Here is a 57671-nt window from a genome sequence, read left to right on the forward strand (position 1 = left end):
AGGTGGAACTGCCTTCAGGTATCAGGAGCCTTTATGACTATTGGGGAAGTTCCATTTACCGGGAGCTGGCCGCAGATGAGACGCTGATTGTGAATCTGGCTTCCAGGGAATACAGCAGGGCGGTGGAGCCGTATCTGGAATCCCATATTGAGTATGTGACCTGTGTGTTCGGCACCCTTTCTGAGGATGGAAAGGGCGGTGCCGGGGTAAAGGTGAAAGCCACCGAGGCCAAGATGGCCAGAGGGGAAATGGTCCGGTTCATGGCAGAACGGGACATCCGGGACGCGGAAGGCCTTAAGGATTTTGACCGGCTGGGGTATTGCTACAGCCGGGAGAAATCCGGGGACAGGGAATATGTATTTGTCAAACATGGGAAAAATGAAAGAAAAGAAGAGTAAGCGGAACGTTGGGAAACAATAAAATTGAGAGAACAATGGGACAGGGACCTGTATGCCGGCTGCGGCGTACAGGTCCTCTTTTCTCTGCACAGTGAGATTCCTGTCTCACTGCCGGGATGTCAGGCCAACATCGCGGCCAGGTCCTTCCCAGGAGTGGAGATGGGGCGGATATCAAACTGTTCCACCAGATAATCCAGTATGGCCGGCGAGAGGAAGGCCGGAAGGGTGGGGCCCAGGTAAATGTTCTTAATGCCAAGATGCAGCAGGCTTAAAAGGATACAGACAGCCTTCTGCTCATACCAGGACAGCACCAGGGTAAGGGGCAGGTCGTTGACTGAGCAGCCGAACGCCTCTGACAGGGCCACGGCCACCTGGATGGCGCCAAAGGCATCGTTACACTGGCCCATGTCCAGAAGGCGGGGAAGGCCGGCCAGGGTTCCAAGCTCCAGGTCATTAAAACGGTATTTGCCGCAGGCCAGGGTCAGTACCAGCGTATCCTCAGGCGTCTGCTTTACAAAGTCCGTGTAGTAATTCCTGCCTGGACGGGCTCCGTCGCAGCCGCCTACCAGGAAGATATGGCGCAGCGCCTTCTGATTCACAGCTTCCGCCACAGTGCCTGCGGCAGCCAGAACAGCCTCCCTGCCAAAGCCGGTGGTAACGCTGGTACCGCCGTTGATTCCGGGTATGGTGGTATCCTCCTTGTATCCGCCCAGTTCCAGGGCCTTTTCGATGACCGGAGAGAAGTCCTTGCGGTCGTCAATATGGACCATGCCCGGATAGGATACCACGGCAGTGGTGAATACCCGGTCGGAGTAAGACGGCCTGGGCGGCATCAGGCAGTTGGTGGTAAAGAGCACAGGGGCCGGAAGGTCTGCAAATTCCGTTTGCTGGTTCTGCCATGCGGTTCCGAAGTTGCCTTTCAGGTGTCCGTATTTTCTGAGCTCAGGGTAGGCGTGGGCGGGCAGCATTTCACCGTGGGTATATATGCGGATGCCCTTGCCCTGGGTCTGTTCCAGTAAAAGCTTTAAATCGTGAAGGTCATGGCCGGAGATAACGATGAAGGGACCTTTTTCCACGGTAAGGCTTACCTGCGCCGGTGCAGGGATGCCGAAGGCCCGGCGGTTGGCCTTGTCAAGCAGCGCCATGCAGTCCAGATTCACGGCGCCCAGTTCCATGACAAGGGGCAGAAGGTCCTGGATTGTATAGCTGTCATATCCGACGGCAAACAGTCCTTTATAGAAATAGTCCATGACCCTTCTGTCCTCATGGCCCAGCACCATGGCATGATACGCATAGGCTGCCATTCCTCTCATGCCGAAAAGAATGAGGGATTTGAGGGAGCGGATATCCTCGTTACCGGTCCAGAGCCGGTTCAGGTCAAAATCTTCTGTCTTGCCGCATTCTGATGTGCAGGAGCTGCACAGAGGGGACAGGGAATCCTTTAAGCGTCCGGCTTCCTCCAGAAGTTCATTCAGGGCATTGTCATCAAAGCTTACGTTGGTAAGGGTGGCAAACAGTCCTTTTACAATAAGGCGGTCTGCTTCCCGGTTGTGTTCTTTCCCCTCCGCGGCCCTGGCAAGGCCGATGAGGGCTCCTGTGAGCTGGTCCTGAATCCCGGCAGTGGCAGCTGTTTTGCCGCACACGCCTGCCTTTCCCATACATCCGCTGCATCCCGCGGTCTGTTCACATTGAAAACAAAACATATTGTGTTCCATTCTGTATCCTCCTCTTAAATATGCGTGAATGGGCGGCATGTCCTGCCTGCCCTTGACGGTATGGATGAAGTATAATATAATTTTGACAACAAGTAAGTTGTTGAAACAACGTTAAAGGAGAAAAATATGGATATTCATCTGTTGGCAGGAACAAAGCTGTTTCATGGAATTAAGGAGGAGGAGATAGAGGCCATGCTCACATGCCTTTCAGCGGAAGAACGGACCTATGGCAAGGATGCCTATATATACAGGGCAGGCGATGTGACAGGCCGTCTTGGGGTGGTGATGGAAGGGGCTGTAAATATTATTAAGGACGATGTGTGGGGAAACAGGAAAATCATCGAGAATATAGGAAAGGGCCAGATATTCGGGGAGACTTATGCATGCCTTAAGGGAGAACCCCTGATGGTGGATGTGCAGGCGTCGGAACGCTCCGGAATCCTGTTTATGGACGTGAACCGCATTCTGACAACCTGCTCCTCCAGTTGCGATTTCCACAACCGTTTGATAAGGAGCCTGATGTATGTACTGGCCGGGAAGAACCTGATGCTCACGAAAAAAATGGATATCATTACGCCCAAGTCCCTGCGGGAGAGGGTTATGGTGTACCTGTCCCAGGAATCCGTGAAACAGGAAAGCCGCACCATAACAGTGCCCTTTAACCGCCAGCAGATGGCGGACTATCTGTCTGTGGACAGGAGCGCGCTGTCGGCGGAGCTGTCCAGGATGCAGAAGGACGGTGTGATTTCTTATGAGAAGAACCGTTTCACGATTCAATAAGGAATAGCAGCCTGCTTAAGTTTCCAATCAAATCACACCAGCCGCAGCCTGCAGGCAGTAACCAACAATTCCCACTTGAAACAGAACGTATGTTCTGATATATTGGAATCAGGAGGTGAAAGCAGTGGCGGCTTTAAATATACCCATACAGATGTTTGGCGCCTGCAGTACATTGGGGGATATGACGCCCCTCTGGTTCCGGTATGAGAATGGGGAGCACGGAATCATTACAGTGAAGATTGAGAGCATTGTCTCTTCCAGGGAGGAAAAGTACTGCGGCATGGAGCATATCAGCTTTGTGTGCTGGGCCGTGGCAGAGGGACAGAGGCGCCTTATAGAGCTGAGATACCGTATATCCACCCATAAGTGGTCATTTTTCAGGACCCTGTCATGAGCAGTACAGGAGAGCAGGTATGGTACCATGTGGATGTGAACAGCGCCTATCTGAGCTGGACGGCAGCCTACCGGGTCTGCATCCTGGGAGAGGATTTGGACCTGCGGGGCATTCCCTCTGTCATCGGAGGAAGCGAGGCAGACCGGCACGGCATCGTGCTGGCCAAATCCGGCCCCGCCAAACGGTATGGAATCAGGACAGGGGAGACACTGGCGGAGGCCAGGTGCAAATGTCCGGGACTTGTAATCCTGCCTCCGGATTACAGCCTGTATGTGAGCTGCTCCAGAGCACTTGTGGAGCTGCTCAGGAAGTACTCACCCTATGTCCACCAGTACAGCATTGATGAGGCGTTCTGCCAGGTGGAGGGGACAAGGGGGCTGTGGGGAACACACACAGCGTTTGCCCATCAGCTGAAGGAAGAGATTTACCGGGAGCTGGGCTTTACCGTGAACATCGGTGTGTCGGACAATAAAATGCTGGCCAAGATGGCCTCTGAGTTCCAAAAGCCGGACCAGGTCCACACTCTGTTTACCGGGGAGATAGAGAGAAAGATGTGGCCATTGCCTGTAAGCCGGCTGTTCTGGGCAGGGCCTGCCACAGTGAGAAAGCTGGGCGCCCTGGGAATAAGGACCATAGGGGAGCTGGCTGCCGCGGATTTGGAGCTGTTAAAAAGACATCTTAAAAAGCAGGGAGAGTTTATCTGGAATTATGCCAACGGAAGGGATGTGTCCCCTTTCCTGAGGGAGCTTCCCCGGAATAAAGGATACGGCAATTCCATGACCACGCCCTGCGATGTGACGGACCGGGAGACAGCCGGACAGGTCATCCTGTCCCTTACGGAGACTGTATGCGCCAGGCTCAGGGCTGACGGCATGGAGGCTGCCTGCGTGGGCATTTCCATCACGGACCGGGAGTTTTTCCACAGTTCCAGGCAGACTACCCTGATTTCCGCTACAGACACCACCCTGGAAATCTACGAAGCTGCCTGCAGCCTGTTTGACAGCCTGTGGAATCATTCCCCCATCCGCCAGATAGGAGTCCATACAGGAAAGGTCAGCCCCAAAGGCCATTACCAGTATCAGCTCTTTGATAAGGGACTCCATGATAAATACTCCAGGCTGGACACGGCCGTGGACGAGATTAGGAAACGGTATGGGGAGGACTGTGTACAGAGGGCTGTTTTCATGGGAAACCAGATTTCCCACATGTCAGGCGGCATCGACAAGGTGAAACGGACCGGAGTTACGAAAGCGGTGTAGCGGAACGGTTCTTCCGGTAGGTTCTGGGAGAGCAGCCCTTTATTTTATGAAAGACCTTGGAGAAATAGTTGGGGTCGGTGAAGCCGGCCCTGAGCGCTGTCTCGGTCATGGTCAGCCTTCCTTCCAGCACATCGGGGATGCTCTTTTCAATGCGGTATTTTAGGAGGTATTCAAAGAGAGATTCCTTCATGTAACCCTTAAAGACCCGGCAGCACTCGCTCTTGCAGATATGGATGTGCCGGGAAATATCGTCCAGGGTGATGTCAGACTGATAGTTTTCATGGATGAAGGAGAGCATCTGGCGAATCCGTTCCTGGTTTTTCATGCCGGCTGAATGGGCCGGTTCCTGAACAGGGAGACAGTGCAGGTATAAAAGCTTCCAGAAACAGCACAGGTCCATCTGTATATCCATTTCATAGGTGTGGTAGCGGAGGCCGTCGATGCGTATGATATCCTCCAGAAGCCTGATAACTTCCCTGTGCCATTCCTCCGACAGGTCGAAGCAGACAGCAGGAAGAGCAGCGCTTTCCATCAGGGGCTGCGTATACCGGCTGGCAATCCGGCTTCCCTGATAGCCGTACAGCAGCCTGGGATGGAAGGTGATGGAAATGTATTTGCAGTCATGTCCGTCCTCCATGCGGCCGGTGTGCATGGTATTGGAATTGCCAAAGAGAGCCTGGCCGGCCCTGGGGCGGAATATCCGGTCATTGATTTGATATACCATGGTTCCCTCTGTGAACAGGGTGAGCTCAATTTCCGTGTGCCAGTGCCATTGGAAGGAACCGGTATAGAATCTGGACAGGGCCTCATCGCTGACAAGGACAGGAAATTCATAGGTGCCGTGTTCCTTCAGCTCTTCCTGATGCTCGTTGGTGATAATCCGGATTTTAGATGTCATGGCATTGGACTCCTTTAATCTCAATATTGTCTGGTTATATTCCATGAATTATAACATTTTTACATAAAAAACTCAATATATTCCCTTTTCTGCGCATGATTTTCAAGGATAAATCCCTCTGTTTTTTTATAATAGGAATCAGAAGAAATACAAAATGAAGAAAAGAGGAGATTGCTTTGGAGAGAAGATGCAGGACAGCAAAGAATCAATATCTGAATCGCGTGACTGCCTATATGAGGGAGCATCTGCAGGAGAATCTGACACTGACCCGGATTGCAAGGGAAGCGGGATTGTCAGAGAGCTATCTCAATGCAGTCTTTAAGGAATGCGTCCAGTGTGCTCCCATGGACTATTACATTAACATGAAAATGGAGCAGGCCTGCTATCTTCTCAGCAGCACGGACCTGCATATATATCAGGTGGCCCAGCATCTGGGATATGACAATCAGTATTATTTTTCGCGGGCATTTAAGAAGGTGGTGGGGATGCCGCCTAAGAAGTACAAGGAAATGCCCAGGATACCGGCAGCGCCCATGCAGGTTTCCTGCTGATGACAGGAGGAAACCTGCATGGGCTGCCCTGGCTCTGAAAAACGGGATTTACAGCTTCCGCCACTGGGACATGCCTTAAGGAAAATGTAATAAACAAAATGCAATATATACTTTACATTCAGGAAGATATAAATTATAATATGCAATATAGAACGTTAAATAAGGAAGAGGATAGAGGTCCTGAGAGGAGGAATGGAATGGCAGGGAAGAACCTGAAAATGAAAGCAGCCAGGGCAGGCATGGATTTATCCCAGGAGGAACTGGCGGAGCTGGTAGGCGTAACCCGCCAGACCATTGGAATGATAGAGGCGGGGAAGTACAACCCGACGCTGAATCTTTGCCTGGCAATCTGCAGGGTGCTTCACAAGACACTGGATGAACTGTTCTGGGAGGAGTAACAGGAAATATGAAAACCGGAGGGAACGGAAACCGGAGGAAACGAAAGGAGAATCCTGATATGATGGATGAACGAATGACACAGGTAAGAAATAAAATATTAAGTGAGATGGCAATGATTATGTATGTATTTGTGGCGGCGGCCTTTGCAGTGAAGGTCCTGCTGCTGGGGAAAGGAATACGGGACTGCGTGGTGGAATATGTCGTATTGATTCTGGCTCCCCTGTATCAGTATGTAAGGGCAAGGCAGCTGAAATTCAGCCTGTACCAGCCGGAAAACAGCGGCCGGAAACAGCGTGTCAGACGCAATCTTGTTTCCGTTACAGTGGGCGCCCTGGTTTTCATCCTGTTTTTCTGGCGCAGTACAAGACAGGAAAACCTGGATGCCAACGAGATGGTTCCGGGGGTGCTGATCTTTGCTGCGGTATTCCTGCTCACAAAAGTGGCGATAGTAAGGATTGAAAAGAAAAGGGCAGACAGGCTGGAACGGGAATACGAGGATGAAGGGGAGGAGTAAGGAGAGAAACTGGGGAGGGGGTGACGGAAGAACCGTCGGAATCCTCATAAAAATCCAAAGACTGAAATCGAAATAACCCGAAATTTGTATTGTTAAATTTCAGGTATTAGGGTAAAATGAAATGGCATGTCTGACAGGCCGCATACCTGGCGGCCTTAATATTTCTATCATAAGGAGAGAGACAAACCATGCCATTTAACAACAAAAAGAAGGCCGGCGCCCCGAAGCGGGATTATACAAAGATGAAGACGCCCCATACGTACGCCATTATATTTGCTGCCATATTCGTATGCTGGATGCTGACATTTTTGATTCCGGCAGGAAAATTCAGTACCCACAAGGTGGAATATACGGATTCCAACGGTGCGGTCAAGACAAAGACCGTGCTTATGGCGGACACATTCCGCTACAGCTATCGTCTGGACCAGGAAGCGGTGAAGAATGACCTGACAGCCATGAGCGGGGATGAAGCATTGATGGAATCCCTGGGTGTTGACCCGGGTGAGCTGGATGCATTTCTTGACACGGATTCGTCTGAGTGGACCCAGGAGGACCTGGATGAACTGGGGCTGACAGATGACGTGCTGTACGGACAGTACGGCGAATCCATCTATGATACCAGCCAGAAGCTCCATAAGACGGCGAAGATATGGGGCACAGAGGATTTTGGGGGATTCGGCTTCCTGAACTATGTGTTTGAGGGCCTGGTGACAGGGGACCGTTCCGGCTCAGCAGTCGGAATCTGCGCATTGATTCTGGTGGTGGGAGGCTCCTTTGGCATCATTATGAAAACAGGGGCCATTGATGCAGGCATTTACGCCTTTATCAAGAAGACAAAGGGATTGGAACGCCTGGCCCTGCCGCTGTTATTCATCCTGTTTTCACTGGGAGGCGCCACCTTTGGAATGGCGGAGGAGTGCATTCCCTTTTCTATGATTATGGTGCCCTTTGTAATTGCGCTGGGCTATGACTCCATTGTGGCCATTACTGTTACTTATGTGGCGTCCCAGGTGGGCAACGCGGTTTCATGGATGAGCCCCTTTTCCGTTGCAGTGGCCCAGGGAATAGCCGGAATACCGGTTCTGTCCGGCGCAGGCTTCCGTCTGGTCATGTGGGTGATTGTCACTCTGCTTTCTGCAGGATATATGATGATTTACGCTGAAAAGGTACGTAAGAATCCCGCCCACTCCGTGGTATATGAGAGCGACGCCTATTTCAGGGGAAGGATGACCAGCGTATCAGAGGAGGAAAGGGAGTTTAACCTGGGCCATAAGCTGATTCTTCTGGAGATGCTGGCAGTCCTGATTTGGATTATCTGGGGAGTTACCAGTGAAGGCTATTATATCCCGGAAATCGCCTCCCAGTTCTTTGTGATGGGATTTGCGGCCGGTGTGACCGCAGTTATTTTTAAGCTCAATGACATGACGGTTAACGGAATGGCCTCTGCCTTCCAGAGCGGCGTGGCCGACCTGGCGGGAACCGCGGTGGTTGTGGGTATGGCCAAAGGAATCCTTCTGGTGCTGGGCGGTTCCGATGCAAATGTGGCTTCCACGCTGAATACGATTTTGTACACCATTGGAAATGCACTGGCAGGAGTGCCCTCATTTATCGGCGCACTGTTCATGTACCTGTTCCAGAGCTGCTTTAATCTGATTGTAACCTCCAACTCAGGACAGGCAGCCCTGACCATGCCCATCATGGCGCCTCTTGCGGACCTGGTAGGCGTCACACGCCAGGTGGCTGTGCTGGCATTCCAGATGGGCGCCGGATTTGTGGATGCGTTCACACCTGTTTCCGCCAGTCTGATTGGGGTCCTGGGCGTTGCCAGGATTGACTGGGGAAAATGGGCAAAATTCCAGATTAAGATGCAGGCGTTTTTCTTCCTTATGGGAACCGCGGCCATTGCTGTTGCCATAGCCATTAACCTGCAGTAAGGGCTTGGCAGTTGGTTTGAACCACCGGCTGCGGGGCAAAATAGTTGGAGCAGGGCATTTTCTGCCCCTGCTCCAATACTTGGTTGACTTCCCGGCCATTTTAAAGTAAAATTCATACTGTTAATCATGATTGGCTGGACCGTGCAAAAGGCCCGGCCTGCTATGCGTTTCGGGAAAGACGGAAATACTTAAATAGAAGCTAAGGAGCAGATAAATGGAAGAATCCAGAGATACCATGGACAACATAGAAAATGCAGAGACAACCATAAACCAGGGACCGCCTGCCGCGGAGCCAGAGCGGCAGCAGTACTTCATGGAGCGGGCCAGGAGACAGCTGGCTGAATGCTCCGCCAGACTGGGACGCCCCCTTACCTGCTGCATCAACACCTTCGGATGCCAGATGAATGCCAGGGATTCGGAAAAGCTTTTGGGAATTCTGGAAACCATCGGCTACAGGGCCGTGGAATCAGAGGAAGCGGATTTTGTGCTCTACAACACCTGTACGGTGCGGGAAAATGCCAACCTGCGGGTTTACGGCCGGCTGGGACAGCTGGGGGCCTATAAGAAGAAACATCCTGACATGATGATTGCCCTGTGCGGCTGTATGATGCAGGAGGAGGAAGTGGTGGCTAAAATCAGGAAGAGCTACCGCTACGTGGATTTAATCTTCGGAACCCATAACATATTTAAGCTGGCTGAGCTGGTATCCCAGTGCCTGGAGCGGCGGACCGGGGACGGACAAAAGCAGGGGAAACCGAAGATGGTGGTGGATGTCTGGAAGGATACGGACCAGATTGTGGAGGATTTGCCGGTGGAGCGCAAGTTCCCCTTCAAATCCGGAGTCAACATCATGTTTGGCTGCAATAATTTCTGCAGTTACTGCATCGTACCCTATGTAAGGGGGCGGGAGCGCAGCCGCAGGCCGGAAGAAATTATAAAGGAAATACAGAAGCTGGCAGCGGACGGAGTGGTGGAAATCATGCTCCTTGGCCAAAATGTAAATTCCTATGGAAAGAACCTGGACCATCCCATGACCTTTGCCCGGCTTTTGGAGGAAGTGGAAAAAATAGACGGAATTGAGCGAATCCGTTTTATGACATCCCATCCAAAAGATTTATCCGACGAACTTATAGAGGTCATGGCCAGGTCCAAAAAAATCTGCCGCCACCTGCACCTGCCTCTCCAGTCCGGCAGCAGCCGGATACTGAAGGTCATGAACCGCCGCTATACCAAGGAGCAGTATCTGGATTTGGCAGAGCGGATTAAGAAGGCAGTGCCGGGCATCTCACTGACAACAGACATCATTGTAGGGTTTCCGGGCGAGACGGATGAGGATTTTGAGGAGACCATGGATGTGGTGAGAAAGGTGCGGTTTGACAGCGCATTTACATTCATCTATTCCAAGCGCACCGGCACGCCGGCGGCAGCCATGGAGGACCAGGTGCCGGAGGCGGTTGTGAAGGAACGGTTTGACCGCCTTTTAAAGGAAGTACAGGATATTTCGGCAGAGGTCTGCGGGCGGGATGCAGAAACCGTCCAGGAGGTTCTGGTGGAAGAGGTCAACAGCCACACCCCGGGCCTTATGACCGGCCGCCTGTCCAACAACACAGTGGTTCACTTCCCGGGGGATGCATCCATGATTGGAAAGCTGGTGCCGGTGTATTTGCAGGAGAGCAGAGGGTTTTATTACATGGGGCATGTGGCTGATAAGGAGAATTAGCAGGCACAGCCGTCCAAAACCAGTCAGATTAAAACCAAATAAGATAAATCAAGAAAAACCAAGCATACTAGAGAAGAGAGGTCAGCATTTTGATAGATTTGTCACAATTATCTCCCATGATGCAGCATTATATGGAGACAAAGAAGGAGTACCCGGACTGTGTCCTGTTTTACCGTCTGGGGGACTTCTATGAGATGTTTTTCGATGATGCCCTGACAGTGTCAAAAGAACTGGAGATAACCCTTACAGGGAAGGACTGCGGTCTTGCTGAGCGGGCCCCTATGTGCGGGGTTCCGTTCCACGCAGTGGATTCCTACCTGTACCGCCTGGTCCAGAAGGGGTATAAGGTCGCCATCGCAGAGCAGATGGAGGACCCCAGGCAGGCCAAGGGCCTGGTGAAGCGGGAGGTAATCCGTGTGGTGACGCCGGGAACCATTACCAGCTCCCAGGTGCTGGATGAGACAAAGAACAATTACCTGATGGGTATTGTATACATGGATGGCGTTTACGGCATATCCACAGCAGATATCAGCACCGGGGATTTCATGGTGACTGAGGTGGATTCGGACCGGGAACTGTTCGATGAAATCAACAAGTTTTCCCCATCTGAGATTATCTGCAACAATGCCTTTTACATGTCCGGCGTGGATATGGACGAGCTTAAAAACCGTTATCAGGTAGTGATTTCCGCCCTGGACAGCCGCTTTTTCGGCGAGGAGTCCTGCCGGCGGGTGCTGATGGAGCATTTCAGGGTGGGAGCCCTGGTGGGACTGGGGCTGGAGGACTATGCCACGGGCATCATTGCCGCCGGAGCCGTGATGCAGTATATCTATGAGACGCAGAAGAGCACCCTGGAGCACATCACCGCCATTACCCCCTATTCTACCGGCCAGTACATGGTCATAGACACCTCCACCAGAAGAAATCTGGAGCTGGTGGAAACCATGCGTGAAAAGCAGAAGCGCGGCACCCTTTTGTGGGTTCTGGATAAGACAAAAACAGCCATGGGGGCCAGGCTGCTGCGCGCCTGCATCGAACAGCCGCTGATTCACAGGGATGAAATCATCAGGCGCCAGAACGCAGTGGAAGAGCTGAACATGAACTATATTTCCAGGGAAGAAATCTGTGAGTATTTAAATCCCATCTATGACCTGGAGCGTCTGATAGGGCGAATCAGCTATAAAACAGCCAACCCAAGGGACTTGATTGCTTTCAGAAGCTCCCTGGAAATGCTTCCTTATATCAAACGGATACTGGGAGAGTTTAACAGCGAGCTTCTGGCGGAGCTGGCCAGGGAGCTGGACCCGTTGCAGGACATTTTTAAGCTCATAGGGGACTCCATTGTGGAGGACCCGCCCATTACGGTCAGGGAGGGCGGAATTATAAGGGACGGCTACAATGAGGAGGCGGACAAGCTGCGCCAGGCCAAGACGGAAGGCAAGAACTGGCTGGCGGAGTTAGAGACAAAGGAAAAAGAAAAAACAGGCATCAAGACGCTGAAGGTAAAATTCAACAAGGTATTCGGCTATTATTTTGAAGTGACCAACTCCTTTAAGGACCAGGTGCCGGATTACTACATCCGCAAGCAGACACTGACCAATGCAGAACGGTTTACCACAGATGAATTAAAGCAGCTGGAAGATATCATCATGGGCGCGGAGGAAAAGCTGGTTTCCCTGGAGTACGACCTGTTCTGCCAGGTCAGGGACAGAATCGGAGCAGAGGTGGTCCGTATCCAGAAGACTGCCAAATCCATAGCCGGAATTGATGTATTCTGTTCCCTGTCCGTGGTGGCTACCCGCCGCAACTATGTGAAGCCCTCTATCAACGACAAGGGCGTGATTCAAATCAAGAACGGCCGTCATCCCGTTGTGGAGCAGATGATGCGGGACGACATGTTCGTGGCCAACGATACCTTCTTAGACAATGGAAAGAACCGGCTGTCCGTTATCACCGGGCCAAACATGGCAGGCAAATCCACCTATATGCGCCAGGTGGCCCTGATTGTACTCATGGCCCAGCTGGGCAGTTTTGTGCCTGCCCAGGAAGCCGACATCGGCATATGCGACCGCATTTTCACCAGGGTGGGTGCCTCCGACGACCTGGCCAGCGGCCAGAGCACCTTTATGGTGGAAATGACAGAGGTGGCCAACATTCTGCGGAACGCCACCAGGAACAGTCTTCTTGTGCTGGATGAAATCGGAAGGGGAACCAGCACCTTTGACGGCTTATCCATTGCCTGGGCTGTCATAGAACACATCAGCAATTCCAAGCTTTTGGGAGCCAAGACCCTGTTCGCCACCCATTATCATGAGCTGACAGAGCTGGAGGGCACCATAGCAGGGGTAAAGAATTATTGTATAGCGGTAAAGGAGCAGGGGGACGACATCGTGTTCCTGCGCAAGATTGTCCGCGGCGGTGCAGATAAGAGTTACGGCATCCAGGTCGCAAAACTGGCCGGCGTGCCGGATTCCGTCATAGCCAGGGCAAAAGAAATTGCAGAGGAATTAAGCGATGCGGACATCACGGCCAGGGCCAAGGAAATCGCGGAAATCAGCTCCAACATCACCCAGCACAAGGCGGTGCCGAAGCCGGATGAGGTGGACCTGCAGCAGCTGTCCTTCTTTGACACGGTAAAGGACGACGACATCATCCGGGAGCTGGACAGCCTGGAGCTGTCCACCATGACGCCGCTGGATGCCATGAACACCCTGTACCGTCTTCAGACAAAGCTTAAGAACCGCTGGAAGGAGACAGGATGAATTTTCACATACTGACACTGTTCCCTGAGATGGTCATGGGAGGCCTGGGAACCAGCATAACGGGACGGGCCATGGAGAGCAAAACCATATCCGTGGAAGCCATTGACATCAGGGATTATTCAAAGGACAAGCACAGGCATGTGGACGATGCCCCATACGGCGGCGGCGCGGGCATGGTTATGCAGCCCGGACCTGTGTGCGAGGCATACGAGGCCCTGTGCAGCCGCATCGGCAGGAGGCCCAGGCTCATATACATGACGCCCCAGGGCAGGGTATTTAACCAGACCATAGCCCAGGAGCTGGCCAGGGAGGAAGACCTGGTTTTTCTCTGCGGGCATTATGAAGGAATTGACGAGCGGGCCCTGGAGCTGATTGCCACGGACTATCTTTCCGCAGGGGACTACGTCCTCACCGGCGGGGAACTTCCCGCCATGGTCATGATAGACTGCATCTCCCGCCTGGTGCCGGGGGTGCTGAACAATGAAACCTCAGCAGAGGAGGAGTCCTTCCACGACAATCTGCTGGAATACCCCCAATACACCCGGCCTGAAGTGTTCCGCGGCATGGAAGTCCCGGAAGTACTCTTGAGCGGACACCACAAAAACATTGAGGAGTGGCGCAGGCAGCAATCCATAAAGCGCACACTGGAGCGCCGCCCCGACCTTCTGGAACAGGCCAGCCTGACCATGAAGGAAGTAAAATACCTGGATTCCATCCGGCAGGAAAAAGGCGACCTGGAAACCCTGGAGGAACTCCTGGACCAGTACGTAAAAGCCCTGGGCGACGAGTCCGGTGCCGGACGCACCAAGCGCAAAGCAATGGCCGAGGCCAAGAAGCTGCTGGCAGCCAAGGCCTGTACGGTTGGGGAGCTGGAGAGCTATTATAAAGTGAAAGGACTGCTGGCCGGGGGAACGCAGACGCAGTGAGTTTTATCCGGAATGCCATTATATTGACATTCCCTCAATTATATTGTACAATTCTCTGAAACTATCCACACATACACAGCCATTACAGGCCCCGGCAGCAGCTTTCCGGGTTTTCGGGACCGTAAAATTTGAAATAATAGGAGTTGATTTTTTTGGACCCATCGGGTGACAGTATTGCCATACGTGTCGTTATTATTATTATTTTACTGGGACTTTCCGCTTTTTTCTCATCGTCGGAGACCGCCCTCACAACCGTCAATAAAATCCGTATCAGGACATTGGCGGAGGGGGGAAACAAATCCGCACAGTGGGTCATGAAGCTGTCTGAGAATCAGGGGAAGATGCTCAGTGCCATTTTAATCGGCAACAATGTGGTAAATCTTTCGGCCTCATCCATGCTTACCGTGCTGGTGACTGAAACATTTGGAAATAAGGCCGCTGGAGCCGCGACCGGCGTACTGACGCTTTTAATTTTGATTTTTGGTGAAATAACACCTAAGACAATGGCCACTCTGGAGGCGGAACGGTATTCCCTTCGGGTGGGCCATATGATTCATATTCTGATGACCGTGCTGACCCCTCTTATTGTCCTCATTAACTGGATGTCGTTGATTGTGCTTAAGGCCCTTCATGTGGACCCCAATAAGAAAAATGACGATATCACAGAGGACGAGCTCAGGACCATTGTGGATGTGGGCCATGAAAAGGGAGTCATTGAGTCGGAAGAACGGGAGATGATTAACAACGTGTTCGACCTGGGCGACTCCGTTGCAAAGGATGTCATGGTGCCCAGAATTGATATGGTGTTTGTTGACATTGAGGATGGTTACGATGACCTGATTCAGATATTCAGGGAGGAGCATTATACCAGGCTTCCGGTCTATAAGGAGACAACGGACAACGTGGTGGGCATCATCAATATCAAGGACCTGCTGCTGGTGGAGGACAAGGCGTCCTTCTGCGTGTCGGATTACCTGCGCCAGCCCTTTTATACCTTTGAATCCAAGAAGCTTTCCGAGCTGATGATGGAGATTAAGAAGTCCCCCAACAATATAATCATTGTCCTGGATGAGTATGGCGCCACGGCAGGGTTGATTACGCTGGAGGATATCCTGGAAGAAATCGTGGGTGATATCCGCGATGAGTATGACGAGGACGAGGAGGAGGAGCTGGTGGATTTGGGAGAAGGCCAGTATCTGGTGGAAGGCTCCATGAAACTGGATGACCTCAATGACATCCTGGATTTGAAGCTGTCCTCTGAGGACTATGATTCTGTGGGCGGCCTTGTCATTGACCGTCTGGAACATCTTCCTTCCCAGGGCGAAGAGGTGGTGTGCGGCAATGTGCGTCTGGTGGTGGAACAGGTGGAAAAGAACCGGATTGACAAGGTCCATCTGTACATCCTTCCTGAGGCGGAAGAGGATAAAGAGTAGAATCAGGAAAGCAGCGTTGTAAAAAGAGGTAAAAACACGGCGGCATGACTCATAAAGTGCTTGCATTTTGGGACAATATATGATAAAATCAGTCGTTGTGACAAGAAATAGATGGTCCTCTGTTACTGTGAGTGGTGAATCTGATTTACTGCCGGCGTATTAAGAACATCCAATAGATGAAGGAGGTTCACACGATGAACGACATTATTAAGAACATTGAAGCAGCCCAGTTGAAGGAAAGCGTACCCAGCTTTAACGTTGGCGATACCGTTAAGGTATACAACAAGATTAAAGAGGGTAACCGCGAGAGAATCCAGATTTTCGAGGGAACTGTCATTAAGAGACAGAACGGCGGAGCCAGAGAGACCTTTACCGTAAGGAAAAACTCCAATGGTATCGGCGTTGAGAAGACCTGGCCATTACATTCCCCAAGCGTTGACAACGTAGAGGTTGTACGTAAGGGTAAAGTAAGAAGAGCGAAGCTGAACTACTTAAGAGACAGGGTTGGTAAGGCTGCCAAGGTTAAAGAATTAGTTAAATAATCAGGTAGTGGAAGTGAGAATAGAGTTTGCAGATGCAAACTCTATTTTGTTAAGCAGGCGGCATACCCGGAAACAGTCCGGGACATGCCTTAAAAGATAAGGTGTGGGTACATGGATTTTTATGTGAATGAGGATACGGCGTGGCTGAGAAAAGCGGTCCGCTGGGCGGTCAATGTGGTGTTGGTCCTGGCCTGTGCCTGGTTCCTGGTCTACAGTTTCTGTACCCAGGTGCCTGTGTCGGGCGGTTCCATGCAGCCGGTGCTGGATGCGGACGACGTGGTCCTGGTCAACCGCCTGGTTTATGATGTGGGAAAGCCGGAACGGTTTGACATCGTTGTATTTGAACGCGAGGACCACAAGAAGAACGTGAAGAGGGTTATCGGACTTCCCGGAGAGACTGTACAGATAAAGGGCGGCTATATATTCATTGACGGCCAGCTTTTAAATGCAGAGGACGACCTGGAGCAGGTGTCGCTGGCAGGCAGGGCCGACACCCCCATCAAACTGGAGGACGATGAATACTTCCTTCTGGGCGACAACCGGGACAGCAGTGAGGACAGCCGCTTTCCCAATATCGGAAATGTAAAGAGAGAACAGATACAGGGTAAGGTCTGGTTCAGGATGTTTCCTCTCCTGAAGCTGGATTTCATCCGTTCAACAAAATAAAGGGTCCCGCCAAGAGGCGGGAATTGAAGCAAGACAGAACAGGAGTTTACAAATATGAATATTCAGTGGTATCCTGGTCATATGACCAAGGCAAAACGGGCCATGAAGGAAGATATGAAGCTTATTGACCTGGTAATCGAGCTGGTAGATGCCAGGGTTCCCCTTTCCAGCCGGAATCCGGACATTGACGACCTGGGCGCGGGCAAGGCCAGGATGGTGCTCCTCAACAAGTCTGACCTGGCGGACGAACGGCAGAATGCCCGCTGGGCGGCCTGGTTTGAGGCCAAGGGCATCCATGTGGTAAAGATTGATGCCAGAAATAAGGGAACGCTTAAGCAGGTGAAGTCCGTTATCCAGGAGGCGTGTAAGGAAAAGATAGAGAGGGACCGGCGCAGGGGCATCTTAAACCGCCCCATCCGTACCATGGTGGTGGGGATTCCCAATGTGGGCAAGTCCACTTTTATCAATTCTTTTGCCGGAAAGGCCTGCGCCAAGACAGGAAACAAGCCCGGAGTCACCAAGGGTAATCAGTGGATACGCCTTAACAAGACCCTGGAGCTTTTGGACACCCCCGGCATTCTGTGGCCCAGGTTTGAGGACCAGCAGGTGGGTCTTAAGCTGGCCCTTATCGGCTCCATCAATGACCAGATTCTCAATAAGGACGAGCTGGCCTGCCAGCTGATACGTTTGCTGGAAAAGCGGTATCCCCAGGTACTGCCGGAACGGTTTGGCCTGGAGACAGAGGGAAAGGAAGCAGCGTCTGTCCTGGAGGACATTGCCAGGGCGCGTGCCTGCCTGTTAAAAGGCGGGGAGCTGGATGTGTCCAGGGCAGCGGCCCTGCTTCTGGATGATTTCAGGGCAGGCAAGCTGGGGCGGATTACGCTGGAAGAGCCGGAGAATCAAACAGATAAGGTGGAATGACAATGGCTGCAAGAGTACTAAAAGGAGAAAAGCTGGAGCAGGAGATGGCCCGTCTGGAGGCCATGGCGGAATATGAGAAGGAGTATGATGCATACACTTATATCTGCGGCATAGACGAGGCGGGCCGCGGGCCTTTGGCAGGGCCGGTGGCAGCGGGCGCCGTGGTGCTTCCCAGGGGCTGCCGCATCCTGTATCTCAACGATTCCAAGAAGCTGTCGGAAAAGCGCCGTGAGGAGCTGTTTCTGGAGATAAAGGAAAAGGCAGTGGCGTGGAATGTGGGCCTGGCCACCCCTGCCAGGATTGATGAAATCAATATCCTCCAGGCCACCTATGAGGCCATGCGGGAGGCTGTAAAGGGCCTTGCCGTGAAGCCGGAGGTATTTCTCAATGACGCTGTCACTATTCCGGGCCTGGATGGAGTGCAGGTGCCCATCATAAAGGGAGATGCAAAGAGCCTGTCCATAGCAGCAGCCAGTGTCCTGGCAAAGATTACCAGGGACCATATGATGGCTGAATATGAGGAACTGTTTCCCGGATATGGATTCGCCAAACACAAGGGATACGGAACAGCGGCTCACATAGCTGCCATCAGGGAGCTGGGGCCCTGCCCGATTCACCGAAGAAGCTTTATACGCAATATTGTCCAGGCGGATACATATGAATAAGAGACAGACAGGCAGCCGTTATGAGGAAACAGCGGCTGCCTTTTTGACAACCAAGGGATACCGCGTGCTGGAACGGAATTTCCGGTGCCGGCAGGGAGAAATCGATTTGATTTGCCGCCATGGCAGGTATCTTGTTTTTGCAGAGGTGAAATACCGCTCCGGGCTGGCCAAGGGAAGCCCGGCCGAGGCGGTTGACGCAAGGAAGCAGGAGCGGATACGCCGGGCAGCAGCCTTTTATCTGTACAGCCACGGAATCGGGGAGGATGTTCCCTGCCGGTTTGACGTGGTGGGAATACTGGGCGGCAGCATTGAGCTGATACAGAATGCGTTTTGATAAATGACAATGAAAAAGCATCATATTTTATTACTTATAATGACCAGGGCAGATGGCGGGGATGAACGTTCAAACAAGCCCTGGGAGGAAAGGCAGTTATGAATATAAAGTGGAGTTATAAGAATGCAGGCCATGTGTTTGACACAAAAGACAGTACGGGCGTTCCCTACCTCTCGTTCAAAGCACTGGATGATACCGGTCTGGCGGTCAATGGTTTTTCCACCCGCATGGGCGGAGCCAGCAAGGGAAAATTTTCAACCATGAATTTTTCCTACAGCAGAGGAGATGCGGCGGAAGATGTGCTGGAAAACTTTACACGCATGGCAGCTGCCCTGGGAGTGGAGCGCGACCGCATGGTGGTGTCCCACCAGACCCATACAATCAACCTGCGGCGGGTAACGCAGGAGGATGCGGGAAAGGGCGTTATAAGAGACAGGGATTACAGGGACATTGACGGCTTGATTACCAATGTGCCGGGACTTACCCTGGTAACCTTTTACGCGGACTGCGTGCCGCTTTATCTGCTGGACCCGGTGAACAGGGCCATTGGACTCAGCCATTCCGGATGGCGTGGAACGGTAAAACGCATGGGCCGGGTGACAGTGGATGCCATGAAGGAAGCCTTTGGCACGAAACCCGAGGATTTGATTGCCTGCGTGGGCCCCAGCATCTGCCGGGACTGCTTTGAAGTGGGCGGCGAAGTGGCGGAGGAATTTAAGGAGGCCTTTGGTAAGGAACACTGGGAAGAACTGTATTGCAGGGGGAAAAGACCTGGAAAATACCAGCTGGATTTGTGGAAGGCCAATGAAATCATCTTCCGGGAGGCAGGTATCCGGCCGGAGAATATCCATATCACCAACATCTGCACCATGTGCAACAGCGATTACCTCTTTTCACACCGGAAGGCGGGAGAGGAACGGGGAAATCTGGCGGCATTCCTCTGCCTTAAATAGCCTGTGGTATGCAAAGGAGAAAGGGAGATGGGGATGGACCCGGCTGACTGGAGCCTGGTGTGATATCAGCCGGACAACAGGGAACGTTCAGGGAAAACAGAAAATGCACAGTCCGTTTCTGCCATGGACTGTGCATTTTTGTGCGTTGATTTTTGTACACTGCTGCGGGGCTGTTACACAAGCTTCTGGAAATACTCGTATCCGCCGTTCTGGTGCTTCTGGACCAGCTTCTGAATCTTCTCCGTGGGAGAGAGGGAGGCGCCGATGGAACGGTCATGGTTCAGTGAGTTGATGACAGCTGCCAGGTATTTGCTCATATCGGCTTCCAGATACCACTCCCTGTTAAGCAGTTCAGGCGTGCGGTAATTCAGGTTGGTGGTGATGACATAATCCAGATAGCCCTGGTTGTAGTACTCATCAAATTTTTCAAGGCCGTTGGTGAAAAGGCCGAAGGTACAGCAGACAATGACCTTGTCCGCCTTGCGTTCTTTCAGTTCCTTACAGGTATCCAGCATGCTTTCGCCGGAGGATATCATGTCGTCAATGATAAGTACGGTCTTGCCTTCCACGGAAGAACCCAGGAATTCGTGAGCCACGATTGGGTTGCGGCCGTTAATTACCTGTGAATAGTCCCTGCGCTTATAGAACATTCCCATATCCACGCCCAGGTTGTTGGCCAGGTATACGGCGCGGTTCATGGCGCCTTCATCCGGGCTGATGACCATCAGGTGTTCCTGGTCAATGCGGATATTGGAATCATGGGAGAACAGGGCCTTTACAAACTGATATGTGGGCATGAAGTTGTCAAAACCAATCAGCGGAATGGCATTCTGCACCCGGGGGTCATGGGCGTCAAAGGTGATGATGTTTTCCACTCCCAGGGCTGCCAGTTCCTCCAGGGCCATGGCACAGTCCAGGGATTCCCGCTTGCTGCGCTTGTGCTGGCGGCTTTCATATAGGAAGGGCATGACAACGTTAACCCTGTGTGCAGTGGCGGAGCAGGCCCCGATAATACGCTTCAAATCCTGGAAATGGTCGTCCGGCGACATATGGTTGGTATAACCGCTGACCGTATAGGGAATGCTGTAATTCATCACATCCACCATGACGAAAACATCGGTGCCCCTTACGGATTCATTGATGACAGCCTTGCCCTCACCTGTTCCGAATCTGGGACAGCTGCAGCGAAGCAGATAGGAATCCACGTCGTAGCCGCGGTAGTGGAGGTCCTCCTTGCGGCGCATCAGTTCCTCTATGTCATTGCGTCTGAATTGTACAATATGGTCGTTCACCTTGGCTGCAAGATTCTTACAGCTTTCCAGTGCAGCGATTTTTAAAGGCGCTACAGGAAGGGAATCTTTGAATACAAAATTGTTAGCCATGATAGCTTTGCTCCTTTGGTATCATCATTTGTTTGGGAATATCACATATGATTTATACCATTTCCATCTGACCGGGTCAAGGGGTTGATATGATTTCGTCAAAAAAAACAAGACATTTCCAGAAACATTTTCGGAAAATGAACTTTGCATTTACAAAAATAAGTTATATTGCTATGATAGAGGTTAATAAGAAAATGCTTTACAAGTTTGGTCCGGTATAGTAAAATCAAGCGGATGCGAAGAATTTGTGAAAAAGCGTATGTGCTAAAGGATATGTATCAGATGAAACCGGGAAAGAACCATAAGACCAGCTGCGAGTGCTGTGGCAATTACGTATATGATGAGGAAAATGATTACTACATCTGTGAAGTGAATCTGGACGAGGACGAGATGGGACGTTTTTTAAGAGGTACCGTAAGCGCATGCCCTTATTACCAGCCGGATGATGAGTACCGGATTGTGCGCAGGCAGATGTGACATACAGTCGTATCAGATGCTGCATCCATATCAGATGCCGTATCCTTTCAGGTGCTTTATAATGAGGAGGTTATGAAAATATGAGTAAACCAATAGTTGCAATCGTAGGCAGGCCCAATGTGGGCAAGTCTACGTTGTTTAATGTCATAGCGGGAGATACCATTTCCATCGTAAAGGACACGCCGGGCGTGACCAGGGACCGTATTTACGCGGACTGCGACTGGCTGAATATGAATTTTACGCTGATTGACACCGGCGGCATTGAACCGGATTCCAAGGACATCATTCTGTCCCAGATGAGGGAGCAGGCGGAGATTGCCATTTCCACCGCGGACGTGATTATTTTTATCGTGGATGTGCGCCAGGGTCTGGTGGATTCGGATTCCAAGGTGGCCGACATACTGCGCAAGTCCCACAAGCCGGTGGTGCTGGCTGTGAACAAGGTGGACAGCGTTGCCAAGTACGGCAATGACGTCTATGAGTTCTACAACCTGGGAATCGGAGAGCCCATTGCCGTGTCGGCTGCTTCAAGGCTGGGAATCGGGGATTTGCTGGACGAGGTTGTGAAGCATTTTGACTCGGAGCAGGTGGAGGAAGAGGAGGATGAGCGCCCAAGGATTGCCGTGGTGGGCAAGCCCAATGTGGGAAAATCTTCCATTATAAATAAGCTTCTGGGGGAGAACCGCGTCATTGTGTCGGATATAGCAGGCACCACCAGGGACGCAGTGGACACGGAGGTGGTCCATGAGGGTACGCCCTATGTATTCATTGATACAGCAGGCCTGCGCCGCAAGAGCAGGATAAAGGAGGAGCTGGAGCGCTACAGCATTATCCGCACTGTGTCCGCTGTGGAACGGGCCGATGTGGTGGTGGTGGTCATAGATGCAAAAGAAGGCGTCACGGAGCAGGATGCCAAGATTGCCGGAATTGCCCATGAAAGGGGCAAGGGAATTATCGTGGCCGTGAATAAATGGGATGCCATCGAGAAGACGGACAAGACCATATACGAATACAGCAGGAAAATCAAGGAGGTACTGTCCTTCATTCCTTATGCGGAATATATCTTTATATCCGCGGAAACAGGACAGCGTCTTAACAAGCTTTTTGAGATAATTGACGTGGTGCGCCAGAACCAGAACCTGAGGGTGGCTACGGGCGTGCTCAATGAAATCATGACAGAGGCAGTGGCCATGCAGCAGCCGCCTTCCGACAAGGGAAAACGGCTCAAGATTTACTATATGACCCAGGTGGCTGTGAAGCCTCCTACCTTTGTGGTCTTTGTCAATGACAAGGAGCTGATGCATTTTTCTTATACCAGGTATCTGGAGAACCAAATCAGAAATGCCTTCGGCTTTAAGGGGACATCCCTGAAATTCCTTGTCAGGGAACGAAAAGGAAAAGAGCAGTAGGCATAAGGAAAGGGGGATTAAGCGTGGAACAGATTATTTGTTTGGTCATGGGATATGTCTTTGGGCTATTCCAGACCGGTTTCATCTATGGCAGGTCCAAGGGAATTGACATTCGCCAGCACGGCAGCGGCAATTCGGGAAGCACCAATGCGCTGCGCGTTATGGGAGTCAGGGCCGGACTCATTGTATTCATGGGGGATTTCCTGAAGACAGTGATACCCTGCTTCCTGGTAAGGCTTTTTTTCAGGTCCCAGCCAGGGTATATCTACGTGCTGATACTCTATACAGGCTTCGGCGTCATACTGGGCCATAATTTTCCTTTTTACCTTAAGTTTAAGGGCGGCAAGGGAATTGCGGCTACAGCAGGCATCATGTTTTCCCTGGACTGGCGGCTGACAGCTGTCTGTCTGCTGGCGTTTGTGCTTATAGTGGCAGTCACCAGGTATGTGTCCCTGGGTTCCCTGGTGGTGTCCGCCATTTTCCTGTGCTGGAACATTTACTTCGGCCATTTGGGGGCATACGGACTTGCGCCGGAGGCCAGGCCCCAGTTCTATGCTGTTTCAGCGGTGATTGCGGCCATGGCCTTCTGGAGGCACAGGGCTAATATCGTCAGGCTGGCCCAGGGCAGGGAGAACAAGGTGGGCGCTAAGAAAAAGACAGAATGATATACAAAGGACAGTAAAAAAACAATTAATGGACGGTGAGGTTATGGCATCAATCGGTGTAATCGGGTCAGGCACATGGGGCACGGCCCTGTCAGTTTTACTTAACGGCAATGGACATGGGGTACAGATATGGTCCGCCATTCCACAGGAGATTGCGGAGTTAAAGGAAACGCGCATCCACCGCAACCTTCCGGAGGTAAGGATTCCGGAGACAATCGGACTTACGGATGACCTGGAGGAGGCCATGCGCGACAAAGACCTTCTGGTACTTGCGGTTCCCTCGGTTTTCGTGAGGCAGACATCACAAAGGATGAAGCCCTACATAAAGAAGGGACAGGTGATAACCAATGTGGCAAAGGGTATCGAGGATAAGAGCCTTATGACCCTGTCCCAGATTATTGAGGAGGAGCTGCCCGAGGCAGAGGTTACAGTCCTTTCAGGACCCAGCCATGCCGAGGAAGTGAGCAGGGGCCTTCCAACCACCTGTGTGGCAGGCGCCCATAAGCGCCATGCGGCCGAGTTTGTCCAGGGCATCTTCATGAGCGAGGTGTTCCGTGTGTATACCAGCCCGGATGTGCTGGGAATTGAACTGGGCGGCGCCCTTAAAAATGTCATTGCCCTGGCTGCCGGCATGGCCGACGGCCTGGGATACGGTGACAATACCAAGGCAGCCCTTATCACCAGGGGAATTGCAGAGATATCCCGCCTGGGCATTGACATGGGAGGCCGGATGGAGACATTTGCCGGGCTTACAGGCATCGGGGACCTGATTGTGACCTGTGCCAGCATGCACAGCCGCAACCGCAGGGCGGGCATACTGATTGGACAGGGCCGAACCATGGAAGAAGCCATGGCAGAGGTGAAAATGGTGGTGGAAGGCGTGTATTCCGCCAAGGCAGCCCTGGCCCTGTCGCAGCAGTACAAGGTGTCCATGCCCATCGTGGAGCAGGTCAACGCCATCCTGTTTGGAGGCATGCCTGCAAAGGAAGCGGTTCTGGAGCTGATGCTCAGGGATAAGCGCATTGAAAACTCGGATTTAGAGTGGACAGAGGAATAAAAAATAGGGGAAAGGAACCAGAAATGGTGCCTTTCCCCTAAAAAATAGCCTGTTTTTGGCGGATTATACCTGCTTTTGCTCTAATTTTTCGGCAAATCATCGAAAATACACCATAATTTTCATGAAACGATTGACAAAACCATTGGGACTACCTATAATATAGAAAGCTTTATATTTTATAGGCAAGAGGAGGAACTAATTATGAAGAAGAGATTTTTAAGTCTTGGCCTGGCAGCCGTTCTGGCAATGTCTTTGACAGCATGCGGCGGTTCCAATACGGCAGAGACCACAAAGGCGGCAGAGACAACTGCGGCAGAAGCAAAGGCAGAGGGAAGCGAGGCAGCTGATACCACCGCAGCGGCAGACACCGGCGCAGCAGGCGGCGTGTTTAAGATTGGCGGCATCGGTCCTGTAACCGGCGGCGCAGCCGTGTACGGCGTGGCTGTACAGCACGGTGCAGAACTGGCGGTAAAGGAAATCAACGAGGCCGGCGGCATTAACGGCGCCCAGATTGAATTCAATTTCCAGGACGATGAGCATGATGCAGAGAAGTCTGTCAATGCTTATAATACATTAAAGGACTGGGGCATGCAGGTGCTGATGGGCACAGTTACCTCCGCTCCATGTATCGCGGTTGCCGATAAGACAGCAGCCGACAACATGTTCCAGATTACACCATCCGGTTCCGCTGTAGAGTGCGCAGCTAACCCCAACGTGTTCCGTATCTGCTTCTCCGACCCGGACCAGGGCGCTGCATCCGCTAAGTACATAGGCGAGAACAAGCTGGCCAGCAAGGTTGCTGTTATCTATGACAGCTCCGATGTATATTCCAGCGGTATCTATGAGAAGTTCGCAGAAGAGTCCGGCAACCAGGGCATTGAGATTGTTGCAGCAGAGGCATTTACCGCTGACAGCAACAAGGATTTCTCCACCCAGTTACAGAAGGCAAAGGATGCAGGCGCTGAGCTGGTATTCCTGCCAATCTACTACACCGAGGCATCCCTGATACTTCAGCAGGCCAGCACCATGGGCTTTGCTCCCCAGTTCTTCGGATGCGACGGTATGGACGGTATCCTTCAGGTTCAGAACTTTGACACCAAGCTGGCAGAGGGACTTATGCTCCTGACACCATTCGCAGCAGACGCAACCGACGACCTGACCGTTAAGTTTGTGGAGAGCTACAAGGCTGCTTACAACGAGGTTCCGGTTCAGTTCGCAGCAGATGCATACGATGCAATCTACGCAATCAAGGCAGCCATGGAAGATGCCAGCGTAGCAACTGATGCAGATGCCAGCACGATTTGCGATGCATTAAAGGCGTCCATGCTGAACATTAAGTTAGACGGTCTGACCGGCGAGGGCATGACCTGGACCGAGGACGGCGAGCCTCACAAGGCGCCAAAGGCTGTTAAGGTAGTGGATGGAGCTTACTCCGCAATGTAATCAGCGCTTCGGAACAAATCAGAAAACCCAACAGAGGGTTGTCACTATGACAACCCTCTTGTTTATAATAACGATATATGATATAATTTTGATTAATCTGTCGCTTTATAGCGATAAACTAAAAAAGACTTCAGACGAAGAGGTGTAGGTATGGGCTTTATTAACTATTTGATTAACGGCGTCAGCCTGGGCAGTGTATATGCCATCATCGCACTTGGATATACAATGGTTTACGGCATTGCCAAGATGCTGAATTTCGCTCATGGCGATGTTATTATGATAGGCAGCTACGTGGTGTTTGTCACGGTCAGCACAATGGGCTTGCCGCCCATGGCGGGAGTCCTTCTTGCAGTGGCCGTATGTACGCTGTTGGGCATGACCATTGAGCGGATTGCTTATAAGCCCTTACGCGGTGCCTCTCCCCTTGCAGTGCTCATAACGGCAATCGGCGTCAGCTACCTGCTGCAGAACGTTGCCCTTCTTATCTTTGGAGCGGATACCAAGTCCTTTACCTCTGTGGTGACCCTGCCTGCCATCAAACTGGCGGGAGGAAACATGACCATCACAGGGGAAACCATTGTCACCATCCTTTCCTGTATCATCATTATGATTGGACTTACCACATTCATCAACAAGTCCAAGGCAGGACAGGCCATGCTGGCTGTTTCAGAGGACAGGGGCGCTGCCACCCTTATGGGAATCAATGTAAACGGCACCATTGCCCTGACATTTGCCATTGGTTCCGCGCTGGCGGCCATAGCGGGTGTACTGCTCTGTTCCGCTTATCCGTCCCTTACGCCCTATACCGGCTCCATGCCGGGTATCAAGGCCTTCGTTGCAGCTGTATTCGGAGGAATCGGCTCCATTCCCGGTGCATTTATCGGCGGTATCCTGCTGGGCGTCATTGAGATTCTGTCCAAGGCATATATATCCTCACAGATGTCAGATGCCATTGTGTTTTCCGTCCTGATTATCGTGCTTCTTGTGAAGCCTACCGGTATTCTGGGCAAGAAGATTAATGAGAAAGTGTAGGTGCCGGTATGAAGAGCAATGCAAAACGAAAGACATTCATCAATAATATGATTACATACGGCATGGTGGTGGCTGCCTATATCATCATGCAGACCCTTGTGGGAACCGGACATATATCCAGCCTTATGAAGGGACTTCTGGTTCCTTTCTGTATCTATGTTATCATGGCAGTATCCCTGAACCTGACCGTAGGCATTCTGGGTGAGCTGAGTCTGGGCCACGCCGGTTTTATGTGCGTGGGGGCTTTTGCCGGCGCCCTGTTTTCAAAGTGCATGAAGGGGGCCATTAACCCCACACTGGGAATGGTGATTGCCATCCTTATCGGAGCAGTCACGGCAGCCCTGTTCGGTGTTATCATCGGAATTCCCGTACTGAGGCTGAGGGGCGACTACCTGGCCATTGTGACTCTGGCCTTTGGCGAGATTATCAAGAACCTGGTCAATGCCGTATATCTGGGACGGGATGCTTCGGGCTTTCATATCTCCTTTAAGGATTCCATGTCCTTAAAGATGGGAGAGGGCGGGGAAATCCTGATTAAGGGCGCCCAGGGCATAACGGGAACGCCGCAGGCAGCCACCTTTACCATAGGTGTCATCCTGGTGCTCATCACCCTGTTTATTGTCATGAACCTGGTAAACTCCCGCACAGGCCGCGCCATCATGGCCATCCGTGACAACCGGATTGCAGCGGAGTCCATCGGCATCAACATCACCAAGTACAAGCTGCTGGCATTCTCCATTTCCGCCGGACTTGCAGGCATTGCAGGCGTACTGTATGCCCATAACCTGACCACTCTGACCGCCCTTCCCAAGAACTTCGGATACAACATGTCCATCATGATTCTGGTATACGTGGTATTGGGCGGCATCGGAAACATCCGCGGCTCCGTCATTGCAACGGTCATCCTCTATCTCCTTCCGGAGATGCTCCGCGGACTCAGCAATTACCGTATGCTTATGTACGCAATTGTGCTGATTCTGGCCATGCTTTTCAATTCCGCGCCCCAGTTTGTGGTGATGCGGGAGCGCGTGGCGGAGAAATTCAGCAGAAAAGACAAGAAACCGGCAAAGGAGGCAGCATAAGATGGCATTACTTGAAGTTAAGAATTTGAGCATATCTTTTGGCGGCCTTAAGGCGGTTGACAATTTTCAAATCAGCATCGAAAAAGGACAGCTTTACGGCCTTATCGGACCCAACGGAGCCGGCAAGACCACTATTTTCAACCTGCTGACAGGCGTGTATAAGCCGGATGCGGGAAGCATTGAGCTGGCAGGAGTCAATATTACCGGCAGGAAAACTACGGAAATCAACCAGGCCGGCATTGCCAGGACCTTCCAGAACATCCGTCTGTTTAAGGATTTGTCTGTGCTGGATAATGTAAAGGCAGGCCTGCACAATCATTACAGGTATTCCACCGCAGCCGGAATCTTCCGTTTTCCCAGCTATTTCAAGGTGGAGAAGCAGATGGACGAGAGAGCCATGGAGCTGCTGAAGGTATTCGGTCTGGATGAGGAGTGCGACTATAAGGCATCCAACCTTCCCTACGGCAAGCAGAGAAAGCTGGAGATAGCCAGGGCCCTGGCCACGGAGCCGAAACTGCTTCTCCTGGATGAGCCTGCGGCGGGAATGAATCCCAACGAGACAGCGGAGCTCATGGATACCATCCGTTTTGTGAGGGATAATTTTGATATGACCATCCTTCTGATTGAACATGATATGAAGCTTGTAAGCGGCATTTGCGAAGAACTGACGGTTCTCAACTTCGGGCAGGTTCTGTGCCAGGGCGAGACAGGCGCAGTGCTTCACAATCCGGAAGTTGTCAAAGCATATCTTGGTGAATAGGAGGAGCGTATAATATGGCTATGCTTGAAGTCAGGGACCTGGAAGTATACTACGGTGTAATCCAGGCCATAAAAGGAATCTCCTTTGATGTGAACCAGGGAGAAATCGTGGCGCTGATTGGCGCCAACGGGGCAGGGAAGACCACGACCCTGCATACCATTACCGGCCTTATCAGTGCGAAAACAGGGAAAATCGTATACGAGGGTACAGACATAACCAGGGTTCCCGGTTATAAGCTGGTGGGCATGGGAATTGCCCATGTGCCGGAGGGAAGGCGTGTGTTCGCCACCCTTACGGTGCTTCAGAACCTGAAGATGGGCGCTTATACAAGAAAAGACAAGGAAGAGATTGATTCCACGCTGAAGATGATATACCAGCGTTTTCCGCGTCTGGAGGAGCGCAAGAACCAGCTGGCAGGCACATTGTCCGGCGGAGAGCAGCAGATGCTTGCCATGGGAAGGGCACTTATGAGCCATCCCAGGATGATTGTCATGGACGAGCCCTCCATGGGACTTTCCCCTATCTATGTAAATGAGATATTTGATATCATCCAGAAGATAAACGGAGATGGAACCACCGTGCTTCTGGTGGAGCAAAACGCTAAAAAGGCCCTTTCCATTGCCCATAAGGCTTATGTCCTGGAGACAGGCAACATTGCCCTCAGCGGAGATGCAAAGGAACTCATGAACAATGACCAGGTAAAAAAAGCTTATCTCAGTGAATAAGGTGCGCTGTCTGAACAGCTGCGGTAAAACTGCATGCATCAGTACCAGGCATATACACATACCCCCCTGCATATACTATAAAAGCATAGCAAGGGGGTATATCTATGGACAATTTTAATGTATACAAGGATATTCAAGCGAGAACAGGCGGAGAGATTTACATAGGCGTAGTGGGGCCGGTCCGCACAGGCAAATCTACCTTCATAAAGCGGTTCATGGAACTGCTGGTGCTCCCTGCAATGGAGGATGAGAACCTGCGCAACCTGAGCCGGGATGAGCTGCCACAGAGTGCGGCCGGCAAGACCATCATGACCACGGAACCAAAGTTTATTCCCAAGGAAGCGGCCAGCATCAATCTGGCAGACGGAATTGAGGCCAAGGTAAGGGTCATTGACTGCGTGGGCTTTATGGTAGAGGGAGCAGCCGGTCATGTGGAAAACGGCGAGGAGCGTCTGGTAAAGACGCCATGGTTTGACTATGACATTCCATTTACCCAGGCAGCGGAAATCGGAACCAGAAAGGTTATCAACGACCATTCCACCATTGGAATCGTTGTGACCACGGACGGAACCATAGGGGAAATCAAACGCCCCGGATACATAGCAGCTGAGAAGCAGACCATTGATGAGCTTAAGAAGCTGGGAAAACCGTTTGTGGTACTTTTGAATTCCACAAAACCCTATTCAGACGAGACTGCCAGGCTGGCCAGGGAAATGTCTGAGGCCTACGGCGTATCGGTGCTGCCTGTAAACTGCGAGCAGCTTAAGAAAGAGGATATCTTCCATATCCTGGAACGCGTTCTGAAGGAATTTCCTGTGACTGAGATGGATTTTCATATACCGAAATGGCTGGAAATCCTTCCGTCCACCCATTGGCTGAAGGCCCAGGTTATCCAGGCGGCCAGGAATGTAATCCAGAAGGTGACCCATATGAAGGATGTGTCAGAGGAGCTGGAGCAGCAGCATACGGACACCATCCGTTCCATGAATATCAGGAACATGCAGATGGCGGACGGCAGGGTGGGTGTCCAGGTGGATATGGACGACAGCTATTATTACCAGATTCTCAGCGACTATGTGGGACTGCCCATTGAAGGGGAGTACCAGCTTATGCAGACCTTAAGCAGCCTGGCCAACATGCAGAAGGAATATGAAAAGGTGCAGAACGCCCTGTCGCAGGTGCGGTTAAAGGGGTACGGGGTAGTGACTCCGGAACGCTCGGAAATTGTGCTGGATGAGCCGCAGGTCATCAAGCACGGCAACAAGTACGGGGTGAAAATGAAGGCGGAAGCACCGTCCATCAACCTGATTAAGGCCCACATTGAGACGGAGATAGCGCCTATTGTGGGAAGCGAGCAGCAGGCCCAGGATTTGATTGCCTACATAAAGGAAAATGCCAGGGAAAGCGATGACGGAATCTGGAATACCAATATCTTTGGAAAATCCATTGAACAGATTGTGGAGGACGGTATCCAGGCCAAGGTGTCCCAGATGACGGAGGACTGCCAGCTGAAGCTGCAGGATACCCTGCAGAAAATCATCAATGACAGCAACGGCGGTATGATATGCATCATTATATAAAATCAACAAGAATGGGAATCCATGTTGAGAGAAGGACTATTCACAGAAAATTGTGCAAATATTACAATACGATTTGCATTCTTATGGGGAATATGATATACTGTAGCCATAATTGACAGAATATTCTTAGGGCAAGACTATATTATACTCAGAGGGGAGAATGCAGATGAGACTTACATTTATCGGGGCCGACCATGAGGTAACGGGCAGCTGTCATTTTCTGGAGGTGGGAAATACCAAGGTACTGATTGACTGCGGTATGGAACAGGGAAACAATGTATACCAGAATGCGGAGCTGCCCGTTGGGTATCATGAAATTGACTATGTGCTTCTGACCCATGCACATATTGACCATGCCGGTATGCTTCCCTGGATTCACGCCAGGGGATTCAGAGGCCAGGTCATAACCACCTATGCCACCGCCGACCTGTGCAACATTATGCTTAAGGACAGCGCCCATATACAGGAGATGGAGGCTGAGTGGAAGAACCGGAAAGCGCGCCGCGCAGGCCGGGGTGAGGTGGAAGCGCTCTATACCATGCAGGATGCGGAGGATGTGCTGAAGCATTTTGAGGGAGTGGCCTATGGGCAGGTATTTAAGCTCAATGACAACCTGACCCTGCGTTTTACGGATGTGGGGCATTTATTGGGTTCTGCTTCCATAGAGATATGGGCCACCGAGGGCGCCAGCAAGAAGAAAATCGTATTTTCCGGCGACATTGGAAATAAGAACAAGCCTCTGATCCGCGACCCCCAGTATATTGCGGAAGCTGATTATGTGGTGATGGAATCCACCTACGGCAACCGCTACCATAAAAAGGATGTAAACCATGTGGACAGTCTGGCCGGAATTATTCAGGAGACACTGGACCGGCAGGGGAATGTGGTCATCCCGGCCTTTGCAGTGGGACGTACCCAGGAGCTGCTGTATCTGATACGCCATATTAAGGAAGAACGGCTTGTAACGGGCCATGACAGCTTTGAGGTCTATGTAGACAGTCCCCTGGCCGTGGAGGCCACCCATGTGTTTAAGGACAATATGCTGGAGTGCTATGACGATGAGACAAAGGCGCTGGTGGAGCGGGGAATCAACCCCATTGATTTTCCCGGACTGAAGCTTTCCATTACCAGTGAGGAATCCAAAAACATAAACTTTGACATGACGCCCAAGGTCATTATTTCAGCAGCAGGCATGTGCGATGCAGGCCGTATACGCCACCATCTGAAGCACAACCTGTGGAGGCCGGAATGTTCTGTTGTGTTTGCAGGATACCAGGCAGAGGGAACCCTGGGGCGGATTCTGCAGGACGGTGCCCAGACCGTGAAGATATTTGGTGAGGAAATCGATGTGAGGGCCCATATAGAGACCATGGAGGGTATCAGCGGCCATGCGGACAGGGACGGGCTTATTACATGGATATCTGCATTTGAGAAGAAACCGGACTATGTTTTTGTGGTCCATGGAAGCGAGGAATCCTGCGTATCCTTCACGGATGTGCTGAATACCCAGCTGAAGCTGGCGGCCAAGGCGCCTTTTTCCGGCTCCCAGTTTGACCTTATAAAAGGCTTCTGGATTAAAGAGACAGAGGGCGTTCCCATTGAGAAGGAGACAGCAGCCAAACGCAGGGCCAGCGGTGTTTACACCAGGCTGGTGGATGCGGGAAAGATGCTGATGGATGTTATACACCGCAATGAAGGCGGCGCAAATAAGGACCTGACCCGGTTTACGGAACAGATTCTCTCCCTGTGCGATAAATGGGACAGATAACATGTTACTGACAGGAGATATTGACACATGACGAAAGTACAGATTTACACAGACGGTTCCGCCAGGGGAAATCCTGACGGCCCGGGAGGTTACGGGACAGTGCTTCATTTCACGGACAGCAGCGGACAGCTTCATGAGAAGACCATGTCCGGCGGGTATGTGCGCACCACCAACAACCGGATGGAACTGATGGCTGCCATTGTAGGGCTGGAGGCGTTAAACCGGCCCTGCCAGGTGGAATTATATTCGGATTCCAAATACCTGACAGACGCATTTAACCAGCACTGGATTGACAGCTGGGTGGCAAAGAACTGGAACCGCGGAAAAAGCGGGCCGGTAAAGAACATCGACCTCTGGAAGCGCCTGCTGAAGGCCAAGGAGCCCCACCAGGTGAAATTCATCTGGGTAAAAGGACATGCAGGCCATCCTGAAAACGAGAGATGCGATGCCCTGGCTACCTCTGCGGCAGACGGTGGGAATCTGATGACAGACGAGGGTCTGGAGGCATAAACAGACAGGAAGAATCTGTTTCTGATTTTCTTACGTATCTCTTACAATCTATTACTCCTTTTATCTTCGTATTTCTTTTCTGCCTCTTTTGTGATAAGGTTAATACAAGATTATGGCAGGGATGTGTTGCGATGAAAGATAAACGGATATGGATTGTAATTGGCTGTATCCTGGTCATAGGAACTGGTGTTACCCACTACACCAAATACTATGTGAACAGCCAGGGAGCAGCCGTGACGGCTGAGTCCACAGCAGGAGCGGCAGAGACGGCGGCGCCGTCCGCTGCACCGGCTGCCGGACAGCAGGATACAGAGGCAGGGGGAACGGACCCGGCTATGGCGGCAGGCAGCCCGCCATCCGCAACTCCTGCGGAGCGAAGGATGACAGGAGATGGGGGACAGGGAAGGGCGGCTTCCAAAGAGGCAGGACCTGGGGGTACAGTGTCTGGAAATACAGGTTCCGGAGCAGCAGGCCCTGGAGCGGCTCCGGCAGCAGAGGCAGCAGGGGCCTTTGCTTCGGACCAGGCAGCTCCTGCAATGGCGGATGAGGCTGAGGAGACAGCCGCCGCCGGCACCGCAGTGGCCGCTGCCAGCGGCGGGGCGGCTGTTCCGGAAACTGCGGCGGCGGAGGATATGCCCATTTCCCCGCTCACAGGAGCCAGGACCAGGGAGTATAAGACAAACCTTATGGTAGACTACCGCAAGCGGCTGGAGGATTTGGATACCCAGATTCTTAAGATGCGGGAGGAGGAAACAGATTCCAATGTATATTCCATCAAGACCTCAGCGGAGACAGAGCTTAAACTGTGGGAGGGGGAGCTGAATTCCATTTACAACGCCCTGATGGAGATGCTGTCCCAGGAGGATGCGGCAAAGCTGGCTTCTGAACAGCAGGAATGGCTTAAGAACCGGGATGCCAGGGCGGCGGAAAGCACTGGCAGGAACAGCGGTTCCATGGAAGGAATCAGCTATGCGGCCGCGCTGGCCAATCTGACCAGGGACAGGGCTTATGAACTGGCAGGCCGCTACGAGGAAGCCAACGGAGTGTTTTACGAGGACGGGGATGCTTCTTCCGGGGTATCGCCCCAATGAGTCAAAGCGCGGGATGAACGGTCCGGATGATGAGGTCTGTTTCTTGCAGTCAAGAGGGAAAACCAATGGAAAATCATTGGTTTTCCCTCTCATTTTTGTTAAGACAGTCTTGATAATTACATAGCGTTATGGTAAAATGACGGTTATGTAATTAGAGCAATGATATGGAGGAAAATAAAGTGAAAGAACCACAGTACCGCGGCGTGAACGAGCTGCGCCGGATGTTCCTTGAATTTTTCGAGAGCAAGGGCCATCTGGCAATGAAGAGCTTTTCACTGGTGCCGCATAATGATAACAGCCTGCTTTTAATCAATTCCGGAATGGCTCCATTGAAGCCGTATTTCACAGGACAGGAGATTCCGCCCAGGAACCGTGTGACCACCTGCCAGAAGTGTATCCGCACCGGCGACATTGAAAATATAGGAAAGACAGCCCGTCACGGCACCTTTTTTGAGATGCTGGGCAATTTCTCATTTGGGGATTATTTTAAGACCGAAGCCATTCACTGGACCTGGGAATTCCTGACCGAGGTGGTGGGACTGGACCCGGACAGGCTGTATCCCAGCGTATACCTGGATGACGATGAAGCCTTTGATATCTGGAATAAGGAAATCGGCATTCCGGCTGAGCGCATCTTCAAGTTCGGCAAGGAGGACAACTTCTGGGAGCACGGCTCCGGCCCCTGCGGTCCCTGTTCCGAGGTGTATTACGACAGAGGCGAGGCCTTTGGCTGCGGTAAGCCGGGATGCACGGTGGGCTGTGACTGCGACCGCTATATAGAGGTATGGAATAACGTATTTACCCAGTTTGACAATGACGGACATGGCCATTATACCGAGCTGGAGCACAAGAACATTGATACGGGAATGGGACTGGAGCGTCTGGCCGTGGTGGTCCAGGGCGTGGACTCCCTGTTTACGGTTGACACCAATAAGGCGCTTTTGGACAGGGTGTGCCAGCTTGCGCATACAGAGTATCAGAAGGACCATGAGACAGACGTGTCCCTGCGTATTGTTACGGACCATGTTAAGTCCTGTACCTTCATGATTTCAGACGGAATCATGCCCTCCAACGAGGGAAGGGGCTATGTGCTCCGCCGCCTTCTGCGCCGGGCTGCCCGCCATGGAAGGAAGCTGGGGATTGAGGGCAGGTTCCTTGCAGGCCTTTCCGAGACAGTCATCGGGCTGTCCAAGGACGGTTATCCTGAGCTGGAAGAAAAGTCTGCCATGATTTTTAAGGTACTGGCTGAGGAAGAGGAAAAGTTCAATAAGACCATTGACCAGGGGCTGAGCATCCTGGGCGAGATGGAGGAAGAGATGCACAAGACCGGGGACAAGTGTCTCTCAGGAGCCAATGCATTTAAGCTGTATGATACCTACGGATTCCCTCTGGACCTTACCAGGGAAATCCTGGAGGAGAGAGGCTGTTCCGTGGACGAGGACGGCTTTGCCGCTGCCATGAAGGAGCAGAAGGAAAAGGCCAGAAATGCCCGCAAAACCACCAATTACATGGGGGCCGACGTGACGGTATACCAGTCCATCGACCCTGCTGTTACCACTGAATTCATCGGCTATGACAAACTGACGGCCGACTCCAGGGTGACGGTGCTGACCACGGAGGACGAGCTTGTGCAGGCCCTTACAGACGGCCAGAAGGGCACCATTATCGTGGAGCAGACCCCGTTCTACGGAACCATGGGCGGCCAGCAGGGAGATACTGGTGTTATTTCCAATGAAAACGGCACCTTTAAGGTAGAAGATACCATCCACCTTCAGGGCGGCAAGGTAGGCCATGTGGGTATCATGACAAAGGGCATGTTCCAGGTGGGCGAGACAGTGACCCTGTCCGTGTGCGCCCACAACCGCGCTCTTACATGCAAGAACCACAGCGCCACCCATCTGCTTCAGAAGGCCCTGCGCAAGGTTTTGGGGGACCATGTGGAGCAGGCTGGTTCCTACGTGGATGCAGGCAGACTGCGTTTTGACTTCACCCATTTTTCAGCAATGACACCGGATGAAATCAGGAAGGTTGAGGAAATCGTGAACCAGGAAATCCAGGCAGGTCTTCCTGTGGTCACCCAGGTCATGACCCTGGATGAGGCCAAGAAGACAGGAGCCATGGCCCTGTTCGGTGAAAAATACGGAGAAAAGGTCCGCGTGGTCCGCATGGGGGATTTCTCCACAGAGCTCTGCGGCGGTACCCATGTTCCCAATACAGGCACCATTGCATATTTTAAGATTATATCCGAGGCAGGTATTGCCGCCGGCGTAAGGCGTATTGAAGCGCTTACATCCGAGGGGCTTATGAAGCATTACCAGGAGGTGGAGGAGGAGCTGCATGAGGCAGCCAGGACAGCCAAGACAACACCGTCCGCTCTGACTTCCAAGATACAGTCCCTTCTGGAAGAGATTAAGGCCCTTCATTCTGAAAATGAGAAGCTTAAGAGCAAGCTGGCCAATGATTCCTTAGGAGATGTCATGAGCCAGGTCAGGGAAGTAAACGGACTGAAGGTTCTGGCTGCCAGGGTGGCCGGAGTGGACATGAACGGCATGAGGAACTTAGGCGACCAGTTAAAGGACAAGCTGGGAGAAGGCGTGATTGTGCTGGCCTGCGAGCAGGACGGCAAGGTAAACCTGATGGCAACAGCCACAGACTCAGCCCAGAAAAAGGGAGCCCACGCAGGCAACCTGATTAAGGCCATAGCAGGTCTTGTGGGCGGAGGCGGAGGCGGCCGCCCCAACATGGCCCAGGCCGGCGGCAAGAATCCGGCAGGTATTGACGACGCCCTTAAGAAGGCGGTTGAGACAGTGGAAGAACAGACAAAATAATATGTGTGCAGATAAAATTTAAAAATAAATGTAAGAATTATAAAATAATTCTTGACGTACGGTATTTTTATGCTATAATCATAGCAGTGCTAAAAATACCCAAACAGTTGTATTATGCACAATTACACAACTGGAGGGAGGTTAGGTGTGAGCGATGTCAAACGTAATTGTTAAAGATAACGAGAGCTTAGACAGTGCTTTACGCAGATTCAAAAGAAACTGTGCAAAGGCTGGCATTCAGCAGGAAATTCGTAAGAGAGAGCATTACGAGAAGCCAAGCGTAAGACGTAAGAAAAAGTCTGAAGCTGCTCGTAAGCGCAAGTACAACTAATTCACTGGTTGGATTAGTTGTTAATGTAATGGAAAATCAACTGGCTGTCATAAGAAATTGTGGCAGGCAGTTGTTTTTTTGCTTTTTTCTATGGGGGTGGTGGGAGAGGTACGTCCAGAGGGAGGGGCAGGGCGGGGAGGGTTAAGGCTGCGGGGGCTGGTTCCGGAGCAGGTAATACTAAGGCCCTGACAGCACTGAATGAGGGGCACCGATGGCATTCACTGAGAATTTCTGAAGAAATTCTCAGCTCAGGCCCTCTCGAAAGCTTGCTTTGAGGCAAGCTTTCGTCCCCTCATTCAGCGCTGCCAGGACCTAAGTATTACTTCTCCTCCTCCACAACCCCCCGCAGCCTTAACCCTCCCCGCCCTGCCCCTCCCTCCGGACTGTCTTCTCCGACCATAACATGAGAAAAAATGAAAAAATAAAAGACAGTGAAAGCTGTCAGTGGGGTAAAGGACTGAAAAAATTTGTTTATGGGCGGTACTTATTTCCAGCTGATTTGGATTTATATAACTGGCGGCAGGGATACACAGTCTGCGGAGAGGGGGAGCCGGGATTGGGGGCTTGTGCAGGAGGAGTAGTAATACTTAGGTCCTGGCGGTACAAAATGAGGGGACGAAAGCTTGCCTCAAAGCAAGCTTTCGAGAGGGCCTGAACCCAGAATTTCTTCAGAAATTCTGGGTGAATGCCATCGGTGCCCCTCATTTTGTGCTGTCAGGGCCTTAGTATTACCTCCTCCGGAACCAGTCCCCAATCCCGGCTCCCCCTCTCCGCGGACGTACCGTATCCATCCCCCTATAATATAAAACTAAAATCACCCCACCTCATTCAACTTACACTCCGGTGCCGCCACCAAAGAATAGTTGGTATGGTAAATCACGAATCCGGGTGCTGCTCCGGCTACTTTTTTGATGTTCTTTTTCTGGATGTAGTCGATTTCTACTTTGTCATTGTCCCGGCCTTTGGAATAGTAGGCGGCCAGGGAGCCGGCTTCCTCGAAGAGACGGTCGGGCAGGTCGGTGCGGCCTTCTGTCTTTACGATGACATGGGAGCCTGGGATGCCTTTGGCGTGGAACCACCAGTCATTGCCTGTGGCCAGCTTGAAGGTGAGCTCCTCGTTCTGGTAGTTGTTCTTTCCCACATAGATGTGGAAGCCGTCGGAGGAAATGTAGTGGAAGGGCTTGCTGGTGATTTTCGGCTTCTTGTCGCTTGAACGGCGTTTTTTTACGTAGCCGTATTCCATTAATTCTTCCTTAATCTGCACCAGGTCGTTTTCTGCCAGGGCGATGTCCAGGGCGGAGCTGATGGATTCCAGATGGTCGATTTCAGCCTTGGTTTCTTTTGTCAGGTCTGTCAGGGCTTCGTAGGTGCGCTTTAGTTTGTTGTATTTGTCAAAGTGCTTTTTGGCGTTGTCCTTGGCTGACAGCTGTGTGTCCAGGGGAATGGTGATTTCCTCGTTGGTATAGTAGTTTAAGCAGGTAAAGGACTTTTCGCCGCCCGTGAGTTCGTAGCCGTAGGTGTTCAGGAGCTCGCCGTATATGCGGTATTTTTCGCGTTTTTCCGTGTCCTTAAGCTGCTTCAGCTGCAAATCGTATTTTTTGTAGTTGCGCTCCAGGGCTGTCTGGACAATCCGGCGCAGGTCTGAGGATTTCTGGCGGATTCTGGTGATGGTGTCCCGGGAGGCATAGTATTCCTCCAGCAGACGGCTCATGGAACGGAAGGACTGGCTGCGGTAAGCGCCGCCCTGGTAACAGGTCAGGGGAAAGGCAGCGTATTCTGCCGGCCCCTCTTCTCCGTAGACAATGGCCGGTGCAAAACGGCCCTCTCTTACATCCTCCATCAGCAGTGAGAAGGTGTTGAAGAGATGGAGGAGTTCTGCTTCGGACAGCTCTGAAGCGCCGTAGTCCGAATCAATGCTTGCCAGGTGGCATATCTCCTCGGCCATAATGGGACTGATGCCTGTGAGATGGTTGTACAGGGCTTTCTGGACAGCCATGGAGGAAGCGCCGATTGTCCGGCGGAAGGTTTCCCCGGTGACTGTAAGCGGATTTTCCTTGGCAACGGTCTGCGGGATGAAATAGGAGCGTCCAGGCAGTACCTCGCGGACAGAGCTGACCTGGGCGGATACATGTTTGATGCTGTCGATGATGGTGCCGTCCTCCTTGCAGAAAATAATGTTGCTGTGCTTGCCCATGATTTCCACAATCAGCTTTTTGCGGCACAAATCGCCCATCTCATCCAGATGCTCCAGCTCGAACTGTATGATGCGCTCCAGGCCGGGCTGGCTGATGTCCACGATTCTGGCGCTGCCAATGTGCTTGCGCAGCAGCATGCAGAAATTAGGCGCTGTCATGGGACTGGGCTTGTTCTTGTCCGTCAGGTAGATAAGGGGCAGGCTTGCGCTGGCCGATATCTGCAGGCGGTAATTTTCCTTGTTATTCTTAATGGCTATGAGAAGCTCGTCCTTTTCGGGCTGGGCGATTTTAGAAATGCGTCCGCCTTCAAGGGCTTCCTTGAACTCATGAACCAGATTTGCTATGGTGATGCCGTCAAATGCCATATGATATATACACTCCTGTCGGGCCTGTATTAACGCTGGAAACGCCGTATAAATGGGGATGGGGCTGAAAGAAAGGATTTCCCAGTCCATGGCATGTCCGGGCGCCGGGGCCGCTGAATATAAGAATACCATAAATTGAAGGAATAGAAAAGGCCGTGGTGCTTCTTTGAGAAAAGTAACGGTTCATACATCCTGTGGGAAAATTGCTTTGTTGAACAATTTGTTGACTTGATTCACCAGATGAATTATAATACTAACTAACTATGGATAAAAGCGAAAGAGAGGCATTCGTTATGTTAAAAAGCATGACTGGTTTCGGCAGATGCGAAAATGTGACGGACGAGTACAAGATTTCTGTCGAGATGAAGGCCGTAAATCACAGATATCTGGATTTGAGTATTAAGATGCCCAAGAAGTTCAATTATTTTGAGGCTTCCATCCGGACATTCCTTAAGAAATATATCCAGAGGGGAAAAGTGGATTTATTCATCAACTATGAGGATTACACAGAAGGCAACATGTGTCTTAAGTACAACCGGGCGCTGGCTGCTGAATATATGGAGTACTTTAACAGGATGTCGGATGAGTTTGGAATCCAGAACGATGTGAAGGTGTCGGCCCTGGCCAAGTTTCCGGAGGTGCTTACCATGGAACAGGTGCCGGACGATGAGGAGCATTTGTGGGAAATCCTTTCCGGAGCCCTGGAGGAGGCCGCTGTCAAGTTTGTGGAGTCCAGGGAGATTGAGGGAGAACATCTTAAGAAGGACCTGCTGGGCAAGCTGGACTATATGGAGACGCTGGTGGATTTCATCGAAGAGCGTTCCCCGCAGATTTTGGCAGAGTACAGGAACCGGCTGGAGGACAAGGTAAAGGAGCTTTTAAGCAGCACAGCCATGGAGGAGAGCCGTATCGCGGCCGAGGTTACCATCTATGCGGATAAGATATGCGTTGATGAGGAGACAGTGCGCCTCAGAAGCCATATACACAATACCAGGAATGAGCTTTTAAGCGGGGAGAGCGTTGGACGCAAGCTGGACTTCATTGCCCAGGAGATGAACCGGGAGGCTAATACCATTCTGTCCAAGTCCACGGACCTGTCCATCTCGGACAAGGCCATTGCCCTGAAGACCGAGATTGAGAAGGTTAGGGAGCAGATACAGAATATCGAATAAGTACATTGAAAAGTCAGGGAGAGCATACCATGAACCAGCAGGGAATTTTAGTGGTAGTATCCGGATTCTCCGGAGCAGGAAAGGGAACACTCATGAAGGAGCTGCTAAAGCGGTATGACAATTATGCATTGTCCGTATCCGCCACCACAAGGCAGCCCAGGGAAGGTGAAAAGGACGGGGAGGATTATTTCTTCGTCAGCAGGGAATATTTTCAGCAGATGATAGAGGAAGGGCGTCTGGTGGAGTACGCGCAGTACGTGAACCATTACTACGGTACGCCCAGGGACTATGTGGAGAAGAAGATGGCAGAGGGAAAGGACGTGATTCTGGAGATTGAGATTCAGGGCGCCCTTAAGGTGAAGAAGCGCTTTCCTGATGCGCTGCTGATTTTCGTCACACCGCCCAGCGCCCAGGAGCTGCGCCGCCGTCTGGTGGGCAGGGGCACAGAGACCATCGAGGTTATCAACGCCAGGCTCCGCCGTGCGGCTGAGGAGGCGTCGGGCATGGAGGCCTATGATTACCTGCTGATTAACGACGAGATTGACGCATGTGTGGAGCAGATGCATCAGCTCATTACGCTGCAGCACAGTAAGACCTGCTATCATCTGGATTTCCTGAGCAGGATGCGGGAGGAGCTTTATCACCTGGATGACAGACAGTAAAATAATTCTAACAATCATATAACAATTTGAAAGGGGAATGTAATATGTTACATCCATCATACACCGATTTAATCAACGTAGTAAACAGCGATATTGAGCCCGGAGAGCAGCCGGTGGTACAGAGCCGTTATTCCATTGTTATCGCGGCGTCCAGGCGCGCCAGACAGCTCATAGCAGGGGAGGACCCCATGGTTGCCGGAGCAGCAGGAAAAAAGCCGCTGTCCATTGCCATCGATGAACTGTATCACCAGAAGGTAAAAATCCTTCCGGAGGAAGAGACAACGGAAGAGGAAGAGCAGAACGCATAAATCATAAGCCGTCTCCTGTACAGGGAAGCATTCTGGGTCATTCCCGGTGCTGCCCGGACAGAGATGGCTTAAATGTTCATTAGGAGTCATTTTCATATGGAGAATATCAAGTTATTTTGCGTATCCCTGGGATGCGATAAGAATCTGGTGGATACAGAGAAGATGCTGGGGCTGTTAAACGGCCGGGGCGTTATTTTTACGGACGACGAGACAGAGGCGGATGTGATACTGGTCAATACCTGCTGTTTTATCGGCGATGCCAAGGAGGAGAGCGTCAACACCATCCTGGACATGGCCCGTTATAAGGAGGAAGGGAATTTAAAGGCCCTTCTGGTTGCAGGATGCCTGGCCCAGAGATATAAGCAGGAGATTCTGGATGAGATACCTGAGGTGGACGCCATCCTTGGGACCACCTCCTATGAGGAGGTGGCAAAGGTGCTGGAGCAGGTGCTGGAGGGCAGGTCAGGCACCCATCTTTCCTGTTTCCACGATTTAAGCGAGCTTCCCCAGGTGGAGGCCAGGCGCGTGGTCACCACCGGCGGACATTACGCTTTCCTTAAAATCGCGGAGGGCTGTGACAAGCGTTGTACTTACTGTATCATTCCCTATTTAAGGGGGCCCTACCGCAGCGTTCCCATGGAACAGCTGGTGGAGGAGGCCAGGCAGCTGGCGGAGGCAGGCGTGAAGGAGCTGATTCTGGTGGCCCAGGAAACCACCCTTTACGGCAAAGACTTATACGGGGAGAAATGTCTTCCAAGGCTTTTAAAGGAGCTGGCAAAGATTCCCGGTATTTACTGGATACGCATTCAGTACTGCTATCCGGAGGAAATCACGGACGAGCTCATAGAGACCATACGGACAGAGGAAAAGGTGTGCCATTACCTGGATATTCCCATCCAGCATGCAAGTGACCGGATTCTTAAGCGTATGGGACGCAGGACCAACAAGGAGGAACTGACGGAGCGCATCGGAAAACTCAGGCAGGAGATTCCGGATATTGCCATCAGGACCACCCTGATTTCAGGCTTTCCCGGAGAGACTGAGAGCGACCATGAAGAGCTGATGGATTTTGTCAATGAGATGGAGTTTGAGCGCCTGGGCGTATTTGCTTATTCTGCCGAGGAGGACACGCCTGCCTGTTCCTATCCGGACCAGGTGCCGGAGGAGGTGAAGGAGGAGCGCAGGGACGAAATCATGGAGCTGCAGCAGGACATTGCGTTTGAACACTGTGAGAATATGGTGGGCAGGGTGCTTACGGTTCTCATAGAAGGAAAGGTGGTGGACGAGCCCGCCTATGTGGGAAGGACTTACATGGATGCGCCGAATGTGGACGGTCTGATATTTGTGAACGGGGATGTGGAACTGATGTCAGGCGACTTTGTGAGGGTTAAGGTAACAGGAGCCGCTGAATATGATTTGATAGGAGAGGTGTATGATGAATCTGCCCAATAAACTGACGATTATAAGAGTGTGTTTGATTCCGTTTTTTGTTGCGGCCCTGCTGTTTGACCACGGCAATAACTATACCATGCGTATTGTTGCCAATGTGCTGTTCATTGTGGCCAGCCTTACGGACCTGTTTGACGGCAAGATTGCCAGGAAATACAATCTGGTGACCAATTTTGGAAAATTCATGGACCCGCTGGCAGACAAGCTGCTGGTTTGCTCTGCGCTGATTTGCCTCATTGAGCTGGGGCAGCTCCCTGCATGGGTGGTCATTATTATTATCAGCCGTGAGTTTATCATCAGCGGATTCCGTCTGGTGGCAGCAGACAACGGCGTTGTCATTGCGGCCAGCTACTGGGGCAAATTTAAGACCACATTCCAGATGACGGCTGTCATTCTGCTGATTTTCAATATTCCGGCCCTGAGGCTGGTAACCAATATTGTGGTTGTCATTGCAGTGGCCCTGACCATCATATCCCTGGTGGATTATGTGGCAAAGAATATTAAAATCCTGACAGAGGGAGGCATGTAGCATGACAGTGGAGCTCATATCCGTGGGGACTGAGATTCTTATGGGGAATATTGTGAACAGCAATACCCGGTTTTTGGCGGAGAAATGCGCCATGCTTGGATTTGACCTGTTTTTCCAGGTCACGGTGGGGGATAATTACGACAGGATGATGTCCGTGGTGCGCCAGGGGCTTTCCCGTTCCGACATTCTCATTCTGACAGGAGGACTGGGCCCTACGGAGGATGATTTGACCAAGGAGGTCTGCGCAGATGCCTTCGGGATGCCTTTGGTGGAGGATGCCCATACCAGGGAGCATCTGATGGAATTCTTCCGTAATAATATTTACAGGGATATTCCGGACAATAACTGGAAGATGGCCACGGTGCCCCGGGGTGCCAGGGTGCTGGACAATGCAAACGGCATGGCTCCCGGCCTGATTCTGGAAAAGGATGGCAAGACAGCCATCCTGCTGCCCGGACCTCCCAATGAGCTGTATCCCATGTTCAACGGCCAGGTGTTCCCTTATCTCCAGAAAAAGCAGAATGCAGTGCTGGTATCCAGTATGGTGAAGATATGCGGCTATGGGGAGAGCCAGGTGGAGGATATGCTCCTGGACCTGATTGATGCCCAGACCAATCCCACGATTGCCACCTATGCCAAGACGGCAGAGGTCCATTTGAGGATTACCGCCAGGGCGTCAAGCCGTGAAGAAGGGCTGGCTCTCATTGCGCCTGTGGAGAGGGAGATAGAAAACCGTTTTAAGGAAGCTGTCTACACCACGGATGAACAGGTAAGCCTGGAGATGGCGGTGGCTGATTTGCTGAAACGAAATCATCTGACCATGTGTACTGCCGAGTCCTGCACCGGAGGCATGATAGCGGCCAGAATGGTGAATGTGCCGGGCGTGTCCGATGTATTCATGGAAGGTATGGTGACATATTCCAATGAGGCCAAGATGCGCCTTCTGGGAGTCAGGGAGGACACCTTAAAGGCCCATGGCGCTGTCAGCGGGGAGACAGCCAGGGAGATGGCCGAGGGCGGAGTACGGGCCAGCGGTACGGACCTGTGCGTGGCCACCACGGGCATAGCGGGGCCTGACGGCGGTACGGAGGAAAAGCCTGTGGGTCTGGTGTATATGGCCTGCTGTCTGAGGGGAGATACCTGTGTCAGAAGGTACCAGTTTAAGGGCAACCGCGAAAAGGTACGGGAACAGGCCATGATGAAGGCGCTGGACCTGGCGCGCCTGTGTCTGTTAGGTAAGCATTAGGCATCCGGTAAAACCATGTATTTCGTGAAAAAATGTTCCTGGAGGAATGGATTTTGGAATCAAGACGAATGAAGAAACAGATTTCAGCGGCCTGCCACTATGCATATACGCGGCTGGCCCTGAATTATTATATGTACTATGAGGTAATCCTGGAAGGGGACCTTTTAAGCGGTAGGCTGGAGGGACTGGGCAAAAGGTACCATTCACTGCTGAAGAGTTTCCTTAAGGGGGATCCGCAGCTGGATGAACTGGATTGCCTGAGAACTGATACGGCCTCGGCCATGGAGGCCAATACCGCTTATACGGATGTGTTCCAGGCATATGAATATGTGCTGAACCGTCTGGAGGGACGTTTTGAGCCCCAGCTCATGGGAGACAGAAATGTCCGGATTGATGAGGAAGAATGGACAGCGGAAATCATGGCCTATATCATGGACACAGACCAGGGCATGGTGGTCAATGAGCGGATACAGTCCGTGGTGGGCCAGCTTCCCATACGGCTTACCAGGAACAAGTTTTTTGCCATGGTGGAGAAGGGACTCTCTGTCTATAAAGGAGGAACGGTTTCCGGACTGGATGATATGCTGTATATTCTGCGGTCTGAGGCCATGCTGGTGCGGCCGGAGGATATGGAGACAGGGTATGAGGACCTTCACTCCATTTTCATGGAATTTGAGAACACGGATTTTAAGGCTGTCACAGCAGAGGAATACCGGCATCTGACGGCTGAGATGGAACGGGCAGGGCAGATTCTCCTGGATACCACAGGGGAACTGATGCTGTTTATGGATTTGATAAATGACCTGTATGTGCTTATGCTTTCCAGAAAATGGGCAATGATGGAAGTATCGGAGGAAAGGCTGCTGCAGGGGATGCTGTCATCGGTGCATGCCCTTTTTGAGGGCGGGGCCGCAACGGCCATTCCCCAGGAACTGACAGATAAGCTGTCCATGCTGGAGGGAAAGCAGGAAGCTTACTTTGAGCAGTGGATGCGCCTGGAGACAGATGTCAATGGCGCGGCGGATGGAATGGATGAGGACCGGGAAATTCTCCGGAAGATAGGCCTGCTTATGTCGGACAGCTCCTTTATGTCCCTGGAACGCCCGGACAGCGGACCGGAACCGAAGGTGGATGAAGAACTGATGGCCGGAAAGCTGGAGCACTTTTTCGGAGAGCTGTCAGCTGCCTGGGAAGGAAAACCAAAGGTCCTTATCAGGGCTGTTATGTCCAAGATTCTGTCCAGGCTGCCGGTCTTTTTCGATTCCCTGGAGGAAGTGCGCCTCTATGTTGAGGGAAGTCTCAGAAGCTGTTCCGATGGGAAGGAAAAGGAGATTTCCATGCGTCTCATACGCATGATAATGGAACAGGATAACTTTGACCCGGAAGAATATTAGGGCCTGTTTGAAAATTCGTTCCCGCCATCTGACGGAAAGCAGTTTTCAAACACGTCCTGAGCCTTGACGGGAGCTGGGTCAGGCACGCTCCGGCGTGCAGACAGAGGGAGATGATTGAATGCGCTGGTGGGAGCATCTATATATGGGAGACAGAGCCGGGCAGCACCGGGCCAGGGTCCTTATGGGAATCCGTGAAAGGAAGCTCATGCCGGACACCTATGTGATTACTCTTCCTCAGAGTGGGAATCATATACTTGACATACGGCCCGTGATGCTGCTGACAGAGGAAGAACGGAAGGCGGAAGACTTCCTGATTTTAGGCGTGGCCGAGGGCTACAGGGAGGCATGTGAGGTGGTCCGCGCCATGGTGGATGATATGTACCGTCACACGGATGGTTTTGACTGGACATCATATATGGCATACCTGGGGGAGGCAAGATGATTCATATTCTGCTTTTGATATTGAGGATAATAGGCATTGTCCTGCTGGCTGTCCTGGGACTGCTGCTGGCTATTCTGCTGGCAGTGCTGTTCATCCCTGTAAGGTATAAGGCAGAAGGAAGTTATCACGGACAGCTCCTGCTGTCGGTACAGGCCGCCTGGTTCTTCCATATCCTGGCATTCAGGGCTGTCTATGAGGGCAGCGGCCTGGTGTGCAGTCTCAGGGTTCTGGGTTTCCGGGTGTGGCACAACCGGGACAAGGACGCTGCCCAGGATTTGGAGGACGGGCTGGAGACCATATTGGGTGATGAGGAACAGTCCCTGTATGAGGAACTGCACCAGGATGAGGAGCATTACAGGAAGGTCCGGGAGGAACACGGGAAAACAGGCACGGATAGCCTGTCCGGGGCCGGGCAGCCCGGCGGGGAACAGCCCCGTGACGGGCTGGCAGGAGAGGCGGACGCCGGCCGGACAGAAAACAGGACAGGGGAAGAAGAACCGGGGCCTGACAAAAAGGGGCCGGGCATCCCCGGAAAAATAAAAGGCCTTGCAGGCCGTATCAGGCAGGCCATCAGGGGTATATTGGAAAAACTTAAGTTTTCTTTTGCGAACATCTGTGATAAGCTTAAGGGAATCAGGGAATTTACCCAGGAAAAGAAAATGTGGCTGGAGGATGAGAAAAACCAGGCGTCCTTAAGGCTTCTTTACAGGCAGACCAAACGTCTCCTTGTGCATCTCTGGCCGGGAAAGGGCAGGTGCAGCGTCACCTTTGGGTTTGACGACCCCTATACCACGGGGCAGGTGCTGCAGGCAGCCAGCCTTATTTATCCATTTTACCACAAACAGCTTTTTCTGTATCCCGTGTTCGATGAAAAGATACTGGATGCAGAAGGAAGCCTGAAGGGGAGGATTCGGTTATCCGTAATCCTCTGGCTGGTGCTCCAGGTCCTGTTTGACGGGCATACCCGCAGGATGCTGAAGGGTTTTTTAAAGTGATATGACACCCGCTGCGTCTGTCCGGCGGCAGGGATTTTTGTCCCGCCGCCAGCCGGTCCGCGGGAATAAATAGAGAAGAGGACATACTATGGCAGAAAATCAATTTACATCTACGATAGACACATTATTCAGGGGCATGGACCAGTTTGTCAACACCAAGACCGTGGTGGGGGAACCGGTACAGGTGGGAGATACCATCATTGTCCCTCTCATTGATGTGACCTGCGGTATGGCGGCCGGAAGCTTTGCAGAGGGAGTCAAGCAAAAGCACCGGGGCGGCGGAGGCATGAGCGCCAAGATGAGCCCCAGCGCCGTGCTGGTGATTCAGGGAGGCGTGACCAAGCTTGTCAATGTAAAGAACCAGGATGCTATTACCAAGGTCATAGATATGGCTCCGGATTTCATCAATAAGTTCCTGGGCGGAAAACCACCTGTGTCTGAGGAAACGGTACAGGCTGCAAAGGACACGGCGGCATCCTACGATACAGGTAAGGCAGAACATATGGATGTGAAATAGGAATCCCGGGCCGCCTTTCTGCATATGATGGAATATAGCTTGTTGCAGAATGGGGGAGATAATTAAGATATGAGAAGAATATGCGGGCTTATGCTGTTCTGCTTCGGACTTGGGATGGCAGTGCTGCTCTTTATTCCGGAGACAATCTTTACCTTCCTGTTCGTTATCGGCTGCCTTGTATTAGGATATAATCTGTTCTGTTGTTAATATAAACGTATGGCGTATCGAAGAGGAAGAGGTTTACATCAGCGGTATCATATAAAATACAGGTTATGCACCCCGTACCGAGGAGGCATAGCCTGTTTTTTTGATACTGCGTGATACCGGTTTCCTGAAAAAATAAAAAAAAGCACAAAAAAAGACACCGCCCGTCTGTATGACAGAGGCAATGCCTTTTTCCGTGATATGTCCTGTTTCATTAAGCTCTTTCTACAAGGCCTGAACGTAAGCAGGAAGTACATACGTACATTCTCTGGGTTCCACCATTAACCTTGACTCTGACAGATTTAACGTTCGCTTTCCACATCTTGTTAGACCTTCTATGGGAATGGCTCACTTGAATTCCGAAATGAGCTGCCTTTTCACAGATTGCACACTTAGCCATACTATTGCACCTCCTTAACACGTTACTTGGATTCTTTCTTTAAGAAAAATCCACAACAAATGTATGATACCAGAAGTTTGCAAATTTTGCAAGTGAAAAAACTAAAATTTCTTTCTTTTTTTCAGAAAATAGTGTATACTGTCTCTAGTAAAGAAACGGAGGCATGTGTATGAAGGGACGAATCAGCAATAAAATGGGCGAAATCCAGATTAACCCGGACGTGATTGCTTTATATGCAGGAACCATCGCAGTTGAATGTTTTGGTATTGTTGGTATGGCAGCAGTCAGTATGAAGGACGGGCTGGTTAAACTATTAAAGAGAGAAAGTCTGACTCATGGGATCAATGTGGATATCAATGATAATAAGATATCCATTGATTTTCACGTAATCGTATCTTATGGGGTCAGTATTTCGGCTGTGTCTGACAACCTGATTGAAAGCGTGAAATACAGGGTAGAAGAATTCACCGGCATGGAGGTTGAGAAAATCAACATCTATGTGGAAGGTGTTAGAGTGATTGACTAGGAGGAAGTAACTTGTGGGTATAAGTACGATTGACGCCGGTATGCTTAAGAATGCCTTCCTGGCAGGAGCAAAGGGGTTAGAGGCAAAGAAGGACTGGATTAATGAACTGAATGTATTTCCCGTGCCGGACGGGGATACGGGAACAAATATGACGCTTACCATTATGGCGGCGGCAAAGGAAGTGGCGGAGCTTGAGAATCCCACCATGGACCAGCTGGCAAAGGCCATTTCATCCGGTTCCCTGCGCGGGGCAAGAGGAAATTCCGGAGTTATATTATCACAGCTTCTCAGAGGCTTTACAAAAGAAATAAAAGCAGTGGAAGAGATTGATACCACCATCCTGGCAAACGCCATGGCGAGGGGTACTGAAACAGCATACAAGGCTGTCATGAAACCAAAGGAGGGAACTATCCTGACCGTGGCAAAGGGCATGGCGGATAAGGGCCTGGAGATGGCTTCACAGACAGATGACATAGAGGAATTTGTAAAGGAAGTCATTGAGTACGGCGATTATGTACTGAGCCAGACACCGGAGATGCTTCCCGTGTTAAAGCAGGCGGGAGTGGTGGATTCCGGCGGCCAGGGCCTGATGCAGGTGGTCAAGGGAGCCGTGGACGGCCTGCTGGGCAAGACAGTGGACTTTTCACTGGACACGGTCCAGGGCAGGCGGAATCCACCGTCAGCCGGTGCGGCAGCCAGAGGCGCTGCAAGGACCGACATCGATACAGCGGATATCAAATTTGGTTACTGCACTGAATTTATCATAAACCTGGAAAAGGATTACACGGACAAGGACGAGACGGAGTTAAAGTCATACCTGGAATCCATCGGCGATTCCCTGGTAGTGGTATCGGACGATGAAATCGTGAAGGTGCATGTGCACACCAACCATCCCGGCCTGGCCTTTGAAAAGGCTCTGGCCTACGGCTCTTTATCCCGCATGAAGATAGACAACATGAGGGAGGAGCACCAGGAGCGTGTTATCCAGGATTCAGAGCGCCTGGCCAGGGAACAGGCTGCCGGGGAGCAGGACAGCGGGAACCGGGCGTCTGAAAACGAGGCACAAGAGCGCAGGCAATACGGTTTTATAGCCGTGTCCAGCGGGGAAGGCCTGAGCGATATTTTCAAGGGCATTGGCGCCGACTGCCTGATTGAAGGCGGCCAGACCATGAATCCCAGCACAGAGGATATGTTAAAGGCCATTGACCGGGTGAATGCAGATACTGTTTTCATCCTGCCCAACAATAAGAACATCATCATGGCGGCGCAGCAGGCCAGGGATTTGACGGAAGATAAGAATATTATTGTTATACCTTCCAGAACGGTTCCCCAGGGCATCACAGCATTGGTCAATTTTATGCCGGATTTGGGACCGGAGGAAAATACCCAGACCATGACCGAGGAGATGGAAAATGTAAAGACGGCCCAGATTACCTACGCAGTCCGAACCACCAATATTGACGGAACCGATATTGAGGAAGGGGATATCATGGCTCTGGGAGACCATGGTATGCTGGCAGTGGGGAAATCCGTGGATGCGGTTGCCCTTAACGCCATGAAAGAGATGTTGGATGAAGAGTGCGAACTTGTGACCATATACTACGGAGCTGATGTGCCCGGACATGAGGCGGAGGCTCTCAGGGAGCAGGTGCAGGAACAGTATCCTGATAAGGAAATCGAGCTTCAATACGGAGGCCAGCCAATATACTACTATCTGATTTCTGCTGAGTAGAAGGAGGATGGCAAAGGAGGAACCAGGAAAGAAAATGGCTAGATGGACAAGAGATGAGGTACTGAACCAGCCGGATGATTTTGTGCAGTTCATGATGGAGGATTTCCTCACTAAAAACGGCTTTAAGAAAAAGAACCACAAAGGGCAGGAGGTCTGGCAGGAAGGGGATGGCTTTCTGACCATGGCAAGGTTTATACGGTATGAGTATGCAGACGGAAACTTTCATCTGGAAGCCTGGATTGGCAAGAAAAAGGAGAATCCCATCAAGGGATTCATGGGCGCCATGCCCAAGAAGATGTTCCGGGAGAGCCTGGAGGAATTAATACGCCTTCTCCATCAGCCCCTGCCCCAGGGACAGGAAGGCGCGGGAAGCAATGTGGTCACCATTGAGGTGCCTGACCATGGGGCGTGTGCTGTTCCGGCCATGATTCTCTCTATACTGGGAATTGTGGTGGGCCTGCTGCTTTCGCCTTTGGGCGGCATTGTGCTGGGAGGTCTGGGAATCACCTTCGGACAGAAGGCCCGAAGCTCCAGCAAGAGCAATATAGGAAAGGCTGCTGTGATACTGGGTACCATTGCCATGGTAGCTGCCATCATTGGCTATATCATCAATCTGATTTTTGCATTTACATTTATATTTTAAAATAAAAGGAGCGGATGACTATGAATGAAAACATGATGAACAAATCCTATGAAGTCCAGGTGGAGGGAGACTCCCTGGGACGCTACACAGCAAAGACCTTTGGATGGATGTTTGCAGGACTTTTGATTACCTTTATTGTTGCAGTTGGCTTTGCGGTGACAGGAACGATTTTCTATGTATATTCCTTCCGGTACTGGCCTCTGGCCCTTCTGGCAGCTGAGCTGGGAGTGGTGATATATCTCTCTTCCAGGATTGAGAAGATGTCCGTGGGTATGGCCAGAAGCTTATTCTTCCTGTACGCGGCCCTGAACGGTATTGTATTCAGCGCATATTTATTTGCATTCAGCCTGGAGATTCTGTGGATGGTATTCGGTATCACCTCCCTGTTCTTTGGAATTATGGCTTTGATTGGGTGGTTTGGCAATATTAATTTTACCAAGCTCCGTCCCTTCATGCTGGGTGGACTTGTATTCCTGTTCTTTTACTGGATTTTTGCAATGTTCATTGATTTGAGTGCATTTGATACCATTGTATCAACCGTGGGAATCTTCCTGTTCCTGGTACTGACAGCTTATGATGTAAAGAAGATACAGGCGTTCCACGCATACTACGGCCAGATGCCGGAGATGGCAGCCAAGGCGTCCATTTTCTCTGCACTGCAGCTTTATCTGGACTTCATTAACCTCTTTGTCTATATTATGAGGATTCTGGGACGCAAAAAATAAGCAGGGATATGGGATGTATTTAAGGACTGCATGTACTTAATGGAAAATTATGATTAGCCAAGGGGTGCATTGACGTGACTGGATTAGGGTTGCGGCAATGCGCCCTTTTATATGATGTTTTTTGTATACACAAAGACAGGAGGTAAATATGAAATACGTATTGGGATTCGATATAGGCGGAACAAAATCAGCAGTCCTTCTGGCCAGGCCGGGTGAGGAACAGGTGGAATTCCTGGAGCGCAAAGCCATTCCCACCTGCGGGGCATGGAGGGAGATGCTGGACTGTCTGGCGGAAATGGGGGAAGCATTTCTGGAAGAACACCGGGTATCCAGGGAGGAATGCTGCGCCGGCATTTCCTGCGGAGGACCGCTGGACAGTAAAAAGGGCCTTATCCTGTCGCCTCCTAACCTGCCAGGGTGGGACCAGGTGCCGGCGGCGTCTTATCTGGAGCAGCGTCTGGGCATGGATGTCAGGCTTAGGAATGACGCAGATGCCTGTGCGCTGGCTGAATGGCGGTATGGGGCGGGAAAGGGCTGTATGCACATGGTATTCCTTACCTTTGGAACTGGCCTGGGGGCAGGACTGATTTTAAACGGAAGGCTATACGAAGGAGCCTGCGGCATGGCAGGGGAGGCCGGACATGTGCGGCTGGCAGAGGAAGGTCCTGTGGGATACGGCAAGGCGGGAAGCTTTGAGGGATTTTGCAGCGGGGGAGGAATCGCCAGGCTGGCCAGGTCCATGGCGGAGGAAGCACTTAAGGCAGGACGCACGGTATCTTACCTGAAGGAGGGCGGGATGGAAGGCATTACGGCCCGGGATGTGGCGGAGGCAGCGGGACAGGGACATGCTGATGCCAGGGAGGTCCTGGCAGTGTCGGGGCGGTATTTTGGCAGAGGACTTGCCGTGCTGGTGGACATCCTGAATCCGGAGCGGATTGTGGCGGGAGGAATCTATACCAGGGCAGGCAGCTTCCTCAAGGAAGAGATGGAAAAGGAGCTGCATAAGGAGGCGCTTCGGGCCAGCGCAAATGCCTGCCGCATCCTTCCCTCCTGCCTGGGGGAACAGATTGGGGATTATGGGGCTGTGACGGCGGCTATGGAGCTGTAAGGCATTTACAAATTTAGTTGCCTAAGAAGTCAAAGACTGATATAATTTTCATGACAGATACATTGTTTCAAACGTATAGAGTGAAATAATTATAGTTCAGAAAGGGGAGCATATATGTTAATTGGAGCATTGGAAGCAGGCGGCACAAAGATGGTGTGCGCCATAGGAAAGGAAGACGGCACCATATTGGAGCAGGTATCCATACCCACCACCACGCCGGAGGAAACCATACCTAAGCTCATTGAATATTTTAAGGATAAGGAGATTGAGGCACTGGGCGTGGCTGCCTTTGGCCCGGTGGATGTAAAGCCGGACTCAGAGACATACGGATATATCCTGGATACTCCCAAACTGGCCTGGAGGAATAAGGATTTTCTTGGCGGGCTTAAGGAGGCGCTTAAGGTCCCCATGGGACTGGATACGGATGTAAACGGCTCCTGCCTGGGAGAGGTGACATACGGATGTGCCAAAGGATTGGACAGCGTTATCTACATCACCATAGGAACCGGCGTGGGCGTGGGCGTCTGCGTCAATGGTAAGCTCCTTCACGGAATGCTTCACCCGGAAGGCGGCCATATTCTTCTGGCGCGCCATGAGAACGACCCGGAGGGCGGTATCTGTCCTTATCACAAAAACTGCCTGGAAGGCTTTGCAAGCGGTCCCTCCATTGAGGCCAGATGGGGCAAAAAGGCTGTGGAGCTGGTGGACAGGCAGGAGGTTTGGGAGATGGAGAGCTATTATATTGCCCAGGCCCTTGTGGACTATATTATGCTGCTCTCACCCCGGAAAATCATTCTGGGGGGCGGCGTTATGCATCAGGAGCAGCTGTTCCCCATGATTCGCCAAAAGGTGAAGGACATGCTGAACGGCTATATTAAGACAAAGGAACTGGAAGACATGGACAACTATATTGTCCCGGCAAGCCTTCATGATGACCAGGGAATCATGGGATGCATCAAGCTGGGGCTGAACGCATTACAGGCATGACTTCCTTCGGAGGATTCTGACACATGTTGAACAGACAGCCGGTAGACTCGTTAAAAGGAATCGGCGAAAAGACAGGAAAATTATTTGAAAAACTGGGAGTTGCCACCATAGATGACCTGCTGTCCTATTATCCCAGGGCTTACGATGCGTATGAGGCGCCGGTGGCCATCGGGCAGTTAAAGGAGCAGACCATTATGGCGGTGGAGTCCGCACTGGTTAAGGGAGCCGACCTTGTGCGCCTGGGCCATATGCAGATTGTCTCGGTGCAGCTTAAGGATTTGACAGGCTCCCTGCAGGTATCCTGGTATAATATGCCCTACATGAGGGCAAATTTAAAGACCGGCGTAAAGTACGTATTCCGGGGCAGGGTGGTTAAGAAACGGGGCAGGATGGTCATGGAGCAGCCGGAGGTATTTACACCGGAGAGCTATGAGGCCCTGGCAGGTTCCATGCAGCCTGTATACGGACAGACCAGGGGACTGAGCAACAAGACCATTGTGCGGGCGCAGCAGACGGCCCTGGAAGTGCGGAACATGGAGCGTGAGTACATGCCTCCGGATATAAGGCGCAGATATGAGCTGGCGGAAATCAATTATGCCATGGAGCACATCCATTTCCCGGCTGACCAGACAGAACTGCTCTTTGCCAGGAAACGCCTGGTGTTTGACGAGTTCTTCATGTTCCTGGTAGGCGTCAGGCGTCTGAAGGAACACAGGGAGGAGCGGCATTCCGCCTTTGTGATAAAGGAGGCAAAGGAGGTGGCTGCCTTTAAGTCCGGTCTGCCCTATGCCCTTACAGGGGCCCAGGAAAGAGCCCTGAGGGAAGTGTATGACGACATGGAAAAGGGGCTGGTGATGAACCGCCTGATTCAGGGAGACGTGGGTTCAGGAAAGACCATTATTGCGATTCTGGCCCTGCTGGAGGCTGCATACAATGGATATCAGGGCGCGCTCATGGTACCCACGGAGGTGCTGGCCAGACAGCATTTTGAATCCATGACCAGCCTCTTTGAGAAACAGGGAATTGATAAGATTCCTGTGCTGGTCACCGGCTCCATGACGGCCAAGGAAAAAAGACTGGCATATGCAAGGATTGCCAGCCATGAGGCGGACATCATAATCGGAACCCATGCCCTGATTCAGGAAAAAGTGGTATACGACAACCTGGCCCTGGTTATTACGGATGAGCAGCACCGGTTCGGCGTGGGTCAGAGGGAACTTCTCAGCAGCAAAGGGCAGGAGCCTCATGTGCTGGTCATGAGCGCCACGCCCATTCCCCGCACACTGGCCATTATTCTGTACGGGGATTTGGATATATCCGTCATAGATGAGCTGCCTGCGGGACGTCAGACCATAAAAAACTGTGTGGTGGACCCGGGCTACCGTCCCAAGGCATATGCGTTCATTGAGCGCCAGGTGGCGGAGGGCCATCAGGCCTATGTCATCTGCCCCATGGTGGAGGAGAGCGAGATGATTGAGGCTGAAAATGTACTGGATTACACCAAGGCCCTGAAGAAAGCGCTGCCGTCCTCCGTTACAGTGGAGTATCTCCATGGCAAGATGAAGGGCAAGGAGAAAAATGCCATTATGGAGCGCTTTGCAGCAGGAGAAATTCATGTCCTGGTATCCACCACTGTCATTGAGGTAGGGGTTAATGTGCCCAATGCCACGGTAATGATGATTGAAAACGCTGAACGGTTCGGCCTGGCCCAGCTCCACCAGCTCCGCGGACGTGTTGGCAGGGGAAAGGACCAGTCGTACTGCATTATGGTCAACTGCTCCAGGGATGAAGGGGCAGGGGAGCGCCTGGATATACTGAACCGTTCCAACGACGGATTTTATATTGCTTCAGAGGATTTGAAGCTGCGCGGTCCGGGCGATATCTTTGGTCTGCGCCAGAGCGGCGATATGGAATTTAGGCTGGCGGACATATTTACGGATGCCGATATTTTGAAAAAGGTTTCCCAGGAGGTGAACCGTATTCTGGATGAGGACCCGCAGCTGGAAAAGGATGAGCACAGGGAGCTGAAACGGAAGGTGGAGGATTACCTGGGAACCAATTATGAGAAGCTGAACCTGTAGGAGATGTCGGGCCGGCAGGCAATATATGGGCATTTAAGGTTATATAAAAGGCGAAGGAAAGAGCAGGAAGAGAAAGGAGTGTTTTAC

56 protein-coding genes (1 of these 56 running past the window's edge) are annotated in these 57671 nt (G+C 51.7%); 51 read left to right on the plus strand and 5 right to left on the minus strand.

Features of this window, described 5'->3' with window-relative positions; translation table 11 throughout:
- On the plus strand, nt 1-398 hold the 3' portion of the coding sequence (gene yaaA / locus I2H39_RS12915) for a peroxide stress protein YaaA (protein WP_195626637.1). It extends 388 nt beyond the left edge of the window; the window shows 398 of its 786 coding nt (coding positions 389-786); the start codon falls outside the window, past its left edge; it ends in the stop codon at nt 396-398.
- Between the two features lie 119 nt (nt 399-517).
- Here the strand turns inward: yaaA and hcp are convergent, their stop codons facing one another.
- Entirely contained in the window at nt 518-2113 is a 1596-nt protein-coding gene (hcp, locus tag I2H39_RS12920) for a hydroxylamine reductase (protein ID WP_138307452.1), read from the minus strand.
- Nucleotides 2114-2239: 126 nt separating this feature from the next.
- Here hcp and I2H39_RS12925 point away from each other — a divergent pair, with 126 nt between their 5' ends.
- The 3 genes from I2H39_RS12925 (at nt 2240) to I2H39_RS12935 (ending at nt 4546) form a co-directional block, all read left to right on the plus strand.
- Nucleotides 2240-2893 (plus strand): Crp/Fnr family transcriptional regulator, encoded by a 654-nt coding sequence (locus I2H39_RS12925; protein ID WP_138307450.1) that lies wholly within the window; start codon nt 2240-2242, stop codon nt 2891-2893.
- Between the two features lie 124 nt (nt 2894-3017).
- A complete protein-coding gene (locus tag I2H39_RS12930; protein WP_138307448.1) occupies nt 3018-3287 on the plus strand; it encodes a hypothetical protein in 270 nt (89 codons plus the stop codon).
- A complete protein-coding gene (locus tag I2H39_RS12935) occupies nt 3284-4546 on the plus strand; it encodes a DNA polymerase IV (RefSeq protein ID WP_195626638.1) in 1263 nt (420 codons plus the stop codon). Before I2H39_RS12930 ends, I2H39_RS12935 begins: the two co-directional genes overlap by 4 nt.
- Here I2H39_RS12935 and I2H39_RS12940 read toward each other — a convergent pair.
- Nucleotides 4530-5444: an AraC family transcriptional regulator gene (locus I2H39_RS12940; RefSeq protein WP_195626639.1), complete on the minus strand. Its 915-nt coding sequence runs from the start codon at nt 5442-5444 to the stop codon at nt 4530-4532. The genes I2H39_RS12935 and I2H39_RS12940 overlap by 17 nt on opposite strands.
- 176 nt (nt 5445-5620) lie before the next feature.
- Here I2H39_RS12940 and I2H39_RS12945 point away from each other — a divergent pair, with 176 nt between their 5' ends.
- From I2H39_RS12945 to pgeF, 14 genes are all read left to right on the plus strand, one after another.
- The gene (locus I2H39_RS12945; protein ID WP_138307442.1) at nt 5621-5995 is read left to right on the plus strand and encodes an AraC family transcriptional regulator; all 375 of its coding nucleotides are present in this window, start codon (nt 5621-5623) and stop codon (nt 5993-5995) included.
- 197 nt (nt 5996-6192) lie between these two features.
- On the plus strand, nt 6193-6393 hold the full coding sequence (locus I2H39_RS12950) for a helix-turn-helix transcriptional regulator (protein ID WP_138307440.1): 201 nt from the start codon (nt 6193-6195) through the stop codon (nt 6391-6393).
- A 59-nt stretch (nt 6394-6452) separates the two neighbouring features.
- Nucleotides 6453-6908, plus strand: coding sequence for a DUF6773 family protein (locus tag I2H39_RS12955; protein ID WP_138307438.1), 456 nt, complete (start codon nt 6453-6455; stop codon nt 6906-6908).
- A 188-nt stretch (nt 6909-7096) separates the two neighbouring features.
- Nucleotides 7097-8842 carry a putative basic amino acid antiporter YfcC gene (gene yfcC / locus I2H39_RS12960; protein WP_195626640.1) on the plus strand — a complete coding sequence of 582 codons (1746 nt, stop codon included), beginning with the start codon at nt 7097-7099 and terminating at the stop codon, nt 8840-8842.
- Nucleotides 8843-9077: 235 nt separating this feature from the next.
- On the plus strand, nt 9078-10562 hold the full coding sequence (miaB, locus tag I2H39_RS12965) for a tRNA (N6-isopentenyl adenosine(37)-C2)-methylthiotransferase MiaB (RefSeq protein ID WP_347563810.1): 1485 nt from the start codon (nt 9078-9080) through the stop codon (nt 10560-10562).
- A 116-nt stretch (nt 10563-10678) separates the two neighbouring features.
- The gene (mutS, locus tag I2H39_RS12970) at nt 10679-13324 is read left to right on the plus strand and encodes a DNA mismatch repair protein MutS (RefSeq protein WP_195626684.1); all 2646 of its coding nucleotides are present in this window, start codon (nt 10679-10681) and stop codon (nt 13322-13324) included.
- Nucleotides 13321-14250 carry a tRNA (guanosine(37)-N1)-methyltransferase TrmD gene (trmD, locus tag I2H39_RS12975; protein WP_138307433.1) on the plus strand — a complete coding sequence of 310 codons (930 nt, stop codon included), beginning with the start codon at nt 13321-13323 and terminating at the stop codon, nt 14248-14250. The genes mutS and trmD overlap by 4 nt, the downstream gene beginning before the upstream one ends.
- 143 nt (nt 14251-14393) lie before the next feature.
- Nucleotides 14394-15683 carry a hemolysin family protein gene (locus tag I2H39_RS12980; protein WP_347708583.1) on the plus strand — a complete coding sequence of 430 codons (1290 nt, stop codon included), beginning with the start codon at nt 14394-14396 and terminating at the stop codon, nt 15681-15683.
- 194 nt (nt 15684-15877) lie between these two features.
- A complete protein-coding gene (gene rplS / locus I2H39_RS12985) occupies nt 15878-16225 on the plus strand; it encodes a 50S ribosomal protein L19 (RefSeq protein ID WP_002567490.1) in 348 nt (115 codons plus the stop codon).
- A 111-nt stretch (nt 16226-16336) separates the two neighbouring features.
- On the plus strand, nt 16337-16891 hold the full coding sequence (lepB, locus tag I2H39_RS12990; protein ID WP_138307429.1) for a signal peptidase I: 555 nt from the start codon (nt 16337-16339) through the stop codon (nt 16889-16891).
- A 54-nt stretch (nt 16892-16945) separates the two neighbouring features.
- On the plus strand, nt 16946-17812 hold the full coding sequence (gene ylqF / locus I2H39_RS12995; protein ID WP_195626642.1) for a ribosome biogenesis GTPase YlqF: 867 nt from the start codon (nt 16946-16948) through the stop codon (nt 17810-17812).
- Between the two features lie 2 nt (nt 17813-17814).
- Entirely contained in the window at nt 17815-18477 is a 663-nt protein-coding gene (locus I2H39_RS13000) for a ribonuclease HII (protein WP_195626643.1), read from the plus strand.
- The gene (locus I2H39_RS13005; protein WP_138307423.1) at nt 18470-18811 is read left to right on the plus strand and encodes a YraN family protein; all 342 of its coding nucleotides are present in this window, start codon (nt 18470-18472) and stop codon (nt 18809-18811) included. Before I2H39_RS13000 ends, I2H39_RS13005 begins: the two co-directional genes overlap by 8 nt.
- A gap of 98 nt (nt 18812-18909) precedes the next feature.
- Nucleotides 18910-19764, plus strand: a complete 855-nt coding sequence (gene pgeF / locus I2H39_RS13010) for a peptidoglycan editing factor PgeF (RefSeq protein WP_138307421.1) — start codon at nt 18910-18912, stop codon at nt 19762-19764.
- Nucleotides 19765-19937: 173 nt separating this feature from the next.
- Here pgeF and I2H39_RS13015 read toward each other — a convergent pair whose 3' ends face one another.
- A complete protein-coding gene (locus I2H39_RS13015) occupies nt 19938-21146 on the minus strand; it encodes a ribose-phosphate pyrophosphokinase (RefSeq protein ID WP_138307419.1) in 1209 nt (402 codons plus the stop codon).
- A 282-nt stretch (nt 21147-21428) separates the two neighbouring features.
- Between I2H39_RS13015 and I2H39_RS13020 the strand changes: the two genes are divergently transcribed.
- The 15 genes from I2H39_RS13020 (at nt 21429) to rpsU (ending at nt 37904) form a co-directional block, all read left to right on the plus strand.
- Nucleotides 21429-21623, plus strand: coding sequence for a DUF6472 family protein (locus tag I2H39_RS13020; protein ID WP_138307417.1), 195 nt, complete (start codon nt 21429-21431; stop codon nt 21621-21623).
- A gap of 80 nt (nt 21624-21703) precedes the next feature.
- The gene (gene der, locus I2H39_RS13025; RefSeq protein WP_138307415.1) at nt 21704-23032 is read left to right on the plus strand and encodes a ribosome biogenesis GTPase Der; all 1329 of its coding nucleotides are present in this window, start codon (nt 21704-21706) and stop codon (nt 23030-23032) included.
- A 23-nt stretch (nt 23033-23055) separates the two neighbouring features.
- Nucleotides 23056-23697, plus strand: coding sequence for a glycerol-3-phosphate 1-O-acyltransferase PlsY (plsY, locus tag I2H39_RS13030; protein WP_138307413.1), 642 nt, complete (start codon nt 23056-23058; stop codon nt 23695-23697).
- Between the two features lie 43 nt (nt 23698-23740).
- Nucleotides 23741-24754 carry an NAD(P)H-dependent glycerol-3-phosphate dehydrogenase gene (locus I2H39_RS13035; protein WP_195626644.1) on the plus strand — a complete coding sequence of 338 codons (1014 nt, stop codon included), beginning with the start codon at nt 23741-23743 and terminating at the stop codon, nt 24752-24754.
- A gap of 201 nt (nt 24755-24955) precedes the next feature.
- Nucleotides 24956-26197, plus strand: a complete 1242-nt coding sequence (locus tag I2H39_RS13040) for an ABC transporter substrate-binding protein (RefSeq protein WP_138307409.1) — start codon at nt 24956-24958, stop codon at nt 26195-26197.
- A 150-nt stretch (nt 26198-26347) separates the two neighbouring features.
- Nucleotides 26348-27229 (plus strand): branched-chain amino acid ABC transporter permease, encoded by an 882-nt coding sequence (locus I2H39_RS13045; protein ID WP_138307407.1) that lies wholly within the window; start codon nt 26348-26350, stop codon nt 27227-27229.
- 8 nt (nt 27230-27237) lie between these two features.
- Nucleotides 27238-28311 (plus strand): branched-chain amino acid ABC transporter permease, encoded by a 1074-nt coding sequence (locus I2H39_RS13050; protein ID WP_195626645.1) that lies wholly within the window; start codon nt 27238-27240, stop codon nt 28309-28311.
- Between the two features lies 1 nt (nt 28312).
- On the plus strand, nt 28313-29071 hold the full coding sequence (locus I2H39_RS13055) for an ABC transporter ATP-binding protein (RefSeq protein WP_195626646.1): 759 nt from the start codon (nt 28313-28315) through the stop codon (nt 29069-29071).
- Between the two features lie 14 nt (nt 29072-29085).
- Nucleotides 29086-29796, plus strand: coding sequence for an ABC transporter ATP-binding protein (locus I2H39_RS13060; protein ID WP_138307400.1), 711 nt, complete (start codon nt 29086-29088; stop codon nt 29794-29796).
- A gap of 104 nt (nt 29797-29900) precedes the next feature.
- Nucleotides 29901-31376 carry a stage IV sporulation protein A gene (gene spoIVA / locus I2H39_RS13065; protein WP_138307398.1) on the plus strand — a complete coding sequence of 492 codons (1476 nt, stop codon included), beginning with the start codon at nt 29901-29903 and terminating at the stop codon, nt 31374-31376.
- Between the two features lie 166 nt (nt 31377-31542).
- Entirely contained in the window at nt 31543-33144 is a 1602-nt protein-coding gene (locus tag I2H39_RS13070; protein ID WP_330640917.1) for an MBL fold metallo-hydrolase, read from the plus strand.
- A 27-nt stretch (nt 33145-33171) separates the two neighbouring features.
- Nucleotides 33172-33654: a ribonuclease HI gene (gene rnhA / locus I2H39_RS13075; RefSeq protein ID WP_195626647.1), complete on the plus strand. Its 483-nt coding sequence runs from the start codon at nt 33172-33174 to the stop codon at nt 33652-33654.
- Nucleotides 33655-33785: 131 nt separating this feature from the next.
- Nucleotides 33786-34745: a lysozyme inhibitor LprI family protein gene (locus I2H39_RS13080; protein WP_195626648.1), complete on the plus strand. Its 960-nt coding sequence runs from the start codon at nt 33786-33788 to the stop codon at nt 34743-34745.
- Nucleotides 34746-34924: 179 nt separating this feature from the next.
- Entirely contained in the window at nt 34925-37573 is a 2649-nt protein-coding gene (gene alaS / locus I2H39_RS13085; protein WP_171042565.1) for an alanine--tRNA ligase, read from the plus strand.
- Nucleotides 37574-37727: 154 nt separating this feature from the next.
- On the plus strand, nt 37728-37904 hold the full coding sequence (rpsU, locus tag I2H39_RS13090; protein WP_003504099.1) for a 30S ribosomal protein S21: 177 nt from the start codon (nt 37728-37730) through the stop codon (nt 37902-37904).
- An 814-nt stretch (nt 37905-38718) separates the two neighbouring features.
- Here rpsU and I2H39_RS13095 read toward each other — a convergent pair.
- Nucleotides 38719-40464, minus strand: coding sequence for an NFACT RNA binding domain-containing protein (locus I2H39_RS13095; RefSeq protein WP_195626649.1), 1746 nt, complete (start codon nt 40462-40464; stop codon nt 38719-38721).
- 293 nt (nt 40465-40757) lie between these two features.
- Here I2H39_RS13095 and I2H39_RS13100 point away from each other — a divergent pair, with 293 nt between their 5' ends.
- The 11 genes from I2H39_RS13100 to I2H39_RS13150 all read left to right on the plus strand — a co-directional run bounded on the left by I2H39_RS13100 (nt 40758) and on the right by I2H39_RS13150 (nt 49385).
- Nucleotides 40758-41636, plus strand: a complete 879-nt coding sequence (locus tag I2H39_RS13100; RefSeq protein WP_138307386.1) for a YicC/YloC family endoribonuclease — start codon at nt 40758-40760, stop codon at nt 41634-41636.
- A gap of 29 nt (nt 41637-41665) precedes the next feature.
- The gene (gmk, locus tag I2H39_RS13105) at nt 41666-42298 is read left to right on the plus strand and encodes a guanylate kinase (RefSeq protein ID WP_195626650.1); all 633 of its coding nucleotides are present in this window, start codon (nt 41666-41668) and stop codon (nt 42296-42298) included.
- A 44-nt stretch (nt 42299-42342) separates the two neighbouring features.
- Entirely contained in the window at nt 42343-42606 is a 264-nt protein-coding gene (rpoZ, locus tag I2H39_RS13110; RefSeq protein ID WP_002567515.1) for a DNA-directed RNA polymerase subunit omega, read from the plus strand.
- A 105-nt stretch (nt 42607-42711) separates the two neighbouring features.
- A complete protein-coding gene (rimO, locus tag I2H39_RS13115) occupies nt 42712-44058 on the plus strand; it encodes a 30S ribosomal protein S12 methylthiotransferase RimO (RefSeq protein ID WP_347708585.1) in 1347 nt (448 codons plus the stop codon).
- On the plus strand, nt 44042-44584 hold the full coding sequence (gene pgsA / locus I2H39_RS13120; protein WP_138307526.1) for a CDP-diacylglycerol--glycerol-3-phosphate 3-phosphatidyltransferase: 543 nt from the start codon (nt 44042-44044) through the stop codon (nt 44582-44584). Before rimO ends, pgsA begins: the two co-directional genes overlap by 17 nt.
- Before the next feature lies 1 nt (nt 44585).
- Nucleotides 44586-45830: a competence/damage-inducible protein A gene (locus I2H39_RS13125; RefSeq protein WP_195626652.1), complete on the plus strand. Its 1245-nt coding sequence runs from the start codon at nt 44586-44588 to the stop codon at nt 45828-45830.
- A 68-nt stretch (nt 45831-45898) separates the two neighbouring features.
- The gene (locus tag I2H39_RS13130; RefSeq protein WP_240305453.1) at nt 45899-47224 is read left to right on the plus strand and encodes a hypothetical protein; all 1326 of its coding nucleotides are present in this window, start codon (nt 45899-45901) and stop codon (nt 47222-47224) included.
- Between the two features lie 142 nt (nt 47225-47366).
- A complete protein-coding gene (locus tag I2H39_RS13135) occupies nt 47367-47666 on the plus strand; it encodes a hypothetical protein (RefSeq protein WP_138307375.1) in 300 nt (99 codons plus the stop codon).
- Nucleotides 47663-48661 (plus strand): DUF2953 domain-containing protein, encoded by a 999-nt coding sequence (locus I2H39_RS13140; protein ID WP_195626654.1) that lies wholly within the window; start codon nt 47663-47665, stop codon nt 48659-48661. Before I2H39_RS13135 ends, I2H39_RS13140 begins: the two co-directional genes overlap by 4 nt.
- 88 nt (nt 48662-48749) lie before the next feature.
- Nucleotides 48750-49178, plus strand: coding sequence for a GerW family sporulation protein (locus I2H39_RS13145; RefSeq protein WP_138307371.1), 429 nt, complete (start codon nt 48750-48752; stop codon nt 49176-49178).
- 69 nt (nt 49179-49247) lie between these two features.
- Nucleotides 49248-49385 carry a hypothetical protein gene (locus tag I2H39_RS13150; RefSeq protein ID WP_002567523.1) on the plus strand — a complete coding sequence of 46 codons (138 nt, stop codon included), beginning with the start codon at nt 49248-49250 and terminating at the stop codon, nt 49383-49385.
- A 211-nt stretch (nt 49386-49596) separates the two neighbouring features.
- Here the strand turns inward: I2H39_RS13150 and rpmB are convergent, their stop codons facing one another.
- Entirely contained in the window at nt 49597-49782 is a 186-nt protein-coding gene (rpmB, locus tag I2H39_RS13155; RefSeq protein ID WP_002567524.1) for a 50S ribosomal protein L28, read from the minus strand.
- A gap of 169 nt (nt 49783-49951) precedes the next feature.
- Between rpmB and I2H39_RS13160 the strand changes: the two genes are divergently transcribed.
- The 7 genes from I2H39_RS13160 (at nt 49952) to recG (ending at nt 57584) form a co-directional block, all read left to right on the plus strand.
- Nucleotides 49952-50308 carry an Asp23/Gls24 family envelope stress response protein gene (locus I2H39_RS13160; protein ID WP_002567525.1) on the plus strand — a complete coding sequence of 119 codons (357 nt, stop codon included), beginning with the start codon at nt 49952-49954 and terminating at the stop codon, nt 50306-50308.
- Nucleotides 50309-50321: 13 nt separating this feature from the next.
- The gene (locus I2H39_RS13165; RefSeq protein ID WP_138307370.1) at nt 50322-52040 is read left to right on the plus strand and encodes a DAK2 domain-containing protein; all 1719 of its coding nucleotides are present in this window, start codon (nt 50322-50324) and stop codon (nt 52038-52040) included.
- A 34-nt stretch (nt 52041-52074) separates the two neighbouring features.
- Nucleotides 52075-52683 (plus strand): DUF4190 domain-containing protein, encoded by a 609-nt coding sequence (locus I2H39_RS13170; protein WP_195626655.1) that lies wholly within the window; start codon nt 52075-52077, stop codon nt 52681-52683.
- 20 nt (nt 52684-52703) lie between these two features.
- The gene (locus I2H39_RS13175; protein WP_138307366.1) at nt 52704-53408 is read left to right on the plus strand and encodes a Bax inhibitor-1/YccA family protein; all 705 of its coding nucleotides are present in this window, start codon (nt 52704-52706) and stop codon (nt 53406-53408) included.
- A gap of 148 nt (nt 53409-53556) precedes the next feature.
- A complete protein-coding gene (locus tag I2H39_RS13180; RefSeq protein ID WP_195626656.1) occupies nt 53557-54516 on the plus strand; it encodes an ROK family protein in 960 nt (319 codons plus the stop codon).
- 114 nt (nt 54517-54630) lie between these two features.
- Complete coding sequence (locus I2H39_RS13185) at nt 54631-55503, plus strand: ROK family protein (protein ID WP_138307363.1); 873 nt, start codon at nt 54631-54633, stop codon at nt 55501-55503.
- A gap of 23 nt (nt 55504-55526) precedes the next feature.
- Complete coding sequence (gene recG, locus I2H39_RS13190) at nt 55527-57584, plus strand: ATP-dependent DNA helicase RecG (RefSeq protein WP_195626657.1); 2058 nt, start codon at nt 55527-55529, stop codon at nt 57582-57584.
- Nucleotides 57585-57671: the final 87 nt, after the last annotated feature.

The sequence above is a fragment of the Clostridium sp. 1001283B150225_161107_B6 genome, assembly GCF_015556325.1.
In the GTDB taxonomy this organism is placed as follows: Bacteria; Bacillota; Clostridia; order Lachnospirales; family Lachnospiraceae; genus Enterocloster.

What these genes read in the sequence shown, in the direction of transcription:
- hcp (WP_138307452.1), bottom strand. Translation starts at nt 2,113, where the DNA reads ATGGAACACAATATGTTTTGTTTTCAATGTGAACAGACCGCGGGATGC.
- I2H39_RS12925 (WP_138307450.1), top strand. Translation starts at nt 2,240, where the DNA reads ATGGATATTCATCTGTTGGCAGGAACAAAGCTGTTTCATGGAATTAAG.
- I2H39_RS12935 (WP_195626638.1), top strand. Translation starts at nt 3,284, where the DNA reads ATGAGCAGTACAGGAGAGCAGGTATGGTACCATGTGGATGTGAACAGC.
- I2H39_RS12940 (WP_195626639.1), bottom strand. Translation starts at nt 5,444, where the DNA reads ATGACATCTAAAATCCGGATTATCACCAACGAGCATCAGGAAGAGCTG.
- I2H39_RS12950 (WP_138307440.1), top strand. Translation starts at nt 6,193, where the DNA reads ATGGCAGGGAAGAACCTGAAAATGAAAGCAGCCAGGGCAGGCATGGAT.
- I2H39_RS12955 (WP_138307438.1), top strand. Translation starts at nt 6,453, where the DNA reads ATGATGGATGAACGAATGACACAGGTAAGAAATAAAATATTAAGTGAG.
- yfcC (WP_195626640.1), top strand. Translation starts at nt 7,097, where the DNA reads ATGCCATTTAACAACAAAAAGAAGGCCGGCGCCCCGAAGCGGGATTAT.
- miaB (WP_347563810.1), top strand. Translation starts at nt 9,078, where the DNA reads ATGGACAACATAGAAAATGCAGAGACAACCATAAACCAGGGACCGCCT.
- mutS (WP_195626684.1), top strand. Translation starts at nt 10,679, where the DNA reads ATGATGCAGCATTATATGGAGACAAAGAAGGAGTACCCGGACTGTGTC.
- trmD (WP_138307433.1), top strand. Translation starts at nt 13,321, where the DNA reads ATGAATTTTCACATACTGACACTGTTCCCTGAGATGGTCATGGGAGGC.
- rplS (WP_002567490.1), top strand. Translation starts at nt 15,878, where the DNA reads ATGAACGACATTATTAAGAACATTGAAGCAGCCCAGTTGAAGGAAAGC.
- lepB (WP_138307429.1), top strand. Translation starts at nt 16,337, where the DNA reads ATGGATTTTTATGTGAATGAGGATACGGCGTGGCTGAGAAAAGCGGTC.
- ylqF (WP_195626642.1), top strand. Translation starts at nt 16,946, where the DNA reads ATGAATATTCAGTGGTATCCTGGTCATATGACCAAGGCAAAACGGGCC.
- I2H39_RS13000 (WP_195626643.1), top strand. Translation starts at nt 17,815, where the DNA reads ATGGCTGCAAGAGTACTAAAAGGAGAAAAGCTGGAGCAGGAGATGGCC.
- I2H39_RS13005 (WP_138307423.1), top strand. Translation starts at nt 18,470, where the DNA reads ATGAATAAGAGACAGACAGGCAGCCGTTATGAGGAAACAGCGGCTGCC.
- pgeF (WP_138307421.1), top strand. Translation starts at nt 18,910, where the DNA reads ATGAATATAAAGTGGAGTTATAAGAATGCAGGCCATGTGTTTGACACA.
- I2H39_RS13015 (WP_138307419.1), bottom strand. Translation starts at nt 21,146, where the DNA reads ATGGCTAACAATTTTGTATTCAAAGATTCCCTTCCTGTAGCGCCTTTA.
- I2H39_RS13020 (WP_138307417.1), top strand. Translation starts at nt 21,429, where the DNA reads ATGAAACCGGGAAAGAACCATAAGACCAGCTGCGAGTGCTGTGGCAAT.
- der (WP_138307415.1), top strand. Translation starts at nt 21,704, where the DNA reads ATGAGTAAACCAATAGTTGCAATCGTAGGCAGGCCCAATGTGGGCAAG.
- I2H39_RS13035 (WP_195626644.1), top strand. Translation starts at nt 23,741, where the DNA reads ATGGCATCAATCGGTGTAATCGGGTCAGGCACATGGGGCACGGCCCTG.
- I2H39_RS13040 (WP_138307409.1), top strand. Translation starts at nt 24,956, where the DNA reads ATGAAGAAGAGATTTTTAAGTCTTGGCCTGGCAGCCGTTCTGGCAATG.
- I2H39_RS13045 (WP_138307407.1), top strand. Translation starts at nt 26,348, where the DNA reads ATGGGCTTTATTAACTATTTGATTAACGGCGTCAGCCTGGGCAGTGTA.
- I2H39_RS13050 (WP_195626645.1), top strand. Translation starts at nt 27,238, where the DNA reads ATGAAGAGCAATGCAAAACGAAAGACATTCATCAATAATATGATTACA.
- I2H39_RS13055 (WP_195626646.1), top strand. Translation starts at nt 28,313, where the DNA reads ATGGCATTACTTGAAGTTAAGAATTTGAGCATATCTTTTGGCGGCCTT.
- I2H39_RS13060 (WP_138307400.1), top strand. Translation starts at nt 29,086, where the DNA reads ATGGCTATGCTTGAAGTCAGGGACCTGGAAGTATACTACGGTGTAATC.
- spoIVA (WP_138307398.1), top strand. Translation starts at nt 29,901, where the DNA reads ATGGACAATTTTAATGTATACAAGGATATTCAAGCGAGAACAGGCGGA.
- I2H39_RS13070 (WP_330640917.1), top strand. Translation starts at nt 31,543, where the DNA reads ATGAGACTTACATTTATCGGGGCCGACCATGAGGTAACGGGCAGCTGT.
- rnhA (WP_195626647.1), top strand. Translation starts at nt 33,172, where the DNA reads ATGACGAAAGTACAGATTTACACAGACGGTTCCGCCAGGGGAAATCCT.
- I2H39_RS13080 (WP_195626648.1), top strand. Translation starts at nt 33,786, where the DNA reads ATGAAAGATAAACGGATATGGATTGTAATTGGCTGTATCCTGGTCATA.
- rpsU (WP_003504099.1), top strand. Translation starts at nt 37,728, where the DNA reads ATGTCAAACGTAATTGTTAAAGATAACGAGAGCTTAGACAGTGCTTTA.
- I2H39_RS13095 (WP_195626649.1), bottom strand. Translation starts at nt 40,464, where the DNA reads ATGGCATTTGACGGCATCACCATAGCAAATCTGGTTCATGAGTTCAAG.
- I2H39_RS13100 (WP_138307386.1), top strand. Translation starts at nt 40,758, where the DNA reads ATGTTAAAAAGCATGACTGGTTTCGGCAGATGCGAAAATGTGACGGAC.
- gmk (WP_195626650.1), top strand. Translation starts at nt 41,666, where the DNA reads ATGAACCAGCAGGGAATTTTAGTGGTAGTATCCGGATTCTCCGGAGCA.
- rpoZ (WP_002567515.1), top strand. Translation starts at nt 42,343, where the DNA reads ATGTTACATCCATCATACACCGATTTAATCAACGTAGTAAACAGCGAT.
- pgsA (WP_138307526.1), top strand. Translation starts at nt 44,042, where the DNA reads ATGAATCTGCCCAATAAACTGACGATTATAAGAGTGTGTTTGATTCCG.
- I2H39_RS13125 (WP_195626652.1), top strand. Translation starts at nt 44,586, where the DNA reads ATGACAGTGGAGCTCATATCCGTGGGGACTGAGATTCTTATGGGGAAT.
- I2H39_RS13130 (WP_240305453.1), top strand. Translation starts at nt 45,899, where the DNA reads ATGAAGAAACAGATTTCAGCGGCCTGCCACTATGCATATACGCGGCTG.
- I2H39_RS13135 (WP_138307375.1), top strand. Translation starts at nt 47,367, where the DNA reads ATGGGAGACAGAGCCGGGCAGCACCGGGCCAGGGTCCTTATGGGAATC.
- I2H39_RS13140 (WP_195626654.1), top strand. Translation starts at nt 47,663, where the DNA reads ATGATTCATATTCTGCTTTTGATATTGAGGATAATAGGCATTGTCCTG.
- I2H39_RS13145 (WP_138307371.1), top strand. Translation starts at nt 48,750, where the DNA reads ATGGCAGAAAATCAATTTACATCTACGATAGACACATTATTCAGGGGC.
- I2H39_RS13150 (WP_002567523.1), top strand. Translation starts at nt 49,248, where the DNA reads ATGAGAAGAATATGCGGGCTTATGCTGTTCTGCTTCGGACTTGGGATG.
- rpmB (WP_002567524.1), bottom strand. Translation starts at nt 49,782, where the DNA reads ATGGCTAAGTGTGCAATCTGTGAAAAGGCAGCTCATTTCGGAATTCAA.
- I2H39_RS13160 (WP_002567525.1), top strand. Translation starts at nt 49,952, where the DNA reads ATGAAGGGACGAATCAGCAATAAAATGGGCGAAATCCAGATTAACCCG.
- I2H39_RS13170 (WP_195626655.1), top strand. Translation starts at nt 52,075, where the DNA reads ATGGCTAGATGGACAAGAGATGAGGTACTGAACCAGCCGGATGATTTT.
- I2H39_RS13175 (WP_138307366.1), top strand. Translation starts at nt 52,704, where the DNA reads ATGAATGAAAACATGATGAACAAATCCTATGAAGTCCAGGTGGAGGGA.
- I2H39_RS13180 (WP_195626656.1), top strand. Translation starts at nt 53,557, where the DNA reads ATGAAATACGTATTGGGATTCGATATAGGCGGAACAAAATCAGCAGTC.
- I2H39_RS13185 (WP_138307363.1), top strand. Translation starts at nt 54,631, where the DNA reads ATGTTAATTGGAGCATTGGAAGCAGGCGGCACAAAGATGGTGTGCGCC.
- recG (WP_195626657.1), top strand. Translation starts at nt 55,527, where the DNA reads ATGTTGAACAGACAGCCGGTAGACTCGTTAAAAGGAATCGGCGAAAAG.